The following is a 57671-nucleotide window of genomic DNA, read 5'->3' on the forward strand; positions in this document are numbered from 1 at the left end:
AACAGGTTGCGTTACGGGTTAACAGCCCCTACGAACTCTTTTTGAAACCGTTTCTAAGAGCCGAACCTCGCCAGCGACTCGCGCAATTGAGGCGCCACGAAGTCGATAAAACGCCGCAGCTTCAATGGCATCAAATTACGTGAAACGTGCACAAGATGTACCGGTACCGGCTCGACTTCGTACTCTTCCAGGAGCAGGCTCAATTTGCCTGACTCGACGGCTTCGGCTACGTGACAGTGAAGCAATTGAGTCACGCCGATCCCACGGATGGCCGCTTCCGCGGCCGTATCGGGTGTCGACACCTGAAGCCGTGGTTTGACGGTCACCGACATCGACTCATGGGAATCCGGCGATCTGAAACGCCATGTTGGAGATAGCATCGGACCAGTGAATACGACCGTCGGCATGGAGGTCAAATCGCCAGGCTGGCGTGGCACGCCTTGCCCGGCCAGTAACGCCGGGCTCCCGCATACCACGACGCGAAAAGCACAGAGTCTGGTGGCGATCAGATTACTGTCCGGCAGCCGCCCGATGCGAACAGCGACGTCTACACGTGAATCGACCAGATCGATGTTGCGATCCGACTGTAGTACCGTCACGTTAATATCCGGAAATAGCGCGAGGAAATCGACGATTTTCGGTAGCACGTGCACACGACCAAACAATACAGGCGTTGCAACCACGAGTTCCCCGCGCGGTACCGTGAATTCGCCCGCTACATCTCTCTCCTGCTCTTCGACAAGTTCCAGTATCTGCCGCGCAGCGACCGCGTAGGCATTACCCGCATCGGTTAGTGTCAGCTTGCGCGTCGTGCGCAGCAGAAGCTTGGTACCCAATTGGGCCTCCAGCTCGCTAACTTTGCGTGTGAGCGTCGGTATGGGAATGTTGAGTCCTCGGGCAGCGGCAGAAAGACTGCCTTTCTCCGCCGCCGCGAGCAGCATGCTCATTGCTTCCAGACGGTCCAAGATGTCTATCCAGTTTTCGAGAAAAAGTAACTCGAATTTAGTGAATTAAAAAATGGGAGCGGAGAAGGCAATATCTATCGCGAGACAACGCGACCGGGAGGGTGCGGATCACCAGGTTCGACTCGACCCCAGAACGCAAAGCAACGTCGCGGCCGCCACTACTGTCCACATCAAGCCCAAAAGCGTGATACGCAACTCATGAACACCATCGATAATCGGACATCATCTCAGTCAAATTTCCTCGCTTACTGGGTTCCAGTTCTGGCTACCAGCGCTGCATTCTTCATGATCGTGCTGGACACCTCGATCGTGAATCTCGCGCTCGCACGAATCGGTACGGACTTTCATTCGAATGTGGCGTCGCTCCAGTGGCTTGTGGACGGCTACGCGATGATTTTCGCCAGCCTCCTCCTCGGCTCCGGTGCGATCGGCGACAGACTTGGCGTGAAAGGTATCTTTATGACGGGGTTGCTCGTCTTCACTATTGCTTCCGGCCTCTGTGGCGTCGCACCTACGATGACCTCCCTGCAGTTTGCACGTATTTTGCAGGGCGTCGGTGCCGCATTGCTGCTGCCGAACTCGCTCGCTGCCATCAATCACACCTTTCTGGACGCGACGCAGCGATCGAAGGCGATCGGCGCGTGGGCGAGCGCAGGCGCGGTGGGCATTGCGGTCGGTCCTGTGCTCGGAGGAGTCCTCGTGCAGACGCTCGGCTGGCGCAGCATCTTTCTCGTCAATCTGCCTGTGGGCCTGCTCGCGCTCTGGATGACGCATGGTCATGTGCCCAAAGCCGCGCACCACGTCACGCGCTCGCTCGACCCGCTCGGTCAATTGCTCGGCGTCGCTACTCTGGCTAGCGCCACCTATGCGCTCATCAGCTCCGGCCGCCCTGCTTCGCACGGCGCGGGTCTGGTCGCTTCAGGTGTAGCGTGCGTGGTATTCGCTGGCACCTTCCTCATCGTAGAGGGCCGGCAAAAGAGCCCGATGCTGCCATTGCAACTCTTGACGATTCGCACGCTCGGTCCAGTTTCTCTCGCGGGATCGCTGCATAACGTAGCCATTTACGGTCTCATCTTCGTTCTTAGCCTCAAATTTCAACGTCTCTTCGATTTGACGCCGATGTCTGCCGGGCTGCTCTTTTTGCCGATGACTCTTGCGCTTGCCGGTGGGACACGCATTGGTACAAGAATCCTGCGCAAGTACAGTCCATTTAAGCCGCTCATTTGGGGACATCTCGCAGCCGGGTTCGGCGTGCTGCTACTCGCTGTGCCCGAACGCCTTCTGGTACCCCAAGCTTCGATCCTGCCGCTTATCATCATCGGGTTAGGCGCCGGCGTAACAACGCCTGCCATGGGCCTTGCAGTCCTGGATTCCGTAGCGCGTAGTCAGGGCGGCCTCGCCTCCGGTATTTTGAACAGTGCGCGCCAGGCTGGTGGCGTTATCGGCGTAGCCGTGCTCGGAGCATTACTCGGTGACCCTGTGACGTTGTCCGGCGTCCGTGCCGCCGAGTACACCGCCGCCATCTTCCTTTGCGCAGCTAGCCTGATCGCTTTCCTCGCCTCTCAGGAACGCGGTGCAAAGAAATGAACGGATGAACGAGATCCGATTTCATCCCAAACTGCGAGTCCAGTACCTTATCCTTGTGCCAGCGCTATCCATCAGACGCCCGGTGCGTAATTGAATTCAATGCGAATGCCGCCCGGCTCGTAGATCATCGTATGCGTCTTCGGTCCTTTTCCCAGCGGCTCCGGCATAAATTCGACTTGCACGCCGGGCCAGTTCGAAACACGGTGGAAGATATCGTCGAGAGCATCCGGGCTCTCGACCTTGATAGCAAGATGATGCAGGCCGATGTTCGACTTGCGATCGAATGCCACTACATGCTCCAGATTCTTTACCTCCCAGAGTGTCAACCGGGCATAACCGTCGGAGACGAAAATCGCCGGATACTCCGGCTTCTCCCCGACCTGTTCCCAGCCGAGACAGTCGATAAAGAAGTCCCGGGTATCGGCCAGATTGCGCACTGTCAGGCCAACATGATCGACACCGCGTGTCCGTGATTCCACTGCCATTTTCTTGCTCCTTCTGACTATCGTCATCAACAACGCACTGGATGTCGTCATCCGGTAGCGAGTGTTCTTACATCCGGACAGCACGTACTGAGAGCTGCTGTTCAGCTATCAGATCGGTATTTTCCCGACAACGCAAAACGGTTGCCCCAGGATGGCGCCACGCGCACCCAAAGGGTTGTACGACATCAATCTACCCGCTGTTCCTGCACCCCTGAATCAATGCAGGATCAAGCTCTCCACTTTGGCGGCACCTGCTTTCGCACAAACTTCGTCCTTGTCACCCCCCGGCGAGCCGCCAACACCAATTCCGCCAACGATTTCGTCATGAAACTTTATGGCCGCCCCGCCGGGGAGAGCAACGACATTCGGCGTCGATGCAAGTCCTTGGCCGGCGAGAGCAGGATATTTGGACAGCAATGCGAGAAACTGGCTCGTTGTGTCGATATGGAAGATCGGCCCCATCGTGACGATCGTATAAGCCTTTCGGAAAGCCGAGTCTTTCGTGTGGATAGTAGCGTGATCGCCGCGCAGTACCACCTGCGGCGTCCCCGCCACGTCGACGACAGTCGCCGTCACATCGTATCCAGACGCTGCGCAGGTTCGCACCGCTTCAAGCGCACCCTGCAGAGCAAGGTTCATCGGGAGCGTATAGCCACTCTCGGAGACCTGTGCATGCACACCGACACTTCCCGTCGCGATGCCGAGCGCCAGAAAGCCTGCCAGTGCAGATCGTTTCCTTTTCAACATTGACCGCCTCATAAGTTTTATTATGCAACTTATTTTCAAATGGAAAGCCCCATAGTCGAAGAAATCACGCATCAGTGATCATTCTGTACTCGCCCGAGAAATGCAAGCGTATCCGATACGGTCTCGTCGACTTTTTCTTCCGCAGCTTTGGATAGCGCCAAAAGAGATCGATGGACCGCGTGGAATGTTGTGAGGAACTCGATAGCTGCATTGTCCCGCATACGAGGTGACTCCACTTCGTCACTTTTTGAAGATATGTCTCTCGGATTTGATGGATTCACCACAAACCCGGTGATCGGCACAATTGCCAATGGACAAACGACTGTTCCGACCTCGTTCTTCCCGGCTTGGTCGCGCGTGCGGTCGTATCGACTAGAGATGTCGTGACGCTATCTGAACGATTGCCATCAAACAGATCGGGAGATTTCATATGCGCGAAACTGCACAACGTAGCCTATCCGATGTCGTGCATTGCTCAGGTTTGAGGGCAGGCTCCCGCAGCAATCCCACGAACGCAGCGTTGCGCGTTTGCCAACGCGTTCCCGTGTCCAAATTCGTCGAGCGCAAAGTCAGTGTGGTTGATGTTTTGACGTCCAGACTGATTGTCGTGTCATGGCAAACATCCACTGCAGGCCGCTACGGCTATCAAACCTGGCAAAAAGGCGTGGCATCACGCAACGGACTCTGTTCATTAACAGGCCAAAGTATCCGACGCGGAGATACGGTATTTCGGCCCAAAGGGGGGACCAGTCAGCGGCCAGTGAACTGGGACGAGATGATTCTTGCCGAGAACGTGAATGACGATGTCGATCCTGACCGGATTTGAATTCGCGCACCGTGTCGGTCGCTCCGTATGGTGCGGTACGGCGTAGCTAATACGGTCTTTCGCATTGACATGCGAACCATCTCATGGAGGACAACCGCTATGCGTCAGTTGATCACATCTGTACGCGGAGATCCGCTCAAATCCTCGCGTGCCCGGGCAAAGCGTACACGGACCGGCAAGGACACGCCAACGAGTTCGCGCGACGCAGTCGCACAGGGTGAGTCTGTCCTCGATAGTTACGCCGCGATGCGCAAGGCACTCTCGAATTCGCTCAACATTGCAACACTCGAGCACATCGATCACGCCACGGCTACATCCGCCGGTGCTGCGGCGCTTGCCTGGGTGGGAACGAGAAACGTCGAACGAGCCGGACTCGACATACGCGCGTCGGCCGCCATCACTTTCGCAGATCAGGTGATTCGATACCGAGGACATATTGCCGACGCCGATATCGACCAGATCCGCGCATCGGGATTCACGGATACGGAGATCGTCGCAATCGTCGCGGCGCTGGCGATCAATGTGATGATGAATGTGCTCACCAGGCTCGAATCGATTGAGAGAGATATCCCGGACAAGCGCGGCGAAGCATCATCGTGATCCGCCGGTTTGGCCAGCCAGTCAAGCCAACAATCCTTCTTTTTATTTTCAGGAGTTCATCATGTCTCGCACCGTCATCATCACCGGAGCCTCGAGCGGCATTGGCTTCGCACTCGCTCAGTCATACCTGACGTCTGGCTTCAATGTCGTCGGCAATGGACGCTCACGCGAGCGACTGGAAGCGGCGGCAGTCAAGCTCGGCAATCCCGCAAATTATATCGGCGTGGAAGGCGACATCGCAGTCGCCGACACGTCGCGACGCCTGTTCGATGCCGCGATCGACCGATTCGGGAAAGTCGATATTCTCGTCAACAACGCCGGCATCTTTATCGCGAAGCCGATCACGCACTACACGGCTGACGACTTCGACACGCTGATCGACACCAACCTGCGCGGTTTTTTCTATCCGACTCAGATCGCGGCCGCGCATATGACCGAAAAGGGCGGCGGACATATCGTCAACATCACGGCTGTGGTGGGCATTCAACCCAATGCAAACGTGCCTGCCACGTTACCGGCACTGGTGAAGGGTGGCCTCAATCAGGCGACCCGTTCGCTTGCGACCGAGCTTGCCAGGCACAACATCAAGGTCAATGCGGTAGCACCCGGCGTAGTCGATACCCCGCTCCACAGCCCGGAAAAGCATGCCTTCCTCTCGACTCTGAATCCGTTTGGGCGACTTGGCCAGGTGAAGGAGATTGTCGATGCAGTTCGATATCTCACGGACGCTGACTTTACTACCGGTGTTATTCTCGCGGTAGATGGTGGCGCCGCCGCAGGGCGTTAAGCGCGCAGGTTGAGCCGCGCGGCGTCGATGGCCAACCGGCCGCCAAGGCTCGACCGCTAATGACGACGCGCGGCGCAAACCGGCCACGTTGTCCACGATGGGAAGCTCACTGAAAGCGGGCTAGCGACTCTCGCAAACGCGGCGCAACGAAATCGATAAAGCGCCGCAGTTTGAGTGGCATCAGGTTACGCGAAACGTGAACGAGATGAATCGGCACTCGCTCGACTTCGAAATCCGGCAAGACAATCTGCAACCTGCCTTCGTCGATCTCATCGGCGACGTGGTAATGCAGTAGCTGTGTGAACCCGACACCGCGCGTTGCAGCATCGACTGCAGAATCCGGCGTTGATACCTGAAGACGCGGCGCGACGGGAACAACCAGGCGTTCGCCAGTTGCCGGCACCTTGAAACTCCATTCAGGCGAAAGCATCGGACCATTGAACATCACACACGGCATGTCGAGCAGCTCGGACGGATGTTGCGGTACGCCGTGTCCCGCAAGAAAGGCGGGGCTTGCGCAAACTACCACGCGAAACGATCCCACTCGCGTCGCAATCATGCCGCTGTCAGGCAGTTTGCCTAGACGCACCGCCAGATCAACGCGGTCGTCGACCAGATCAACGTTCCGGTCGGACTGCACCAGCTTCACATTGATTTCGGGAAACAACGCAATGAAATCGGTAATCAAAGGCAGGACGTGCATGCGCCCGAAAAGATTGGAAGAGGCGACGACCAGGTCACCGCGCGGCGCCGTGAATTCCCCTGCGGCTTCACGCTCCTGCTCCTCGACGAGGTCGAGAATTCGGCGTGCAGCCGTCACGTAGGCAAGACCCGTGTCGGTCAACGTCAATTTGCGCGTCGTCCGTGTGAGCAATTTTGTCCCGAGCTGCTCCTCCAGGTCGCTGACCTTACGCGTGAGCGTAGGTACTGGCACGTTCAGATCGCGCGCGGCAGCCGACAAACTGCCTTTGTCGACAGCCGCGATCAGCATTGCCATAGCTTCAAGTCGGTCCACGTCACTTGTCCGTATTCTGAGAAGACTATGTTCGATTCTAGTGGATGTTTCCCCTCATGAGCGGCCCATTTGAGGCCTTTGGAACTCGCCTCGGGCTGAGTCCAGTTACAGGATTCAATTTCTCATATCTTGAGAATATGCCACTCAAATTTTGAGGCTTCACGGACGATGCAGACGACGTCATGATAGTGGCGCGTCCCATCGGACCACGCTGGTGATAAGAGGTCGCCACGATAATTCATTCGTTTCGGTAACCACTGAGGCGTATCAGCGCGATCTCCCCGACACCGAAGACGTGGTGTGGTATCGATTGACGGGCGACGTTTGCAACCCAGAAGCCCCCGCCTCCAGCAAATTCAACCTGCGTCCTCCACCTCGACCTCGGGGCTCGCTTGCGCCATTTTCCGTTCTCGCCAGGTGACCGGCTCTTGACGCGCGCGGTCGACACTCAGAGCAAAAATGTCGAAGCGATTGTAGTAGCCGACCACGTCGTGAAACTGCTTCGGCTCGATACAGCGATTCAAATCGAATTCGGCATAAGCGATCCCCTCTTTCTCGCACAGCAGATCACCCACGGGTGAACCGGTTGGATCGACGAACATCGTTGCCGCACGGGACGACCCGTCGAGCACGGCAGCCGCTTCGGGGTTCCGTGCGATCAAAAAGTCCCGCATCTGCGCGTCCATGTATCCAGCGCAGATAATGCCAAATGCCTTTGCTTCGAACGAGTGCGCTCCCGCGCGCAACCGATTCGCCGCAACATTATCGAAGTTGCGACCGGTCACCGGACGCCGCGTCGGCCAGAGCGCCGGCCAGCTCGAAATATGGATCTGCTCGCCCTGCGCCATTAGCGAATAACGCGCCAATGGATTCGTGTTCTCTCCGCAGATCAAACCCCCAATGCGGCCAATGGGCGTGTCGGCAACCTGCAGTCCGGCACCATCGCCTGAGGCCCAAAGAAGCTTCTCATAGAAGGTCGGGACGAGCTTGCGATGATGATTGATAACCACGCCCTGAGCATCGATGAGCACAGTCGAATTCCAGAGGCAACCAACACTCGCATGTGATCGCTCGCTGAAGCCGAGCGAGACGTAGATGCCGTTGCGGGCAGCTTCGGCCGCAATTTGCTCGATTTCAGGGCCATCGGCATAGAGGCTCTCTTCGGTGAAGCGTTCGAACAGGTCATGATTGTCGATTGGAGCCCACAGGGCAGCCCACACCGGAAATGCCGGTATGAACGACTCCGGGAAGGCAATGAGCTGCGCGCCGTTCTGACTGGCTTCGCGGATCAGATCGATGGCCTTGGCGACCGTTTCGCGGCGATTGAGAAAAACCGGCGCGGCGTGCGCGGCTGCCACTTTGACGAGAGGAAGCTGAGACATAAGAATTTCCTTTTATGCAAATTCAATCTAGTGATCAGTGGCGGGCACGGCTTGCCACGCCGTCTCTCGACGGACCACGAGCTCTGCCCACCGCGACGCAGCGAGCGGATCGCGGGTGATCAATGAGACCAGGATAACGAGCAAAAAGCCGACAGGGATCGAGATGACGCCTGGATTACGCAATCCGATCAACGGTTTGCGCAGGCCGACAAAACTCGTCGCGTCGGGCGCGATACCGCGCGCTGTCGCCTCCGCGGCCGCCTGCTCCACAAGCAACGTATCGCGCTGCGCGACGTCGTGCACGGAGGAAAGATGCAGCGCGATGGCTTCGGCACGCTGTTGCGCACCTTCGCGCACGAGAGCCGGATAGTTCATATTCGGAGAAATCAGCACGAGCGCCACGGCAACGATCGTGCCGCCGACAATACCGACGATCACGCCTTGTGTCGTGCAACGTTTCCAGTACAAGGTGAGCACGAGCGCCGGCAAATTTGCCGATGCCGCAACCGCATAACCCAATCCAACCAACTGGGCCACGTTCTGCCCGCGCTCGAGAATGCTCACGGCAATGGCCACCACGCCGACGAACAGCGTTGCGATGCGAGCTGCTGTGACCTGCTGCCGCTCGCTTGCCTCGCCGTTGCGCCACGCACCAACATAGACGTCGTGGGCCAGTGACGACGCAGCGGCAAGCGTGAGCCCGGCAACCACGGCAACAATGGTCGCGAAGGCAACTGCCGCAACAAATGCGAGCATCAGGTCGCCGCCCACGCTGGTGGCTCCCCCCGCCAGCGCCTGCGCCAACAACGGCGCAGCGAGGTTGCCGCCTTTATCGAACGCAACGATGCGCGGCGCGCCGACATACCACGCGGCGGCAAGACCGATGACCACGATGAACAGATGGCAGGCGCCGATGCTGAGCATGGCCCACAACACCGAATGACGCGCCGCCTTTGCATCTTTGACGGTGAAAAACCGCATCATGATATGCGGCATCGCAGCCGTGCCCAGCACAAGGGCAAGACCGAGCGAAAAGAGTTCGAGCGGCTTATCCAGATACAGGCCCGGCTCCATGAAGCGCCAGCCGAGAGCTTGCCCGGAGAGCCCGGCAGCAGCGGAAAAGCTGGCGACATGCGCTTGTATGAGCGGACTGTCCACGATCGCCTGCATGAACGCCGGCGCCCTGAAGCCAAACGGCATCCAGGCAAGCACGACCAGGATGAATGAAGCGCCGATCAACAAGATAGCCTTGATCACCTGAACCCAGGTTGTTGCGCGCATGCCGCCGCAGGCCACGTAGATCAGCATGAGGACGCCTACGCCGAGCACGGACACGGTATAGTCGATGCCAACCAGCGCCCGCACAATCACGGCGCCGCCGACCACCTGCGGAATCATGTACGCCAGCGCGACGACGACGCTCGATAGTGCCGACACGGCTTTCGTCGATCGGAAACCGTTACGCATCACGAGCACGTCGCCGATCGTGTAGCGTCCAAGATTGCGGCAGGGTTCCGCGATGAATAGCAGTACGGGAATAAAGGCTGCGAAGAATCCGACCAGATAGATAATGCCGTCGAAACCGTAAAGCGCGATCAGCCCCGAAGCCCCAAGGAAAGCGGCGGCCGAGAGATAGTCGCCAGCGATGGCAAGACCGTTCCGCGCAGGACTGATCGCACCGCCGGCAGTATAGAAGTCACCGGCTGTGCGATTTCGCCGCGAGGCGTAATAGGTGATGAGGAGTGTTGAAGCAATCACTAGCGCAAAAACAAGGAAGGTCAACCCGCGATGCTGGATCACGCTATCTCCCCCACCGGCGAAGCCTGCTGCCTGTCCTGTGTGAATAGTTGCGCTTCGTGATCGAGCGAAGCGGTACGCCTCAGAAACACCCACGCGATCAGGCCACCGAATGGATATTGCGAGATGGCGAACAGTGTGCCGAGATTGAGACCGTCTGTGATACGGATGCGAAACCAGCCAGGTGCTCCGGCGATCAGAACGGGAATCGCGAAGTAGTAAACAGCAGCCAATATTCCCAGCGTGAGAACGATATTTCGACGGCGGCGAGCGAGCTTCTGGAAGCGCTGACTGGCCAGGACAGCCTGCCAGTCAATATCGGAGTTCGGCATGCAATTTCTCCAGGTGAACGGGATTGGCCGCGCTGCAGCATGCTGACGCGAAGGTGAAGGCAGTTTAAAGATCGCCTGGCAAACCCAAAATCAGAAAACAATCACTAGCGTGTGCAAATATGCACAGCGAAGATAGAGGCTGACCAAAGACACGGGAAACACCCATGAACATCAACAAGCTGATCTGGGACGACCTCCGGGTATTTCTCGCGGTTGCGCGCCACGGCAATTTATCGCGTGCCGGGCGCAGTCTCGGAATGGATCACGCCACCGTCGGCCGACGCATCTCGGCACTGGAGTTCGCGCTGGAGACACCTGTGTTCGAGCGGGATCGGCAAGGTTGCCGCCTCAATGCACAAGGACGCGAGATGCTGGTGCATGTCGAAGCGGTCGAGGCCAGTCTGCTCACCCTGGCCGACACGCTGGAGAACGGTGCGCCCGGCCTCGCCGGTCACGTCCGCATCGCCACAATGGAAGGCATCGCCTCGCTTTATCTGAGCGAACAGCTAACCCGTTTCCGGCAGACGCATCCTGGTATCGTCATCGAACTCATCACTTCGTCGCATGACGTGCGAATCTCTCAACGCGAAGCGGACATCTTCCTCGGCTTTTTCGAGCCCCGCGGCGCTAATGTGGAAACGCGCCGCATCGGGCGCTTTCCGCTTCATCTATATGCCAGTGCCGAATATCTGGAGCGTCATGGCACGCCTCGTTCGCCCGATGAACTGCACAAACACATGTTCGTGGGCTATATCGACGACCTCATCCAGCTCGATGCCGTGCGCTGGCTCGATGAGACAATTGATCATCCTGAAATCAACTTCTATTCCAGCAGTATGCTTGCCCAGATGTTCGCTGCCGCAGCGGGCGCTGGCATCGTCATGTTGCCGGCATTTGCGCGGGCGGAGCGCTTCGGACTCGTTGGTGTGCTTCAGCAAGATATTCACGTGCATCGTGACGTGTGGATCAGCACCAATCAGTATTTGCACCGCGTGCCACGTATCAAGGCCGTTCTCGCTTATCTTGGCGAGATCTTCGCCGTTGACTTTCCGGCGCAAGGCACCTGATCCGACGGCGGCACATCACGGCCGCTCCTGCAGATAATCGGTGGGCGCCTGCCCCATGACCTGACGAAACATGGCGCTGAACGCACTCGGGCTGGCATATCCCAGTTCTTCGGCTATCTGGAATACCGGGTCGCCATGCGCAAGCCGGCTGAGTGCCTCGGCGAGGCGTACCTGCTGAACCCACTGCCGGAACGTCAGGCCCGTCTCCCGGATGAAAAGCCGTATCAGTGTGCGCGCGCTTGCGCCCACGCGCTCGGACCAGTAATCGATAGTCATGGGCGTATGCGGCGCATCGAGGATGGACTCACAGATCGATAACAGCCTGCGGTCACGCGGCCACGGAATATGGACGGCCAGAGAAGGAGCGATATCTAGTTCGCTCAGAATCAGGTCGACGATATGAAGGTTTCTATCGGTCAGTGCATATTCGACAGGTTCGGCGAGCAGGGCAAGAATCAGCTCCCGCAACAAAGGACGGATTTCCAGCGTCCGGCATGTGTTGCCGAAGCGCCGGGAGACGGCCGGTTCGATGTACACGGTCCGGATCAACGTGGGACTCAGCATCAACTGGTCGTGGACGACATGCGCCGGAATCCATAAGCCCCTTTGTGGAGGCAACAGCCATATGCCGTTTTCTGTAGCCGCCCGCATCAACCCGGAGGTTGCATAAAGCAACTGTCCGCGCGGATGACTGTGCGCGGGAATGTAGCCGCCCGTCGCTTCATTACGAGCCATTCCGGTTATGACGCGCGGCACGGATTGATAAGCGCCGGGATCAAGGCTTTTCTCTTCCCGCTGGGACTTGTCACTTCCGCGACGAATCTTGTCACGCATCGTCATTTCGCTCCGTGCTCGAAAAAAATAACATCTCGCAACATCATCCCATCTTGACGGACAGGTTTCCCAATGAATACCCGCACGCGAACCGACGAAAGACCAGCCACCTCCCTGCTCGCCCCGATTGTGCTGCTGCTCATCGTATCGCTGGCACTTCGACCGGGGATCGTATCGATCGGTCCCATTCTCCTGTCGATACGGCAACACTTCAGACTGACCTACTCCGAAGCCGCGTTGTTGACGTCCATTCCTGATGTATGCATGGGGCTATTCGTCCTGTGCGTGCCGGCCCTCAGCCGCAGGCTGGGCATTGAGCGCACCATCGCGCTGTCATTGCTACTTCTTGGTCTTGCCATTTTTTTTCGTGCGCTTGCGACTTCCGCACCCGTGCTGCTGTTCTGGACCGCGCTGGTCGGTATCGGCATCGCAGTTGCCGGTGCGCTGATCGGTGGTTGGATCAAGGAACACTTCGCTGATCAGGCGTCGCTGTTCATGGGCATCTATGCCGGTGGACTCAGCATCGGCGCGACAATCGCAGCCGTCGGCACCGGCTATATTGCCGCGCTCTTCAAGAACTGGCGATATGGCGCAGGCATGTGGTGCGTTATTGCCGTAACCGCACTCGCCAGTTGGAGCTATCTCGCGCGCCATATGCGTCGTCAAACTGCCCATCCCGCCGATCAAAAAGCTCGGGCAGAGATCGCACTGCCGTGGCACGAAGGCCGCGCCTGGCTGCTTGCAGTCTTTTTCGGATTGAGTCAGTTTGTTGCGTACGCATGCCTTGCATGGCTTGCGCCCTGGAATAATGAAGAGCATATGAGCGACATCCCCGGTGGGTTGATGCTCAGCGTATTCACGCTTTTTCTCGCAGCCGGCAGCTTTGCAGCAGGAGGATTTGCCGGGAAGTCCGGAGACCGCCGCCTCTGGCTCCTTTTGGGAACAATTATCTCGGCTGTGGGTTTCCTCGGACTGGCATTCCTCCCCTCTACGTGGCCAACTCTGTTCGTTGTCGCAATTGCATTCGGCCAGGGCGTATGCTTCGCGATGGGGATGATGCTGCCGCTCGACAACGCCGCCAAAGCCAGCGACGGCCACGCATGGACGATGTTTGTCCTGTGCATCGGCTACATGATCGCAGCGCTTGGGCCGCTCAGTTTCGGCTTTCTGCGTGACTGGCGCGGGGAGTTCTCCGATTCGTGGCTCCTGCTTCTGGCAATCAGCCTCGCTATGCTTGCGATGATTCCCTCCCTCAAACGCAAAACGATCAAATGACACAAGCGTCGTGAGACATCGTCTCCGGAGCAGACCGGTCGCTACCCTCTTTGACATCTCGGCATATTGCGCTCGCGACCGGTCGCCTGCTCAATTCGCCTGCAACTGCGCGTCAATCGCATCGCAATTGCATCGCCAGTGACGACCGGGTCGCGCATGCGCAAAACCTGGCCTGCTTCAGGCAGCGGAGCCGGATGCGGGCAGAAACGCCGAGTCGATCTCGGGTCGTGCGAGATGGGCGAGCGTATTGGCGAAGGTCTTGCTCGCCACGGCCAGCACAATCGCTACCACGGCCCGGCGATCGAAGCCTTCAGCAGTCAGTGCATTAACATCGCTATCCGAGACCTGAGTCCGTTTCGACGCAACGGCGGTCGCGAACCTGCGCACGGCTTCGAGTTGAGCGTCTGCGAGCGGCCCGCCCACTCGCAGAGCTTCGACGACGTCCGCCGGTGCGCCCAGCTTGCCGGCAAGCGTTGCGTGGACTGCGATACCGTACTCGGCGGCATTGGCATGACTCGCGGCGACCAGCGCGACCTGCTGGGCAACCGGGCTCAAGGATGTCGCCTGGAGCGCCTGGAGCGTCGCAAGATAGGCGCCGAGCGCCGACGGCTCAGCCGCAAGCGCATAGCCGAGGTTCGGCACAAAGCCGAACACGCCGCGCATCGCATCAAGAAGCGGTTGTGCCTGCTCCGGCACTGCGGCCTCGTTCAACTCGCCGAAAAGCGCTCGCCCCTGTGCCTTGTCCAACGTCCTTGCAAGGAACGCGCGGATAATGCCCGCGATCTCGTCAAGGTGCGTCTCGAGCGGGAAGTGGCCAGCGTCGACAAAGTGGATTTCCGCATCCGGAATGTCGCGACGAAATGCTTCGGCGCCGGGGGGGACGAAGAATGGATCGTTCTTCCCCCACACCGCTAGCGTCGGCGGACGATGGGTACGGAAATATTCGTGGAAGCGCGGATAAGCCACCACGTTGCTCTTGTAGTCACCGAACAGATCGAGCTGGATATCGTCGTTGCCAGTCCGTTCGAGAAAATGCTGATCGAGCGTGTAGCTTTCCGGCGCAATCAATGCGACATCCTTCTCGCCATGCGTGTACTGGAACTGCGTTGTTTCCGCCTTCAGAAAGGCCCGCAAATTGTTGCGATTTTCCTCAGTGGGTTCCTGCCAGTATGCCCGGATCGGGTTCCATCCTTCACTCAGACCCTCTTCGTACGCGTTACCGTTCTGGGTAATCAACGCGGTAACCCGTCCCGGTTGTGACACCGCCAGACGAAAGCCCACCGGGGCGCCGTAGTCGAACACGTAGAGCGCATACCGGCTCAAACCGATAGTCTGAGTGAATTGCTCGATTACCTCCGCCAGGTGATCAAACGTGTAACCAAACTGGGCCGCCTCTGGCGCATCGGAAAAACCGAAACCAGGGAGATCCGGTGCGATTACACGGTACTTGTCCGCCAGCCGGCCGATCAAACCGCGATATTGATGACTCGAGGTCGGAAAGCCATGCAGGAGCAGGACCGCGGGCGCATCCTGCGGACCCGCCTCGCGATAAAAAAGATTGAGGGCCGAACCTGAACGCGGGTCAGCAACAGAAACCGTGCGATAGCTGGAAAACGTCGACATGCTGAAATCTCCTGAGTAGAAAGAATGCTCGGCCTGCCCAAATTGAACCGAACGATCGGTACAGTACAAACGAAATCTGTATTAGTCAAGTATTGATTTACCAGATCCAATGCCGTAGTCTATTGACCTGTACCGAATGATCGGTTTTCCTGGAAATTCAGCATGCCGGCTATCCCCACGTCGAAGGACGAAATCGTTGACCGATTGTTCACGGTGTTTCGCGACCAAGGTTTTGACGGCACCTCGATTTCGGATCTGTCGCGAGCAACCGGGTTGGGGAAATCCAGCCTCTACCATCATTTCCCGGATGGCAAAGAGCAGATGGCCGAGGCGGTACTCGATCGAGCGAAAATCCTGATTGATCGCGAGCTGCTCGATGCAGCGTGTAGCCCCAGTCCTCTGAAGCCTCGCGTCCGCAAGATAGTGGCGGCGCTTGACCATATGTATGCCGGGGGCCGGGCTTCCTGCGTTCTCGGACAGATGACCACTTCTGCAATCGGCCCCGAAGCTCGGCGCGGCTTGCAGGATGCGTTCACGCATTGGATCGAGGCAATCGAGAAGTTGGCGGCCGACAGTGGCCTGTCGGCATCGCGTGCGCGACATTTTGCGGAGGACTGGGTGGCGCGCCTCCAGGGCGCCTTGATTATTCAGGCAGCAAGCGGCAATACCGGACCCTATAAGCGAACGCTCCAGGCCTTGCTGGATCTTGCGAAAGACGACACCGTCTAGAGCGACCTGCAGGCGTCGCCCCCCTGGGCCGTTCAACGATGCAATAGCCGTATTCCAACGACTGCGAACTGCCACCCAGACAGTGCCCGGCTGAGTCTCGCCGCTGAGTGACAGTTTCATCATACAACTCCCTAACCGTTGTACCGGAAGCATGGCTCTGGCAATCCCGTGAGCACGGGCATACTCACGGGCACAGGTACTCATACAACGACGCGACGGACATGCACCGCCAACCTGACTCGGTCGATGCACGCCCGCTTTGACTCCCCCGGGGCTCAGCGCCGTGCAGCCTCTTTCGCCGCCTCCTGAGCACTTGCCAGTCCGGCCGCCGCGTCGGCGGTCAGGATGTTCGGCTGGTAGCGAACACTGGCAATGTCGTCGATCCCGATGAACTGAAGCCAGTCATCGAAATAGGCTGAGTGGAAGTCACTGCCAAAGCCCTTCGCGGCCCCGGGTCCATAAACACCGCTCGTGTAAATGGCCGTCGCACGCTTGTTTTTGAGCAACCCGCTGTAGCCCGTAGCCGGATCAAACCCGAACAGCAATCCCGGCTGGGTGATAATGTCGATATAGAGCTTCAGGCGATACGGAATGCCGCTATTCCACATCGGCACCGTGAACAGGAAATCGTCCGCGCTAGCAAAATGATTGGTGATCCTGGCAATCTCGTCCCAGGCACTTTGCTGTGCGCCATTCATCTCGGGGTCGCCGAAGAAGCTCATCTTCGCAGCAGCACGATCGCCGTCGAACTCAGGCAGTGAAGCCTGCCACAGGTCCAACTCCTCGATCTCTGCGTTCGGATGCCTGGCGCGATAAGTCTCGATAAAGGCCGCCGCGACTTGAGCACTGCGCGAGCGATCACCACGGGGCGATCCTTTTACATAAAGCAGTTTCATAATTTCACTTCTCCTGGAAAGATTGCGATTTCGCCTACAGCTACCGCTCCTACTTTTGCCTATACGTCATCCGTTACGACTGATGGCTTGTTTGATGCCTTGCATCCGTAACGAGCGTCGTGAACGCATGGTCAGTGCATTTCATTTCGATTCCACTTCGAGGATCCTGGCGTTGCGGGTTTCGATCACAAGCTGTGTCGCAGCGGTCACGCCAGGGCCCGGCTCAAAACGAATCTCCTTGAACGACAATGGAGTTCCGTTGATTTCACGGACCTGGATTCGCTCAACTGACTGCCCGCTCATGGCGCTGACCAGAACAACGGGCGCCTTGCCTTCCAGCGACGCCCAACGGTCTCCCCATTGCATGAGCGAGACAAGGACGGGATAAAGCTCCTCGCCCTTCGTGGTCAAACGATATCCCTGTGTATTCGCCCGCTCTTCGAGCGGATAGCGTTCGAGTATCCCGCGTTCGGTCAGGCGTTCCAGACGCATGGTCAGGATGTTCCGCGCAATGCCTAGCTGCTTGTGAAACTCATCAAAGCGCTTCGTACCGTGCGTACATTCGCGGACGATCAACAACGTCCACCCATCCCCTACCTGCTCCAGTGCTCGAGCGATTGAGCAATTCGCCAGTGCGCTTTCCTTGCGATACACCCGCCACCTCTTCGATTGAACATCACATCAAGCCAAGGTCGAATCCACCCGTCGTAGCTGAAACCGGACAGATCCCTACTTCACCTTACTTCTTCGACATGGCCAATTTGTACCATAAGTTTTATCATGCAACTTTCTCAGTTTTCGATGAAGTATTCGCCAGTTTCCGTCCATAGCGCATCTCCCGACGTCTTTCTATAGTTGCATCACGAAACTTTTGACAGACCACCTTTTCAGGGAAATCGCCATGGATCGACGTCTTTTAACCCTTGCCCTCGGCATGTTTGCGTTGGGGACGGATAGCTTCGTCTTCGGTGGCATCCTGCCTCAGCTCGCTCGCTCATTTCACGTGGGCATAGGCGCTGTCGGGCAAATGATTACCGTGTACGCGCTTACATTTGCGTTGCTCGCACCGACCATCGCTGCGCTTGCGGCCGGCATCGCCCGCAAACGCCTGCTGCTCGCCGGGATGGGAATCTTCGTGGTGGCCAATCTCGGGACAGTCGTGGCACCCAGCCTCGCGATCGCGCTTGCCACCCGTGCACTGGCCGGCCTCGGCGCTGCCATGTTCTCGCCAACCGCGAGCGGCACGAGCACGTTACTGGTACCGCCGGAGCGCCGAGGTTTCGCGCTTTCCATCGTCGTCGCGGGCCTGTCCACGGCGACCGCTCTAGGGACTCCGATTGGTGCGGTCATCGGCGGCCTGGTCGATTGGCGCTGGACGCTGGCGTTCGTCGCCGGCCTGGGTGCAATTGGCTTCATCGGCATCTGGACCCTCCTGCCCGAAGTTCCGCTCCCGCCGGCCATCTCATTGCGCAAGCGCCTCTCTCCGCTCACGGACGCCCGTGTCGGTCTGACGCTCGCAACGACAGTGCTGGCGCAAATCGGCACCTTCGTCATCTACAACTACTTCTCGGTTGTGTTCGATCGCGCCACCGGCGGCAACGCAACGCTGCTCGGGATGTTGCTCGTGTTCTGGGGGCTCGCAGGAACGCTCACCAATCTGCTCACTGGCCGCATTCTCGACAGGATCGGTTCACGCAAGGTTGTTGTCGCGATGCTCATCATCGTCGGGACAGTGATTGTTACGATGCCGTTGTCCAGCACGCACCTGTGGAGCGCTTCCATCGCCATCGCTGTGTGGGGTGCGTGTGCCTGGGGCTTGCTCGTGCCGCAGCAGTTCCGCCTCGTTTCGCTTAATCCGCCCATGGCCCCGGTTCTGGTCGGCCTGAACACCTCGGCCACCTATGTGGGCGTCTCGATCGCTAGCGTGGTTGGTGCGGGTGCCATTCCGGTGATCGGCAGCCACAATCTCGGCTACCTCGCCAGCTCCGTCGTCGTACTGGCCCTGATCTTCTCGGAGCTTGCCAGCCATCGCATTGCATCTGTCGCGAATGCTGCTGTCGAGAAAAGAGCCGCGACCGCCTGACGACTGGAGAAACGAGCAACCCCGGCTACGTCAAGCTTGTGCGCACGGGTGCCGGCATAGCGGGTTGGCGACTGTTGCGGCGGTCTCAGGTTCGAACCGGGTAGCGAAAAACGAACCAATCCGGTCGATCCAGAGGCGGTCGTCCGCGGACAGGACCCGCCGTGCCGCCCGGGTTGTGGCGGTGCTCGATGCACCGCGCGACCGGATTGAAGTGGCCCCATGAGAGGCCCGATAACGCAAACTTACCGCGCCTCACAGAAACAGCGCGCGAACGCACGTCATTGCGACGCTCATCCGCACTATCCAATCCTTCTTTTAATAACCAGGAACGGGGCGGGAATTGTGCGCTGCACGCCGAAATTCGGCATTCCCGCAGACTTTTTTGTCTCTGAACGACGATTTCTGCCTTCCCGCAGACTTTAGTGTGCCCTCATACCTCAGAAATTCTCTTTGACAAACGCTCTTACGATATATATCTTAAGACATGTTTTAAGACACCTGAGAAGGAGGCACCATGCGTCACCACCACCATTTCGGCCGTCGCGGCCACGATTTTTCGCGTCACATCTCCCCCATTCACGCCTTCTGGCATGCCATGGGCCGCCATCGCCAGCACGGCGAAGGCCCCGGTGGCTGGGGTGACCGCTTCGGCGGTCCCTTCGGCGGCGGTTTCGGCGGCTTCGGAGACGGCGACGGTTTCGGCCGCGGCCGCAAGTTCACGTCCGAAGACCTGCAGCTCATGTTGCTCGTGTTGCTCGCCGAGCGTCCAAGCCACGGCTACGAACTCATCAAGGCGCTCGACGCGCGCTCGAACGGCTTCTATAGCCCCAGCCCCGGCATGGTCTACCCGGCCCTCACGTATCTGGAAGAACTCGGCTATGTGAACGTCACGCTCGAAGGCAATCGCAAGCAGTACTCATTGTCGCCCGAAGGCCGTACTTACCTCGACGCCAACCGTGAGCGTGCCGAGCTCATCCTCGCCAAGCTCACGCACTTCGGCCGCAAGATGGACGTGATGCGCCGCGCGTTCGCAGGCCAGGAGCCGGCCGACGAAACCGAAGGCGGCTGGGTGCGCGAACTGATCGAAGCACGCCATGCCCTCAAGCACGCCCTGGTGCGCCGCGCGGACGCCTCGCCCGAGGAGCAGCGCCGCATTGCTGCGATCCTCGTGCGCGCCACCCGGGAAATCGAAAACGGCGGCGAAAACGGCGACAGCGGCAACCACGAACCGGCCGGCGCCTGATCCGCCGCGTCAATCCCGCCAGCCCGTCTTCATCGGAGAGTCTTTCATGCAGAACCCCTCAACCCTCGAAGTTGTCCGCGTGCGTCATCCGCTGAAGTTCCGGCTGCTGCGCGTCGCGCGCGTCGTACCGCTCTCGCCCGCGCTCGTGCGCGTCACGCTCACGGGCGATCTCGGCGATTTCGTCTCGGCCTCGTTCGACGATCACGTGAAGGTGTTTTTCCCGCCCGCAGGCGCGGAAATACCCGTCCTGCCGACGCTCGGCCCCGACGGCCCGGTGTTTCCCGAAGGCGAAACCCGCGCTGCCATGCGCGATTACACGCCGCGCCGTTTCGACGCCGAGGCGGGCGAGCTCGACCTCGAGTTCGCCCTCCACGAAGCCGGCCCCGCCACGGCGTGGGCGGCCAACGCGCAGCCGGGGCAATACCTCGGCGTCGGCGGACCGCGCGGATCGATGGTGATCCCGACCGGCTTCGACTGGCATCTGCTGATCGGCGACGAAACCGCGTTGCCGGCTATCCAGCGGCGTCTCGCCGAACTGCCCGCGGGCGCGCGCGTCGCGGTGGTCGTGGAGGTCGAGAACCGGGCCGCCCGCATCGGGCTGCCGACCGAGACCGATCTCTATGCCATCTGGTGCTACCGCGACGAGTCGACGTCGGATAATCCGCTGCTCGAGGCCGTGGACCAGGTCTGGCTGCCGCCGGGCACCGGCTACGTCTGGGCAGCCGGCGAGGCGGCTGCGATCCGCGCCGTACGCACGCATCTCGTGAACGATCGCGGCGTGGACAAGAAGCGCATTCGCGCGTCGGCTTACTGGCGGCGCGGCGCGCCAGCGACCCACGAGACGATCGACGACTAATCCATGCTGCGCGGCTCACATGCCGCGCGGTCTTCTTTCAGAGCAAAACGAATCCAATGACAACCACGCTCAATCCCCTGCGCGAACGCACGCTGCTCTGGCTGCTCGCGCTGACCCAGTTCACCGTCATCATGGACTTCATGGTGATGATGCCGCTCGGCCCGCAAATCATGCATGCGTTCGCCATCACGCCGGCGCAGTTCGCGACGGCCGTATCGGCCTATTCGCTGTGCTCGGGGCTTTCGGGTCTCTTCGCGGCGACCTACATCGACCGCTTCGACCGGCGCCGTTTGCTGCAGGTGGCGTACGCGCTCTTCGCCGCGTCGAATCTCGCCTGCGCACTGGCCGGCAACTTCCATCTGCTGCTCGCGGCGCGCGCATTTGCCGGCCTCACGGGCGGCGTGCTGGGCTCGATCGTGATGGCAATCGTGAGCGACGTCATTCCGGTGGCACGCCGCGGCGCCGCCACGGGCGTCATCATGACGGCGTTCTCGATTGCGGCGATTGCCGGCGTACCCGCCGGCGTGCTGCTGGGCGCGCACTTCGGCTGGAGCGCCCCGTTCCTGCTGCTGGTAGTGCTTTCGGCAGGCATCTGGTTCGCCGGCGCGCGCATCGTGCCGCCGCTCACGGCGCACCTTGGCGAGCGCACCCCGCTCTCGCGCATCCTGCCGCAGCTCTGGAGCCTGCTCACGCTGCCGCGCCACCTCAAGGCGTTTGCGCTGACCTTCACGATGATGGTCGGCCACATGTTCGTGATTCCGTTCATCTCGCCCATGCTCGTCGCGAATCACGGCATCGCGCCGCAGCAGCTCTCGTGGCTCTACATGGCGGGCGGCGCGGCGACTTTCTTGACGTCCCGTGTGGTAGGACGGCTCGCGGATCGCTACGGCAAGCGCCAGATTTTCCGCATCATGGCCCTCGTCTCGCTCGCGCCGGTGCTGTTCATTACGCATCTACCCGTGCTGCCGTTCGTCGGCCTTGTCGCGTTCTTCGCGTTTTTCATGGTCGCGATGTCGGGACGTATGATCCCGATGCAAGCTCTGCTCACGACGATCCCCGAGCCGGCGCGGCGCGGCGCCTTCCTCAGCGCCAACAGTGCGGTGCAGGCGCTCGGGATGGGCATCGGCGCATGGGCCGGCGGCCTGCTGCTCGCGAACGGGCCGAACGGCACGATCACGGGCTATGGATACAACGGCTGGGTCGCCACGGTGCTGACGCTCGCCGCCGTTGCCTGGATCGCGCATGTGAAAGGCACCGGCCACGATACGCCAGCGCAAGGCGGCCCGGTGCGGACCGCGGCCGCGCCGGTTGCCGCCCAGTCGCGCTAGCACCGTGTCATCTTGAGGACACGCAAGACCTGGCCCCTGGCTGCGGCATGAATATGGGGAGGCGTTACTGGCGCTCGCGCTGGACCTGGCACGCTGCCACACGCCTCGCGAGCATGGCATGAAATGCGCGTTTGATCCGCTCCACCGCTTCCGTCTTGTACGGAAACTGCTGGTTGTTGCCGTGAACCAGCATGCTCGCATTCACCTCGAACACCACGATCGCACCGTCCCGCCCTAGCGAGCAGTCGATGCCGAAGTAGTCGAGGCCAATGGCATTGCGTATGGCCTGCAAGGCCTCGCGCTGCGCCGTGCCGAAAACACGCCACGGATCGTCGAGGAACGCCTGTTCCTCGGCCTGCATCCACGCGCTGTCCACCATGCCCGTCGTGACGTGGTGCACTTTCCATTTGTCGTCGATGGCGAGGTGGTACGGCAGAATCTCGTCGTCGACGAAAACGAAACGATATTTGCGGAAATAGCCGTCGGCGGACCGGTAGTTCACGAACGGCGTGAGGTAGTAGTTCCCGGCGACATGTTTCGCCAGAAACGCCTGCAACTGCGCGAGATCCTCGACCTTCTCGAATGCCTCGCCGCCGTGCGAGCCCGCCGGCCTCACGAGCAACGGAAACGACAGGGCCTCGCCGCCCCGCGCGGCCAGCGCCTGCAACGCCGCCGCCGGATAGAGGCGCGTCTGCGGAACCCGGCAGCCCGGCACGTGTTCGAGACGCCGCGCCACCGACTCGCGGCTCGTCTCTGCGATCAGTCGAGGCGGATTGACGACCGGACTTCCGATCGCCGCAATGAAAGCCTCCGCCGGTCCGAGCGACGCCAGACCGCGGTCGACATCGGAAACGAGATTGACGACCACGTCCGCGTAGCCGCGCAAACGGTCGTAATCGTAGTCCATGTCCGCCAGCACCGTGATGACGTTGCTTTCGAAGCGCGCGTTCGCCACCAGATATTCGATTGGCGTATTGCCGGCGCCGGGCGCGAAGACGAATAGCGCACGAAAATCCGGCGGAGCGACGGCGGCGGGGATGAGGATCAGCGGCCTGAGTTTCAACGCGCGGCGGTAGCTTGCCTCCGCGGCCTCGTCCATTCCCAGAGCCTGCTGCAGGTTGGCGACGAGGTGGGCCGTCGTGGCGTCGTCCGGCGCGTATTCGAGCGCGCGCTCGAAGTGCCGGAGCGAGCGCAGCCGGCGTCCCGCGCAGGCCTCGGCCAGACCCAACTGACGACAGACCGCGGCCGTGTCGCCTTCGCGGTTCAGGAGCGGCGTGAGACACGCGATGGCTTCGTTGAAACGGTCGAGCCGGATCAGGAGCTGGGCGAGGCCGTAGCAGGCCGCCCAATGATCGGGGTCGCCGGCAAGGACTTCGCGGTAATGGCCCTCGGCGAGATCGAGACGTCCCTCGCGATGATGCGAAGAGGCCAGTTCAAACAAGCGATCGACAGACATGATGGCAACGCGCGGCAACGTGACTTGAACAGGTCAACATAGCAGAGCCACGCGCCGCGAAGACCGTGACCCTGATGTGACAGCTTACGGCAGATTACCAGAGGCGCCGTGTGTAACACCACGTAACGCGAAGCCGCGAGCGCCGCCACCCGCGAACCCGGCTGTGTGACACAAGCGCGACTCGTTTCGGCACTACATTCATGATCGCCGTCCTTCGCGCGTTGCATGCAAGCCATGCACGCCCCTATTCCTCAGACTTGTTCTGGTCTACGAACGAGTGCGAAAGGACCCTTCAGAATTCCGCGCGAACGCCGATATAGCTATCGGCGTTCGCCCTCATTCTCTCCAGTATCTGCCCCCAATGAAGCTCAGTCGCAAGATCCCTCTCGCCTTCGGTGCCGCACTCACGTTGATGTCGGCGGGCGCGCTTTACGGCATCCACATGCTCAACGAAGCCATCGACACCTATCGCACCACCGTGCAGGATAGCGCCGCGAACGAGCGCATGGCGTCGGCCACGCTCGTCGCGTTCAAGCTGCAGGTGCAGGAATGGAAAGACACGCTCCTGCGCGGCAAGGATCCGCAGAAGCTCGACCGCTACTGGAGCGCGTTCCAGACACGCGAGAAAACCGTCGACGATCTGGCCGCGAAGCTCGAACAAACGCTTCCCGCCGGCGAGACCCGCGACCTCGTCGAGCAGTTCGCGCAAGCCCACGCGGCCATGGGCCAGGGCTATCGCAAAGGTTTCGAAGCATTCAAGGCCGCGGGCTTCGATCCGACTGCCGGCGACGCACAGGTGGCGGGCGTGGACCGCGCGCCTGCCGATCTGCTAGACCGCGCGGCGCAAAAAATCGCCGCCGACAACGCACAGGTGGCGGCGCAAGCCGCCGTCGACGCCGAGCGCGCCACGGAGATCAGCGCCGCGCTGATGATCGGCGTGTTCGTGCTTGCTCTCGCGGGCGGCGTCGCCTTCAGCCGGACGGTGACGCGGCCGCTCGGCCGTGCAGTGCGCTTTGCGCATGAAGTCGCGGCCGGCGACCTCTCGACGGATCTGCACGCGAGCGGCGACGACGAAACGGCCGAACTGCTCGCCACCCTCATGCAGATGCAGGCGAGCCTCGCGCACGTGGTGAGCGAAGTGCGCGGCAACGCGATGGGCGTCGCCTCCGCGAGCGCGCAGATCGCGGCCGGCAATCAGAACCTCTCGGCGCGCACCGAAGGTCAGGCGGCGTCGCTCGAAGAAACGGCCGCGAGCATGGAAGAACTCACGTCGATCGTGCGCATGAACGCCGAGAACGCGCAGCATGCCAGCGAGCTGGCCGGCACCGCGGCACAGACCGCCACGCGCGGCGGCGCCGTGATGCATGAAGTGGTCGAAACCATGCGGTCGATCGCCGAAAGTTCGGGCAAGGTAGGCGAAATCATCAGCCTGATCGACGGCATTGCGTTTCAAACCAATATCCTCGCGCTGAACGCCGCCGTGGAAGCCGCGCGCGCGGGGGAACAGGGCCGCGGCTTCGCGGTGGTGGCGGGCGAAGTCCGCACGCTCGCGCAACGCAGCGCCTCCGCGGCGCGCGAAATCAAGGACCTGATCGCCCAGTCGACGCAGCGCGTGGAAGCGGGCTCGTCGCTCGTTGCGGGCGCGGGTCAGATCATCGACGAGATCGTCGGTTCGGTGCACCGCGTGACGGCCATCGTCGGCGAGATTTCGACGGCCTCGCGCGAGCAGACGGCCGGCATCGAACAGGTAGGCATCGCGGTCACGCAGATGGACGAAGTCACGCAGCAGAACGCCGCGCTCGTGGAAGAGGCCACGGCGGCCGCTCACGCGCTTGCCGAGCAGGCTGGAGCGCTACGCGAAGCGGTTGCCACGTTCCGGCTGCGCGAGGGCATGGCGGGCTGACGCGAGCGAGCGGGCAAGCGAGCAGGCGCCCGCCCGATCAGCCGCGCCGCTGCCGCCGCGCGCGCACCGCGCCGGCCAGCGTCTCCAGCACCGGCTCGGTCTGCGCCCAGCTAATGCAGGCGTCGGTGATCGACACGCCGCGCTTGAGCGGCACGCCGGGCTTGAGATCCTGGCGCCCCTCTTCGAGGTGGCTTTCGATCATCACGCCCACGATGCGCGGCTCGCCATCGGCCAGTTGCGAGGCAATGTCCTGCGCAACGTCGATCTGGCGCTGATGCGCCTTGTTCGAATTCGCATGCGAGCAATCGATCATCACCTGCTCGCGCAGCCCCGCCTTCGCGAGGGCCTCGCAACACGCCGCCACCGAAGCGCGGTCATAGTTCGGCCCCGTCTTCCCGCCGCGCAGGATCACATGGCAGTCGTCGTTGCCGCGCGTTTCGAAGATCGCGGCCATGCCCATCTTGGTCATACCCATGAAAGCGTGGCTCGCGCGCGCGGCGACGATGGCGTCGGCGGCCACCTGCACGCCGCCGTCGGTGCCGTTCTTGAAGCCGATCGGACACGAGAGGCCCGAGGCGAGCTGCCGGTGGCTCTGGCTCTCGGTCGTGCGCGCGCCGATCGCGCCCCAGGCCACGAGGTCCGCGATGTATTGCGGGCTCAGCAGGTCGAGGAATTCGGTAGCGGTCGGGAGGCCGAGCGCATTGATGTCGAGCAGCAGTTGCCGCGCGGCGCGCAGGCCCTCGTTGATGCGGAAGCTCCCGTCGAGCCTCGGGTCGTTGATGTAGCCCTTCCAGCCCACCGTTGTGCGCGGCTTTTCGAAGTACACGCGCATCACCACGAGCAGATCGTCCTTCAGCGCATCGGCCTTTGCTTTGAGCCGCTTTGCGTAGTCGAGCGCCTGGTCGTGATCGTGGATCGAGCACGGCCCCACGACGATCACGAGGCGGTCGTCGCGATGCCGGAGCACCTCGGCGATCTGCGCGCGGCTCGTCTCCACGAGCGTCTGGGTCTGCGGCGGCACCGGCAGCTCGTCGAGCAGCAGCGCCGGCGAGATGAGCGGACGCACGGCGCCGATGCGCGTGTCGTCGATGCGGGTGGGGTCTTCGGTGGCGTCGGCGACGCCGACTTCCTGGTCGTGCTGCGGATTGTCGATGCGGCTCAAGATGCTCTCCTTGCGGGGTCTGGCAGGATTATCGCATCAAGGCCGCACCTCGGGCCTCAGGAGGCGGCCCCCATGGGATAGCGCTTGCTGCGCAGGCGTTGCACGATGCGCACGAGTCCCTTCCACTGCTGGGCCCACACACCGCCGCCGTAGTCGAGCCCCTGGCCTTGCGGCACCGGCAACTGGTCGCGGATGCCGGTAGGCTCGAGCTCCTTGTTCCACGAAGCCGTGCGGAACAGCACGTCCCACCACGGGAACACCACGCCGAAGTTGCAGCCGTAGCGCGTGCCTTCGTGACCGTAGCCCACCGCGTGATGGCGGCGATGAAAGGCCGGGCTCACGAGGAGGCGATCAAGTCCCCAGCCGAACGGCAGCCGCGCGTTGACGTGCTGCACGCTCTGCATGAAGTTGCCCACCGCGACGAGCACGACGTACTGCACCGGCTGCACGCCGATGAAGAGCGAGATGGCCGCGAAAAACGCCGCGTTGATGATGTCGTCGAGGAAGTGGTTGCGGTCGTCGCACCACAGCGACATCTGCTGCTGGCTGTGATGGACCGCATGCAGTTCCCACCAGACGCCGAAGCGATGCTGCCAGCGGTGATACCAGTACCCCGCGAAGTCGAGCACGATGAAGTAGATCAGGAACGACACGATCGGCTTGTCGGTGACGCCGGGCCACAGGCTGTCCACGTCGATGTTCGGAACGTCGTAGATCGCCATCAGGCTTTGCCAGTGATTGAACAGCGGCTGCAGCATGAAGAAGAACGCGATATTCAGAATGCCGAGCTTGGCGATCCACGTGTACCAGATGTCCGAACGCAGCGCCTTGCGGTCAGCCCAGGGCTCGATAGGACGCAGCGCCTCCAGCGGGCGCAGCAGCGCATAGGTCACGACGATTTCGAGCACGCCGATGATCACCCAGTAGAGCGCATCGTAGGTGTCCTCGTCGTAGCCCATCAGGCCGACCTTGTAGAAGATCGGCTGGACCACGTCCACATAAACCAGGGTCTGCAGCCACGATATGCCGTTGTCGAGCTGCGAGATCAGGGTGTCTATCATCAGTTCCCTCGAATCGGTGCCTTGAGGTTGCGCGCTCAGTCCGGATTGGGCGAATAAACCGGCGCGCGGTTCGCGAAGTAGATGCCATGCGGCGAACGGCCCACGGCGATCGTGTCGATCAGCTTGCGCGTCGTCAGGTCGATGATCCCCACGTGCTTCGCGAAGCGGAACGTCACCCACAGATACCGTTTGTCGGCAGAAAGTTCCATGTCGTCGGGACCGGGGCGCAGACCCGTGATGTCGGCGACCTTCGTGAGCGTCGTGTAATCGAGAATGCTGATCGTGCTTTCCACGCGATTCGTCACGGCCACGTGCTTGCCGTCGTCGAGATTGCGGAAGTTGTGCGCGCCGCGCCCGGTCTGGATCTTCTTCACGAGCGTACGGTTGTGCCAGTCCACCACGGCCACGTCGTCCTCGCCCGTCATGCCGACGAGCAGGTACTTGTCGCCGGGCGTCATCCACAGGCCCGCGGGCGTGTCGCCGACGTGCAGCTTCCAGAGCACGGTCTGCGTCGGCAAGTCGATGGCCGCGACTTCGCCGGTGTCCTGCAGCGTGACGAACACCGTCTTGTTGTCCGAGGCGAAAGTGATGTGGCTCGGCGTCTTCGCAAGCGGAATGCGCTTCACGAGCGTAACGTCCTGGCCGTTGTAGCTGTAGATGTCCACGCGGTCGAGGCGCAGGCCCGCCGTCACGAACCACTTGTGGTCGGGCGAGAAGCCAAGCTGGTACGGATCCTCGATACCCTCCACGCGGCGCTGGACCTTGCCCGTGTGCGGGTCGAGGAACATCAGGTCGTTCGAGACCGAATCGGCCACGATCAGCGACTTGCCGTCGGGCGTGATCATCAGGTGATGCGGTTCCTTGCCGGTAGGCTCGGTGCCGACCACGGTGCGGCTTGCTTCGTCGATGAGCGAAAGCTGTGCTTCGCCGGAGTCGAGCACGATGACTCTGTCGTTGGCACTGCTGTCGGCGTGGGCGAGCGAGCCCCATGCGAGGCCGCCCATCAGCAGTGCGGCCGCGCCGTGAGCTTTGAGGCGGGCTTTCGTAAAGGAAATGATCGGGAATTCAGGCATTTCGTAAGAGAAAGAGGCTGATGGAGGCGCACCGGACCGCTTTGTGCTGAGATAGCGACATGCGCCGGCGCGTAAGCGCGAAAGATTGTCTCCTTAACGCGCGAGCGCCGCAATCCGATGACGCGCCGACGACGCGCGTTAACGCCGCGCCCGGCGTTCTGCCCCCAACTTCGAGGAGCGCGCATGGACCATCGCACCCGCGAAGACCCCCTGCCCGACGGCCTCACGAAGAGCACGGCCGCCGCCGTGCGCGAGGCGCTCGAAGGGCGCCGCCGCGGCGCGGCACTGCTGCTGCCGCTCGCGGGGCCGGCCGTGGTGGTGTCGGTGGCGTACATGGATCCCGGCAACTTCGCGACCAACATCCAGGCGGGCGCGCGCTACGGTTACGCGCTCTTGTGGGTCGTGCTGCTCGCGAACCTGGTGGCCATGCTGTTCCAGGGGCTCTCCGCCAAGCTCGGCATCGTCACGGGGCGCAATCTCGCCGAACTGTGCCGCGAGCGTCTGCCCGCGCCGCTCGTCTGGGCGATGTGGGGCGTGAGCGAAATCGCGGCAATGGCGACCGATCTTGCCGAATTCCTCGGCGGCGCGATCGGCCTGTCGCTGCTGTTTCATCTGCCGCTTATGGCGGGCATGGTCGTCACGGCAATCGTTACCTACGTGCTGCTGCTGTTCGAGCGCGCGGGTTTCCGGCCGCTGGAGCTCGTGATCGGCGGGCTCGTCGGCATCATCGGGCTGTGCTATCTGCTTGAGCTCTTCATCGCGCCCATCGCCTGGCCCAGCGTCTTTCGCCACCTCGCCACGCCGCGCCTGCCCGACGCGCAGGCCGTGACGATCGCGGTGGGCATTATCGGCGCGACCGTCATGCCGCACGCCCTCTTCCTGCACTCGGGCCTCACCCAGGCGCGCGTGCCGCCGCGCAACGACCTCGAACGCACGCGCCTCGTGCGCTTTTCCAACGTCGAGGTGGTGATCGCGCTCTCCCTCGCCGGCCTCATCAACATGGCCATGGTCATCATGGCCTCGGGCGCCTTCCATGCGGGCCACCCGGACGTCGCCGAAATCGGGAGCGCCTACCACACGCTCGCCCCGCTGCTCGGCATCGGCGCGGCCGGCATTTTCCTGCTTTCGCTGATCGCTTCGGGCATTTCGAGCTCGGTCGTCGGCACGCTCGCGGGGCAGATGATCATGCAAGGCTTCGTCGGCTTCCAGATTCCGCTCTGGCTGCGCCGCGTCGTGACCATGGCGCCGAGCTTCGCCGTGGTCGGCCTCGGCGTGAACGCCACAGAGGCGCTCGTCATGAGCCAGGTCGTGCTGAGCCTCGCGCTGCCCGTGCCCATGATCGCCCTCGTCTGGCTCACGAGCCGCGCCGCCGTGATGGGGCCGCATCGTAACCGCACCTTCACGGTCTGGCTCGCCGTGGCCGGCGCGGCCGCCGTGCTCGCGCTCAACGCGATCCTGCTCGCACAAACCTTCGGCATGACGGTGCCCGGCTTGCCAGGGCCGGGCTGAGGCGATCTTCAGCGTGCAAAGTCACGCGAAACCATGCACCATTAGCTTTTTCGCCGCGCCGGGCCGAACGCCGGGCGTGGTTTTTTCCGCAACCGGCGCGCCCCGCGCGCCCGATAAGCGCCGCGAGGCGCCTTATCCTCTTTGCCCACCAGCGACCTGCCATGACGAATCAGACTGCCCAAGCCGCGCCCGACCAGCCCGTCGACATGATCATCTTCGGCGGCGGCGGCGATCTGGCTGCACGCAAACTGCTGCCCGCCCTCTACATGGCGCACCTGCACCGCAACCTGCCGGCCGAAACCCGCATCATCGCGGTGGGCCGCAAGGACTGGAGCATCGACCAGTACCGCGCCTTCATGAACGAGCAGTCGCGTCCGTTCATCGACGCCAAGGCCTTCGACGCCGCCGCGTGGGACCGCTTCCTCGGCCTGTTCCAGTACGTGATCATCGACGTCAACCTGGCCGAAGACTATGCCCGGCTCAAATCGGCCTCGCGCCCCGAGGCGATACGCGTGTTTTATCTCTCGACCTCGCCGGAGCTTTTCACGACGATCTGCGACAACCTCACGTCGGCGGGTCTCGTGGACGAACGTTCGCGCGTCGTGCTGGAAAAGCCGCTGGGCCACGACCTCGCTTCGGCCCAGGAGATCAACGAATCGGTGGGCCGTCATTTCGCCGAGCCGCAGATCTATCGCATCGACCATTATCTGGGCAAGGAAACGGTGCAGAACCTGATGGTGCTGCGCTTCGGCAATCCGATCTTCGGGCCGCTGTGGCAGGCGCCGTATATCCGCAGCGTGCAGATCACGGTGGCGGAGACGGTGGGCGTGGGCAGCCGCGCGGGCTTCTACGACCACACGGGCGCGCTGCGCGACATGGTGCAGAACCACCTGCTGCAACTGCTGTGCATCGTGGCCATGGAGCCGCCCGTCTCTCTCGACGCGGACGCCGTGCGCGACGAGAAGCTCAAGGTGCTGCGCTCGCTGCGCCCGATGACGCTGGCCGACATCGCGCGCGACACGGTGCGCGGCCAGTACGCGGCGGGCGCCGTGGACGGCAAGCCCGTGAAGGGCTACATGGAAGAGGACAACGTGCCGGCCAATAGCCGCGCGGAAACGTTCGTCGCGCTGCGCGCCCACATCAACAACTGGCGCTGGGCCAACGTGCCGTTCTTCCTGCGCACGGGCAAGCGCATGCAGAAGCGTCAGTCGGAGATCGTCATCGAGTTTGCGGACCTGCCGTTCTCGATCTTCCCGAGCGGCCCGCGCAACTACGGCAACCGCCTCGTGATCCAGCTTCAGCCCGAAGAGTCGATCCAGTTGCAGATGCTCGCGAAGGAGCCGGGCAGCGGCATGAACATGCTGCCGGTGAACCTGAATCTGGATCTGCAGCAGGCCATTCCCGAGCGCCGCGCGGAGGCCTACGAGCGCCTCCTGATCGACGTGATCCGCGGCCGCCTCACGCACTTCATGCGCCGCGACGAACTGGAAGCGGCGTGGACGTGGGTCGAGCCGATCCTTCTGGGCTGGGAAGAGCTGGGCGACCGGCCGCGCACCTATACGGCGGGGACTTTCGGTCCGGCGGCGTCTTCGGCGCTGCTGGCGCGCGAAGGGATGTCGTGGGCCGAAGAGGCCTGAGCCGCTGAGGCGTAACCGCGCCGCTCGCATGCTTCGCGGTGCGGCGCCAGTCGAAACGCCTCAGACCCTCGTAGCCATGCGCGCGCGCATCATCGCTTCGAATGCCTCCGCGATCCGCTGCACGTAGGCGTTCTTGTGCGCGAGTTCGCCGTCGGGGCGCTCGCGATGCACGAGCATGGTCGCGTTCGCCTCGAACACGAAGACACTGCCATCGGGCAGCATTGTGAAATCCACTCCCGCGTAGTCGAGATCGAGACGCCGGCCGATGGCGGCGATCGCCGCCGCGCCGCGCTCGCCGAGCGCCGCAACGGGGTCGGCGAGAAAGCGCGCCTCTTCTTCGAGCTTCACGCGCACCCCCTCCATACCCGCGGAAAAGTAATGCACCATCCAGTGCGGCGAAATCGCGAGATGGTACGGATACGGCACGCGATCCACGAAGGCGACGCGATATTTGCGGCACGAGCCGTCGGCGTCGCGCGTGTCGCGAAACGCGCTGACGTAGAACGAGCCCGCTTGCGCGGCGAGCGCGGCTTCGAGCTGGGCCTCGGTGTCGCAGCGCACGAGCCCTTCGCCGCCATGCGTCGCAACGGGCCTCACGAGCAACGGCAGGCGCATGCCGGCCGCCGCTATGCGCTGCCGTGCTTCGTCGAGCACTTTGTCGTGAATGGGATCGGCAGGATCGATGCGCAGGCACGGCGCAGTCTGCACGTCCTGCAAGCCATCCAGCAACGCCGGCAGCCGGTCGCGACGCGTAACCGCAACGCGTTCCGGCACATTGAGCAATGGCCGCGCACAGGTTTGCGCGAACTGCGCGATACGTGCGCGGAGCGGTTCCGCAATGTCGGGATCGCCCACCGCATTGAACACGAGATCGAACGGCGGCAGGGCCGCGTCCTCCGCGGGCGGCGCATAGTCGATGGCGTATTTGATGCGCCCGTTGTGCGGCGTGGGCACGAGCAGGTCGAACGGCACGTTGCCCGAGGAGCGGCCCGCGCACAGCAACAGCACCCGGCGCGACGGCTGCCCCGACGCTTCCACGTAGACGCGCTGCAAGGCGTACGCGCGCTCGCGACAGCGTTCGGCATGGCCGTCGTTGCCCGCCTTCGCATGGATCGCCGCGAGGTTCTGCCAGGCCACGGCCTGCCGGGCGTCGAGACCGAGCGCGAGTTCGTACCAGCGCCTGGCGCGCGCATGGTCGCCCTTCATGAAATAGCCGGTCGCGACCATGCCGATGCGCTGGGCGCCCTCGCCGGCAACGCCTGCCCGGTGCGATTCGAGCGCCTCGGCCGCGATCAGGTGCGCGAGCGCGGCCAGTTCGTCGCCGCCGGCGCGTGCGCGCTCCGCCGCTTCGCGCAGCAGCGCAGGCGTGTCCGTGAGGTCGGGAAGCAGATCGTCAGTCACGGCCGGAAGAGATCCAGCCCTGCAAATACCACCACGCCGCTCAGCGCGATCATGGGAACCGAGTGACGACCGAGAAACAAAATGGCGGCTGCCAGCCACGTGGAGATGAAAAAAGCGCCGATGCGCCGCATGATGAAACTCCGTTACCCTTGATGCGCTGTTGCGCGCAGGAGCCCCGAAGCCCGCCACGCGCGAAGGACAAAAACGGCACATGCCTGCGCCGCGTCCCTCAAAAAAGAACCCGCCTGTCCGGCCGCGCTCAGCCCAGCGTCGTGCGTGCGCTGCGCAGCCGCGTGACGGTATCCACGAACGCCTCGCCGCCCAGCGTGCGCTTGAGGCGCCCCGTGACGGCCGCGCTCGCGCCATTGAGCGCCTCGCGTATCGCGAGCGCCTGCGCGGTCGGCACGATGGCCACTTCCCGCCCGTCGCCTTCGGTGCGATGACGCTCCACGTAGCCGCGCGCTTCGAGCCCGTCGAGCACGCGCGTGGCCGTGGGCCGTGCAATCGAAAGCAGGTCGGCCAGCTCGCGCTGAAGCAAACCCGGACGCTCCATCACCGCACGCAGCATGAAGCCCTGTGGCGGCGTGAGATCGAACCGCTCGAAGGCATCGGCCCATTCGCGCTCGAGACGCCGCGCGAGCGCCGACGTGTTGAAGTAGAGACACTGGTCGAACATGTTCGAAGCATAACGGCTTATCGTTAGCTATGCAACCATCTGCGCGCTTTCCCTCGACATGGGGTCGGCGTTTACACCGGCTAGCGCGGCGCGCGAAAAAAATGGTACCCAATGAGGACACGCGGCAGCGCCTGGCCGCCGCCCTTCGTTCTCCGAGGAAAACCGCCATCGTGACCCCGCCTCTCGAAGCCGCCGACGCCCCCGCGTGGGTGCCCTCGCCCGATACCGTCGCCCGCGCGCGCGTCACCGAATTCACGCAGTGGCTCGCGCGCGAGCGCGGCCTTGCATTCGACAGCTACGACGCGCTATGGCGCTGGTCCGTCGACGATCTCGACGGCTTCTGGTCGGCGCTCTGGGACTGGGCCGACCTGCGCTCGGCAACGCCGCGCGGCAAGCCGCTCGAAAATGCTTCGATGCCCGGCGCGCGCTGGTTTCCGGGCGCCACCCTCAATTACGTCGAGCAGGCCTTTCGCCACGCCACGCCCACGCGCCACGCCATCGTCTGGCGCAACGAGGCCGGCGAGCACGGCGAACTCGGCTGGACCGAGTTCGAGCGTCAGGTGGCCGCGCTCGCGGCCACACTGCGCCAGATGGGCGTGAAGCGCGGCGATCGCGTCGCCGCGTTCATGCCGAACATCCCGCATACCATCGTGGCATTTCTCGCCGCCGCGAGCCTCGGCGCGATCTGGTCGGTCTGCTCGCCCGACATGGGGCGGCTCGCCGTGCTCGACCGCTTCCGCCAGATCGAACCCACTGTGCTGATCGCCGTCGACGGCTACCGTTACGGCGGCAAGCCGCACGATCGCCGTGCGCTGTTAGGCGAGTTGTTGGCCGAACTGCCGTGCGTGCGCCATGTCGTGCTCGTGCCCTATCTTGCCCCCGGAGCCAACGCGGCCGAGATCGTGCGCGGCAACGACGCGCAAGGCCACATCTGGGCGGACGCCGTTGCCGGCGACGCAGCGCTCGCGCCCGAATCCGTTCCCTTCGACCATCCGCTCTGGATCGTCTACTCGTCGGGCACGACGGGGCTGCCCAAGCCCATCGTCCATTCGCACGGCGGCATCGTGCTCGAACAGGTCAAGATCGCCGCGCTGCACCTCGACCTGCGGCCCGGCGACCGCTTCAACTGGTTCTCCAGCACGGGCTGGATCATGTGGAACTGCCAGGTGGCCGGCCTGCTCGTGGGCGCCACGCTGTGTCTCTACGACGGCAACCCCGGCTACCCCGACATGGGCGCGCTGTGGCGCTTCGTCGGCGACACGCGGATCAACTTCTTCGGCGCCGGCGCCGCCTTCTTCCAGGCCTGCCTGAAAGCGGGCGTCGAACCTCATCAGGTCTCCGAATTATCTGCGCTGCGCGCGGTCGGCTCGACCGGTTCGCCGCTCCCGGCAGAAGGCTATCGCTGGATCCTCGACCATGTCGGCGACGTATGGATCGCCGCGATTTCCGGCGGCACCGACTTTGCCGGCTGCTTCGTGGCCGGCGTGCCCACGCTGCCCGTATGGCTCGGCGAAATGCAGTGCCGGTGCCTGGGCGCCCGCGTCGAGGCATTCGACGACGCGGGCCGGCCCCTCGTCGACGAAGTGGGCGAGCTCGTCTGCACGGCGCCCATGCCTTCGATGCCGCTCTACTTCTGGAACGACGCGGGGGACACGCGCTATCGCGACAGCTACTTCGACGTCTGGCCCGGCATCTGGCGCCACGGCGACTGGGTGCGGATCACGGAACGCGGCGGCGCGATCATCTACGGCCGTTCCGACGCGACGATCAACCGCCACGGCATCCGCATGGGCACGAGCGAGCTGTATCGCGCGGTGGAAGACTTGCCCGAGGTGCTCGACAGCCTCGTCGCGGATCTGGAGTACCTGGGCCGCGAGTCGTACATGCCGCTCTTCGTCGTGCTGCGCGAGGGCGCCGTGCTCACGTCCGAACTGCAGGGCACGATACGCGAGCGCATCAAGGTCGCGCTTTCGGCGCGGCACGTGCCCGACGACGTGTTCCAGATCGATGCGGTGCCGCGCACCCTCTCCGGCAAGAAGATGGAGCTGCCCATCAAGAAGCTGCTGCTGGGCCAGCCGCTAGAGAAGGTCGCGAATCCCGGGACGATGGCCAATCCCGAATCGCTCGCCTGGTTCAGCGAGTTCGCGCGCGAACTGGCGATGCGCGGCAGGCCCGGCAAACCCGCCGCTTGACGTTTCGATTGCTTCGATTGGAGCCCTGCCTCGGGCTTCGCCCGGTGCTCCGATCATGACCGTTATTCCGTCATCGGGCCACACACCTTCGGCGGAAGACGGCTCAGCGTGTAAACTGTCAGGTTTTTGTCTCCAGCAGGTATGGTTCAAGCCCCCCTGCAAGCGGCGCTGAGCGGTCCGACCCTCGTTCGCCTGCTTGCTCGTCTGGCCGAAGCCGACGTATCCGAACCGCAGGCGTCCCTCGCCGATCGTCTGAGCCAGTGGCTAGGCTGGACCGACGCGATCGCGCTCTCGACCGCGCTGGGCGCCCCGCCGGACCCGGCTCGCGCGGGCGCCGCGCAGGCGCTCGACCGCGAGGACGCGGCCCTCGTCGTGACGGCGCGCAGCGCGCTCACGAAGATGATCACGCGCGCGTGCGCCCCGGCCAACGCGCGGCGCGGCGCACGCGAGAACGCCGAAGCGGCGCCGCCCGCCGACTTTGCCGAGTTCCGCCAGGACTATCTGTCGATCCAGCAGGCCATGGAGACGGAAATCGGCCAGTTGCGCAAGCGTCTGCGGGCGCGGCTCGCGGCGCACACGCCGGCGCTCGCGCGCCTCGCGGCCGTGGACGCGATCATGGAACGCTCGCTCGGCGCGCGCGAACAGCGCCTGCTGGCCTCGGTCCCCGCGCTGCTGGCGACGTACTTCGAGCGCCTGCGCCGCGCGGCGCAACCCACGCCCGACGGGGCCGGCGCCTGCGCCGATGAAGCGCCGGCCGCGCCCGGCGCATGGCTTGCCGCGTTCCGCAAGGAAATGCAGAGCGCGCTGCTCGCCGAACTCGACATCCGGTTCCAACCGGTGCAAGGGCTGCTCGCGGCCCTTCGCGCCCGCTAATTCAGCTCCTCATGTCCCGACTTCGTATCGATCTCGTTGTATTCCTCGCAGGTCTCGCCGCCGTCTGCTGGATCGGCTGCGGCTATGTCGCTGGCGCCAATCTGCTCGCGCTCGCCGTCACCGTGCTGATCGGCGCCTGCTATCTCACGGGCGCGCTCGAACTATGGCGCTACCGCCAGGCCACGACCGCTCTCGACGCCGCCCTGGCCGATCTGGCCGCGCCGCCGGCGAAGCTAGGCGCATGGCTCGACCGGCTGCCCGCCGGCCTGCGCGGCGCCGTGCGCCTGCGCGTGGAGAACGAGCGCGCGGCGCTGCCCGGCCCCGCGCTCACACCTTATCTGGTTGGTCTGCTCGTGCTGCTGGGCATGTTCGGCACGCTGCTCGGCATGGTCGCCACGCTCAAGGGCACCGGGATCGCGCTGGAAGGCTCGACCGACCTCGTCGCGATCCGCGCCTCGCTCGCCGCACCGGTCAAGGGGCTCGCGTTCGCGTTCGGCACCTCGATCGCGGGCATCGCCACCTCGGCCATGCTCGGGCTGCTTTCGGCGCTCTGCCGGCGCGAACGCAACGAAGCCGCCCTGCGGCTCGATGCGAAGATCGCGACCACCTTGCACGTCTTTTCGCACGCGCACCGGCGCGAGGCAGGCTACGCGCTGATGCAGCGCCAGGCCGAGGCAATGCCGGTCCTGGTCGATCGTCTGCACACCGTGATGCAAGCCATCGAACAGCAAAGCCTCGCCATGAACGAGCGGCAGATCGCGAGCCAGGCGGCGTTCCTCGGCAAGGCCGACGCCACATGGACGGCACTCGCCGCCTCCGTCGCGCGCTCGCTTCAGGAAAGCGCGGCCGGCAGCGCGCGCGCCGCGAGCGCGGCGGTCTTGCCCTCCGTGGAAGCCACGCTCGCGACGCTCGAGGACAAAGCCGCGGCACTGCACGGCGCGATCACGCAAGCCGTCGAACGCCAGTTGAACGACATCGCGACGGGACTTGAAGCGACGACCGCCAGCATCCGGCACGAGACGGCGGCACTGCATGGCGCCGTCTCGCAGGCGGTGGAGCGCCAGTTGAGCGCGATTGCATCGACGCTAGAAACTTCGACTGTCACGCTCAAGGCTGAAACCGCGGCGCTGCACGAAGCCGTCACGCAAGCGGTCGAGCGCCAGTTGAATACCGTTGCATCAAGCCTCGAAACGTCGACGGCAACCCTCAAGGACCAGACGGCCTCGCTGCACGACACCGTCACGCACTCGGTCGAGCGTCAGTTGACCGGCATCACGTCAGGCCTCGAAGCCACGTCGACCACGCTTTCGACGCAATGGCACGAAGCGCTCGCGCAGCATCGCCAGTTGAATGAAACATTGGCGGAAGATCTGCGGACTTCGCTCGCCCGCTATGCCGATGCCTTCGAGCAACGCTCGACCCAGTTGCTCGATAACGTGGCCACGCGCCTCGGCACGAGCACGGACACCGTCGCGCAAACCTGGAACGCCGCGCTCGACCACCATTCGCGCGTAAGCGGACAGCTCGCCGACGATCACCAGCAGGCCCTCGCCGCAGCGGCGGCGCAGTACGAACAGCACACGGCCGCCCTGCTCCGGGCAGCGGACGAGTCGCACGCCGGCCTGGAGGCCAGGCTCGCCGCACGCGAAGCCCAGCGCCTCGACGCCTGGCGCGAGACCGTCACCGGCATGACGGCGACGCTGCGCACCCAATGGGACGAGGCGCTCGCGCAAACCGCGAACCACCAGCAGGCGATCTGTGCGACGCTCGAACGGACGGCCGGCGAAGTCGCGGCCAGCACCGCGACCCACTCGCGCGAGACGATCGCCGAAATCGCCCGCCTCGTCGAGGCCGCGTCCGAAGCACCGCGCGCCGCGGCCGATGTCATTGCCGAGCTGCGCCAGAAGCTCTCGGACAGCATGGTCCACGACACCGCGATGCTGGAGGAACGCAACCGTCTGCTCGCCACGCTCGAAACGCTGCTCGCCGCCGTGAACCACGCCTCGACCGAACAGCGCGGCGCTATCGATTCGCTCGTGACGACCTCGTCCGATCTGCTCGAACGCGTGGGCTCGCGCTTTACCGAGCGCGTCGAAACCGGCACGAGCCGGCTCGACGGCGTCGCCGCGCAGGTCGCGAGCGGCGCGACCGAAGTGGCGAGCCTTGGCGATGCATTCGGCGCGGCTGTGCAGTCCTTCGGCACGTCGAACGAAACGCTCGTGGCGCAGTTGCAGCGCATCGAAGCCGCGCTCGACAAGTCGCTCGCGCGCAGCGACGAACAGCTCGCCTACTACGTCGCGCAGGCGCGCGAAGTGATCGATTTGAGCCTGCTCTCGCAGAAGCAGATCATGGAAGAGCTGCAGCAGTTGGCTGGCCAGCGCACCGAAGCGGGAGCCGACGCCGCATGAGCGAAGACTTCATCGACGGCGGCGCGGAGCCGGCCACGCCGGTCTGGGCCGCCTTCAGCGACCTGATGACGGTGCTGCTGGGCGCGTTCGTGCTGATTCTGGTCGCCGTGATCGGCGTGCAGCTCGAGCTTTCGACGAAGCTCGACCAGGCCGTCAAGGAACGCCAGCTCGAAGCGCAGCGCCGCAAGACACTCGAACAGGCGCTGGCCGGCCCGCTCGCGGCGGGGCGCATCACGCTCGTCAACGGGCGTATCGGCATCAGCGGCAACGTCCTGTTCGCGCTGAACTCCGACCAGTTGCAACCCGAGGGCCGCCAGTTGCTGCAAAGCCTGGCCAGTCCGCTCGCGACCTACCTCAAAGCGCACGACGAAATCCTGATGGTGAGCGGCTTTGCCGACGACCAGCAGGTGCACGCCGGCAACCGGCGCTTCGCCGACAACTGGGAGCTCTCGGCCCAGCGCGCGCTGACCGTGACGCGTGCGTTCATCGAAGAAGGCGTGCCCGCCTCGTCGGTGTTCGCGGCGGCATTCGGATCGGAGCAGCCCGTGAGCTCGAACGCCGATGCGGCGGGGCGCGCCAAAAACCGGCGCGTCGAAATCGCGCCCGTGCCGCGTTCGACGGCCGCTGGCGGTGAACGCGGTGAGTGAGCGCTCGACACCGCCTCTGCCGACGCAGCTCGACGCATGGCGCGAACGCGGCGCCGACCGGCTCGATCCCGCGCGCTTTCGCGCGATGGAGGCGCTGGCGCTTCGCGCGGCGCGCCACGGCGGCGAGGTGCGCCGCCTGCTCGATGCCAGGCTCTCCGAACTAATGACGGACTATGCGGCGCTCGCCGCCGGCGCGGCGCAGGTCCGGCACGGCCCGGACGAAGCGCCGGCCTCGCTGCAAAGCGCGCGCGGTGCGCTGGGCGAGCTGGTCGACTACCTCGCAAACCAGCCGCGCGACGCCGGCGGTGCGGGGGCCCGCGACGCGAACGGGCCGAGCGTTTCGCCCGAACTGCTCGACTACTTCCGGGCCACCTGGGCCCGCGTGCGCACGGGCCAGCAATTGCGTGTCGCCGAAGTCCTCGTGCCGCAGAACGCCGGCCCGCTCAATTCGAGCAGCCTCGTGCACCGCGCACTCTCGCTCATGCGCGAGCTTTCGCCGGGCTACCTGCAGCAGTTCCTTACCTACGCGGATGCGCTCTCGTGGCTAGAGCAGCTCAATGCCGGCAGCACGGCCCCCGGCAAGGAACCGCCGCGCGCCGCGAGCGCGAAGAAAGGCACGCGCGGCAAGGCGCGTTAGCCCCCGCTCCGCACGCTGGACGGCCTCTCGCGCGCGCCAATCCGCAAAGGCCAGGGCACGTGAATACGGGAAAAACGGCAGGAAAAACAAAAGACGAACGAGCGTACGAAAACGTACCGTATCCGCTATGATGCGAAAAAAGCCGCTATCGCCCAGCGGTCGCCCTAACCGACTACGGAGACATCCATGCAGATGCGTTGTTTTTGCGTGACCCGCCACGGCCAGCCGCTCGAACTGATGCACGAGGAGATTCCCCAGCCCAAGGGCACCGAAGTGCTCGTGCGCGTGAAGGCCGCCGGCCTGTGCCATTCCGACCTGCATATCTGGGAGGGCTACTACGATCTGGGCGGCGGCAAGAAACTCTCGCTCGCCGACCGCGGCATCAAGCTGCCGCTCACGCCCAGCCACGAGATCTGCGGCGAAGTGGTGACCGCGGGACCGGACGCCGGCCCCGTGCAGACCGGCATGATGGCGGTCGTGCATCCGTGGATCGGCTGCGGCCAGTGCGCCGCCTGCCTGCGCGGCGAGGAAAACATCTGCGTGAAGCCGCAATCGCTCGGCGTCATGCGCGCCGGCGGCTTTGCCGACTACGTGATCGTGCCGCACCCGCGCTATCTCGTCGATCTCGGCGGCCTCGATCCCGTCAAGGCCGCACCGCTCGCCTGCGCGGGCGTAACGACGTATTCGGCCATCCGCAAATTCGGCGAGCGCATCCACGAAACGCCCGTGGTGGTGATCGGCGCGGGCGGTCTCGGCCTCATGGCGATCGAAGTCCTCAAGGCGCTGGGCGGCAAAGGCGCGATCGTCGTGGATGTCGACCCGGCCAAATGCGAGGCCGCGCTGAAGGAAGGTGCGCTCGCGGCCATCGACGCACGCGCACCCGACGCCGCCACCCAGATCGCCCAGGCCGCGGGCGGCGGCGCGCGCGCGGTGCTCGACCTCGTCGGCGCGACGTCCACCGTGACGCTCGCGCTCGATTCCAGCGCGCGCGGCGGCCACGTGGTGATCGTGGGCCTCATGGGCGGCGACATCACGCTCGCGCTGCCGATCATCCCAATGCGGCCGCTGCGCATCGAAGGCAGCTACGTCGGCACGCTGCCCGAACTGCACGAGCTCGTCGCGCTGATGCGCGACGGCAAGGTGCGTCCCGCACCGGTGACGAGCCGGCCGCTCACCGAGGTCAACGCGGCGCTGCAGGCCCTCCAGGAAGGCAAGGTGGTCGGGCGGCAAGTGCTGATTCCGTGAACATGCCGGCAGCCTTCGCCGATCACGCCACGCGGCGGCTGCTCAAATACCCGCTCCGACGCGGCAAGCACCGGAGAGGACGCGTGGCTTGACGCGCTAGTCCCACATATTGCGGAACGCCACGGCCGCGATCACGGGCACGCAGAGAATCAGCGGAATGGCGAAGTAAGGCATCTCCCGGTCGACAACCCAGCTATAGATCAGCCAGCCAATGCCGGCGCCGAGCGTGGCGATGCCCACCAGCGCCGTGAGGGTATTGAGGACCCAGGTTGGCGGCCGCTTGCGTTGGGTTTCGTTTTTCGGTGCGGGTTTCATCTGACGAGCGGTGACAGGGTGGACTGGATCCGGACGGCCGGTGACGCGCATTTTACTCCGCACGCCTTGTGCCCCGCACGTCCGCTGCGGGATGGCCGGCTTTCCTCATCCCTTACCTCCGAGGTAATCGATCCGGTGCGCGTCGCGCCCTATTCTCGTTCCTGCCTGCACGCCGTTGCGTGCGCTTCAAGGCACTGAACCAGGACCCACGCACGAGGACCGCAACCATGACTGCCTATGCCATCGCCCATCTGCACGAAGTCGAAATGTGCCCCGACATCGTCGAATACCTGGAGAAGATCGACGCAACGCTCGCCCCTTATGGCGGGCGCTTCGTGATTCACGGCGGCCACGTCGAGCGGCTCGAAGGAGCCTTCAAGGGCGACCTGATCGTGATCGAGTTCGAGGACCGCGAGCAGGCGCGCGCCTGGTATCGCTCGGCGGCTTATCAGACGATCTTGCCGCTGCGCACCGGGCACGCCAAGGGCGAAGCGTTCCTCATCGACCAGGTGCCGCAACCGCATCGCGCAACGGACGTCCTCGCGAACGTACCCGGCCCGCGCTAGATCGCGAGGCTCACGCCCGCGGCTCGTCCGCCGCCAGCAGCACGCCTTTCTTGAAGACGAAGCAGCCGTAGCCGCGCGGCTCGCCCGTGGCGATCACGCAGTACGCACGGCGGGCGCGCTCGTAGAACGCAAAGCGTTCGAGCGATGCGAGCGGCACTTCGCGCCCCTCGCCCGCGTTGACTTCGTGCTGCGCCTCGCGCTGCACGGCGGGCAGCGCCTCCGGGTCGCCCACCACCTCCATGCGCAGCGCAGGGTCGTCGACGAAACTGTCGAGCGGCATGACCGAAAGCACCGCGCGCACTGCCCGCGGCGCGTCCACGCCGTCGAGGCGCAGCACGCGGCCCAGCACCGTCTCGCGCGCTACGGAGTCGGCAGGAAAATTGGCGTCGCAGATCACGACTTCATCGCCGTGGCCCATCGAAGCCAGTGCATGCAGCACGTCGGCATTGAGCAGCGGATCGAGATTCTTCAGCACAGTGTCTCCTGAACAAGGTTCGCAAAGCGCCGCCATCGTAACGCGTGTCGTGCTCGTGTCACAAGAGCACGCGGGCATGATGCACCGACCATTCCGCTATCGGCAGAAACGTTTGCAAAGGCATATTCATCGCACGCAAACGTTTGCCTGAGTTTCATAATTCTTTCTTCTTAGGTAAGGAAACTGTGCGCACTCCATCAATCAGAATGGACACGCACATGAGAATACGCCGTTGCGGCGCCGTTCCGGCGACCGCGCTTGCTGTCCCGCTTGCTGTCCCATTGGTTACCGCATTGTCCGTTGTTCTCGCAACCATCTCGCTGAGTGCGTGCGGTCCCGATGCGGGACCGTCCGCGGCCAGCGCCGGGACCCCCGTTCCCGCCGCAGCCGCGCCCGCGCAGACAACCCAGGCAGCCCCGACAGCGCCCCCAGGCGGCAACACCCCCGCGAGCGGCGCCTATGCGGCCGACTCCGCGCGAGACGCCATGCCCGGCCAGGCCTCCGCTCCGGTGCAAAGCGTCGAGGCCAGCCTCGCCGCGGACAGCCAGCAGATCGCTCCGGTCCTGAGCTACGCGCCCGGCGACACGGATGCCCCCGCCGACGATTCCCGCCGTACCCCAACGACCAGCCAGTAGATCCACAAAAAGCACGCAAGCCGTTTCGTGGTGTGCGCACGCACACTTCCCGTTCACAAGCAGAAAGGTGATCAACAATGACGTCAACCAGCCGTCGCCGTTTCTTGCAGACTGTCGCGCAGTCGGGCGCCGCCGCCGCGATGACCGTGTTTCCCGAATCGATCCGCAACGCGCTCGCGATACCGGCCTTCTCGCGCACCGGCACGATCCGCGACGTGGAGCACATCGTCGTGTTCATGCAGGAGAACCGCTCGTTCGACCATTATTTCGGCCATCTGCGCGGCGTGCGCGGCTACAACGACCGCCTGCCGATTCCGCTGCCCGGCGGCCTGCCGGTCTGGTACCAGCCTTCGCAGGAGAACGTGGCGCAGCCCGTGCTGCCGTTCCACCTGAATACGCTGACGACGAGCGCGCAGTGCGTGGGCGACCTCGACCACTCGTGGTATCCCACCCACTACGCGATCAACAACGGCATCTACAACCAGTGGCCGCAGTACAAGACCGACATGACGATGGGCTACTACCTGCGCTCGGACCTTCCGTTCCACTACGCGCTGGCCGATGCCTTCACCGTCTGCGACAACTACTTCTGCTCGCTGGCCGGACCGACGCACCCGAACCGCGCCTACCTGATGACGGGCATGGTCGACCCGACCGGCACGATGGGCGGCCCGCTCCTCGACAACAACGATTACGTGGACGGCGACGGCCCGCCCACTTACCAGTTGCTCTCGTGGCAAACCTACCCCGAGCGCCTGCAGGCCGCCGGCATCTCGTGGCAGATCTACCAGCAAGGCACGAACGGCAACGACCCGCTGAACGGGAACTACGGCACGAACATCCTGCAGAACTTCGTGAACTTCATCAACGCGCAGCCGGGTTCGGCGCTGTACGAGCGCGCGCAGACCGTGCGCACGATTGCGGACCTGAAGAACGACGTGCTCGCGAACAACCTGCCGCAGGTGTCGTGGCTGCTGCCGCCCGCCGCATACTCGGAGCACCCGAAGTACACGCCCGCCTACGGCGCCGAATACACCTCGCAGATCCTCGACGCGCTGACGTCGAACCCCGAGGTCTGGAGCAAGACCGTCCTCTTCATCATGTACGACGAGAACGACGGCTTCTTCGACCATATCGTGCCGCCGCAGCCGGCCACGACCGCGGCGCAGGGCAAGTCGACGGTGAGCGTGGAAGGCGAGATCCACAACGTCGTGAACCCCTACCGCGGCGGCAGCTACACGGCCGACGGCCTGCCCTACGGCCTCGGGCCCCGCGTGCCGATGACCGTGGTCTCGCCGTGGACCAAGGGCGGCTTCGTCTGCTCGCAGGTGTTCGATCACACTTCGGTCATCCGCTTCATCGAGGCGCGCTTCGGCGTGAACGAGCCGAACATCACGGCCTGGCGCCGTGCCGTGTGCGGCGACCTGCTTTCGGCGTTCGACTTCCGCACGCCCGACGCCACGATGCCGGCGCTGCCCGACACGAGCAACTACATCTCGATGGCCAACAACCAGTGCACGGCGAACCCGGCGCCGACCGTGCCGGCCATGCCGGGCCCGATCGACCCGCAGGAGGCGGGCGTGCGCTTTGCCCGCCCGCTGCCCTATGAACTGCACGTGAACGGCGAGGCGAACGCGGCGAAGAACACGCTGGAAATCACCTTCGCCAGCACCGGGCGCGAGGGCGCCCATTTCTACACGTACGGCACGAACCGCAGCGACGGCCCATGGCGCTATACGGTGGAAGCCGGCAAGTCGCTGTCCGACACCTGGGACCTCACCGTGACGAACGGCGTCTATGCGTTCGAAGTCCACGGCCCGAACGGGTTCGTACGCCGCTTCGCGGGCACGGTGGCCGCACCGGCCTCGCAGCAGGGCAACCCGGGGAACCACCAAAAGGGCGGCACGCCGGCGCCCGAGGTCACGGCGCACTACGACGTCGCCAACGGCAACCTGTTCCTGCGCTTTGCGAACACGGGGGGCGGCGTGGCGCGCCTGAACGTGACCGACAACGCCTACGGCGCGCGCGAGCGCAACGTGCGGGTCCCGGCGGGCGAGCGAGTCGAAGAGGCGTGGATTCTCGCCTCGAGCCATCACTGGTACGACCTGACGGTGACGAGCAACGACGACGCGACCTTCCAGCGCCGCTTCGCCGGCCACATCGAGACCGGCCGGCCGAGCATCAGCGATCCGGCCGCCGTGGCGCCGGTGACGCGGCTGAGCTAAGGCTAAGGCGGGCGGGAGTGCGCCCCCCTCTCGCCGGGCGCACTCCCCGCGAGCCCTCGTGGGCAGCGGCCAACGGGCCTTCGACCGCGTCGAGGGCCCGTTCCGCTTGCCGGCCGCCAGCAGCACGCAAAGAGCGGTGGCACAATGGACGGTCCGCATTGCGCGGCGCCGCGCGCGAGTCCCCTCCGCCTGCGGCCGCCTCCCCCCACCGTTGAACAGGATTGCCCCATCATGACGTCCAGCGTGAAGCCCTATCCGGATACCCAGATCTATGTCGACGGCGCCTGGCGCGCCGGCGCCCGAACGATTCCCGTGATCGACCCCGCCACCGAAGCGGAAATCGGCCGCCTGAGCCTCGCAAGCGAGCAGGACCTCTCCGACGCGGCCGAGGCCTCGGCGCGCGCGTTCCGCGAATGGCGCAAGGTCTCGGCCTACGAGCGCAGCAAGCTCATGCGCCGTGCGGCGCAACTGCTGCGCGAGCGCGCCGACGAAGTCGCCGCGATCATGACGCGCGAACAGGGCAAGCCGCTCGCCGAGGCGAAGGTGGAAACGCTCGCGGGCGCCGACATCATCGACTGGTTCGCCGAAGAAGGCCGCCGCACCTATGGCCGCGTGATCCCGTCGCGCGCGGAAGCGGTCCGCCAGATCGTCACGCGCGAGCCGGTGGGCCCGGTCGCAGCCTTCACGCCGTGGAATTTCCCGGTCAATCAGGCCGTGCGCAAGGTGTCGGCCGCGCTCGCCTCGGGCTGTACCGTCGTGCTCAAGGGGCCGGAAGAAACGCCCGCGAGCTGCGCCGCGCTGGTGCAGGTATTCATCGATGCAGGCCTGCCCGCGGGCGCGCTGAATCTGGTATTCGGCGTGCCGGCCGACGTCTCGTCGTACCTGATCGCGCATCCCGCCATCCGCAAGATCTCGTTCACGGGCTCGACGCCGGTGGGCAAGCTGCTGGCCGCGAAAGCCGGCGAGCACATGAAGCGCGTCACGATGGAACTGGGCGGCCACGCGCCCGCCATCGTGTTCGCCGACGCCGACGTCCCGCGCGCCGCGAAGCTGCTCGCCCTCGCGAAAATCCGCAACGCGGGCCAGGTCTGCATTTCGCCCACGCGCTTCATGGTGGAGGACGCGGCCTACGACGAGTTCGTCGAGCACTTCGTCGCGACGCTGCGCGGCGTGCAGGTGGGCAACGGCCTCACGGAAGGCGTGCAGATGGGGCCGCTCGCGAACGACCGGCGCCTCGCGGCCATGGAGCGGCTCGTGGCCGACGCGCGCGAACAGGGCGCGAAAGTGCTAACGGGCGGCGAGCGCATTGGCCGCGAAGGCTATTTCTTCGCGCCCACCGCGCTGACCGACGTGCCGCTTTCCGCGCGCATCCTGAACGAAGAGCCGTTCGGCCCGCTCGCGCCGATCTCGCGCTTCTCGCGCTACGAAGACGCCATCGCGGAAGCCAATCGTCTGCCGTGGGGCCTCGCCTCGTACGCGTATACGCGCTCGAGCGCCACGTCCGCGGCCCTTTCCGAAGACATCGAAGCGGGCATGCTGTCGATCAACCACCACGGCCTCGCGGTGCCCGAAGCGCCGTTCGGCGGGGTGAAGGACTCGGGCTACGGCTCCGAAGGCGGCACCGAGGCAATGGAAGCGTATCTCGTCACGAAGTTCGTCACCGAGCATCGTTGATGCGCGAGCGCGTGCCACGTGTCCAGAGGGGCGCGCGGCACGCGCCGTACCCCGCCGCACCCATCGGGCGTCAGGGCTCGGGCAGCGCGCGCGGATGCTCCGGCAGCCCGTCCGCCAGCCGCACCCACGCGAGCTTCTGCAACGTCCAGGTGTGATGGGCGGGCGCCACCTCGTCGGGATGATCGAGGCTTCCGGTCGTCACGTCCACCTCGTCGGTGAACGTGGCGTGCCGGTAGGTCAGCGGCGTTCCGCACTGCCCGCAGAACGAGCGCTCCACACCGGGACTCGATGCGATCACGCGCGGAATGCCCACGACAAAACGAAAATCGCCGAGGCGCACGCTCATCCAGGCGGTAAACGGCGCCCCCGACGTACGCCGGCAATCGGCGCAATGGCATACCGTGCAGTCAACAGGCTCACCCTCGATCTCATAGCGGATCTGTCCGCAAAAACAGCCACCGGTCAGCATGGTTTCCTCCCTGGCCAGACGAGGCGCACGCCTCACGTGTACAGTTCATCGAAAGCGTTCGATGAACTTTTAAACGACCGTCCGGCACACGCAAACGCCATGCCGACCCTGCGGATGGAATAGACCCGCGGGTTCCCTGTTCACCCGGTATCGGCCACACGGCCTTCCACGGGACCGACCATGTCATTCCTTTCCCTTCACTGCCCGGTGAGTGCCGCGCGCTTTCCGCGCACGCGCCCTCCCGCGCTGTTGCGTGGAGCACGGCCATGAACCGCGCACCGATCTGCGTTCCGTGCCGTCTCGCGGCCATCGCCGCCGTGGTCGCGGGCGCGGCCGGCGCCTTCGCGTGGACCGCGGGATGGCTCGCGCCCCATCGCGTGAGCGCCCCCCGGTTCGTCAACACCTTCGAAACGAACTATGGCATCCACCCGGGTTTCAGGCGCAATCATGCCAAGGGCCTGTGCGTGGCCGGCTGGTTCGAGAGCAACGGCAACGGCGCGAGCGTCTCGCGCGCCGAGGTCTTCGCGCCGGGCCGCACGGCCGTCATCGGGCGCTTCGCGATTCCGGGCAGCAATCCATCCGCGCCCGACGCCAGCACGCCGGTGCGCAGCATGGCGCTGCTGTTCCAGCAGCAGGACGGCGAGCAGTGGCGTACGGGCATGAACTCGACCCCCGTGTTCGCCGTGCATACGCCGCGGCAATTCCTGCAGCAACTCGTGGCCGCGCGGCCCGACCCGGCCACCGGCAAGCCGGACCCGGCGAAGCTGGATGCGTTCTTCCGCGCGAACCCGGATACACTACCGTTCCGCCAGTGGGTGAAGGCCCACCCACCCGCGTCGAGCTTCGCGAACACCGCGTTTTACAGCATCAACGCGTTCGTCGCGACCGACGCGAACGGCCAGCAGCACGCGATCCGCTGGGAAACGGTCCCCGAGGCGCCGTACGCGCCGCAAACGGCCGGGCAAAAAGCCCAGCCCGATTTTCTCGCCGACGACCTCGCCGCACGCCTCGCCCAGGGACCGCTGCGCTGGCACCTCGTGATCACGGTGGCTCAACCCGGCGACCCCACCGACAATGCGACCGAGGCATGGCCGGCCGACCGCCCGCGCATCGACGCGGGCACGCTGGTGCTGCAAAGCGCGTCGCCACAGAGCGATGGCGCGTGCCGCGACGTCAACTACGATCCGACGATCCTCCCCGCCGGCCTCGCGCCCTCCCGCGATCCGCTGCTCGCGGCACGCTCCGCCGCCTATGCCGTTTCGTACAACCGCCGCACGCGCGAGATCGCGCAAGGCGCCCAATCGAAAGAAAATTCGCAGGGACAATCCCAGGGAGACCCGCAGCCATGAAGCCGCCCCGCCGCCATTTCAGCGCGCCTTCGCGCCTCCTGCACTGGACCATGGCAGTCCTGATCATGACGATGCTGTTCGTGGGTGTGGGCATGGTTTCGACGGTCTCGCGGCTGCACCTCACGCTCGTCGCGCTGCATCGCCCTCTTGGCATGGCGCTGCTCGCGCTCGTGATCGTGCGCGCGGGGGTACGGCTTGCTTGCGGCGCTCCCCCGCTACCCGCCGACCTGCCGGGCTGGCAACGCCTGGGCGCCTACGCCTCGCATCTCGCGCTTTACGGGTTGATGGTGGCCATGCCGCTCGTGGGCTGGTCCATGTTGTCCGCCGGGGGCTTTCCTGTCGTGATGGCGGGCAGCTTCCATCTGCCGCCCATCATGCCGCGCAACGTCACGCTCTATGCGGTTCTGCGCACGGCGCACACGTGGCTCGCCTTCGCACTCTTTGCGACTGTGCTGCTGCATCTGGGCGCCGCGCTCTTTCATGCGTGGATCCGGCGCGACGGCGTGATGGCGAGCATGGCGCGCGGCGAGCCGCACGCATGAGGGCGAAGCTCGCGTTCGCGCCGCGAGCCCTGCAACCCGGTTTGCGGCCTGCTCCGCCTCAGCCCGGCGAGGCGGGCTTCCAGCCCAACCCAAGGCTCTTCTGCAGCGAAACGAAGTCCTTGAGCAGTTCTGCCTGCCCCGCCACCACGTCCTGCTGCGAGAGGAATTCGGCGCGTTGCGTATCGAGCAGATCGACGAGGCTGGAGGTGCCCGCCCGGTAGCGTTCGCGCATGAGCGTCGCGGAACGCTGCGCCGACGCCTGGACCTGCTGCAGCGTCGCGAGGTGCTCGCGCTGGTAGCCGTAGCGCGAGAGCGACGCGTTGGCATCCTGCAGCGCCGCGAGCACGGCCTTTTCGTAGCGCGCCTCGGCTTCGTCGCGCGAGGCCTCGGCGCCATGCACGGCGCCCAGCGTGCGGCCGAAGTCGAACACGTTCCACTGCAGATAAGGCGCGCCCACCCAACTGAAATTGCTCTTGCGCATCAGATGGCCCGGATCGGCGGCCGTGAAGCCGAGATCGCCGAAGAGCGTGAGCTTGGGCAAAAAGTCGGCGATATGTTCGCCGATCTGCGCATTGCTCGACGCAAGCCGGCGTTCCGCGGCGCGAATGTCCGGGCGTTGCGCCAGCATGGCCGAAGGATCGCTTACCGGCACCGAGGCGGGCATGGTAGGCAGCGGCTGCGGCGCTGCGAGCTCCGCGTCGAGCGCGCCCGGCGCCTTCCCTGTGAGTACCGCCAACTGGTCGAGCGAAATTTCGATCTGGGCCGCCAGCGGCGTGATGGTCGAACGCGTGTTCTCCACCTGCGTCGTCAATCGCTCGACGTCGACTTCGGCCGCCGTGCCGCCCGCGCGGCGCTGCTCGGTGAGCGTGAGCATCTGCTGCTGCAGCCCGGCCGTGCGCTGCGCGATGGCAAGACGCTGCTGCTGGTCGCGCAGGTCGATATAAGCCTGCGCGACTTCCGCCGCGAGCGAGACCTGGGCGTCGGCGAGATCGGCGTCGACCGCGTCGGCCTCGTCGCTCGCGGCCTCGATCGCGCGGCGCGTGCCGCCGAACAGGTCGATTTCCCATGTGGCGTCGAAGCCCGCTGTATAGAACTGCAGCGGACCGCCTCCGCTCGAGCCGCCCTGCGAGGAGAACGCGCCGAGATTCGGCTCGCGCATGCGCACCGCCGCGGCGTCGGCCGACACCTTCGGCAATTCGTTCGCGCGCTGCTGCTGAAGCTGCGCCCGCGATTCGCGCAGCCGCGCCTGCGCCGCACGCAGGTCCGGGTTATGCGCGAAGGCCGCGTCGATCAGCGCATTCAGTTGCGGATCGTTCAGCGCGAGCCACCACGCATCGGGCGCGGGCGACGGCACGAAGCCCTTCGCGGGCGTGCGCACGAAGGTGGCCGCGCTGGCGGCCTCCGGCGCGACCGCGGGCGCGCCGCGGTAGTCGGGGCCGACGGTGCAGGCCGCAAGCGCGCACGCGGCGGCGATGACCGTGAGCGGCGCAAGAGAGAAGCGAGAAAAGCGAAATGCCGTCATGAGAGCGGAAAGGAAACGTCAGTGGCCGGCGGACGGCGCCTTCGCGCCGGGCTGGGGCTTCTTGAGCAGGAGCGCGAGCGGAATGCAGGCCGCCAGCGCGATGCCGAGCACGTAGAATGTTTCGGAGTACGTGATGACCATCGCTTGCTGCTGGATCTGCGCCGCGATCTGGCCGAGCGAGCGCATCTGCGAATACGCCATGTCGCCGGTCTGCGCGAACCAGTTGGCGGCATTCGCGGCCACGCGGTCCTGCGCGATCAGCGAGTTCGCGCTGACGGAATCGCGCAGCATGGCCGTATGGAAAGTCTCGCGCCGGTCGATCAGGGTGCCGATGATCGCGAGCCCGACCGACCCGCCCAGATTGCGCGCCATGTTGTAAAGACCGGCCGCGTCGCCCGAGTCTTCGCGCGCGACGGCTGCCATCGAAGCCTGATTGAGCGGCATCATCGCGAGCACCTGGGCGCCGCCGCGTATCAGTTGCGACCAGACGAAATCGTGGCCCACGCTCTGCGCCGTGAGCGAGATGTCGAGCATGCAGGAGAACGAGAACATCAGGAGCCCGCCCACCACGAGCACGCGAAAATCCATCTTGCCCAGCAGGCGCGGCAAGATGGGCATCATGAGGAAGGCCGGCAGGCCCGAGAGCAGCATGATGCCGCCCGACTGCTCCGCGTTGTAGCCCGCAACGAGGCTCAGGAACTGCGGCAGCAGATACGAAATGCCGTAGAGACCCGCGCCCACCGCGAAGACGATGATGATCACGCTCGCATAGCGTGGATTGCGCATGAGCGAGAGCCGCAGGATGGGCTTTTTCGCCGTGAACTGCGACAGCGCGATCAGCGCCATGCCGGCGAGCGAGATCCAGGTCAGCGTGACGATCGTGCTGGACTCGAACCACTGCTCGCGCTGCCCCTCCTCGAGCACGACGGTAAGCGAGCTCAAACCGATCGCGAGACCCACGATGCCGAGCCAGTCGGCCTTGAAGAAGGCCTCCCAGTGCGGGCGGTCGGGTTCGAGCCCCACCACCAGCAGCGTGATCAGCGCGAGGCACACCGGCAGGTTGATGAAGAAGCACCAGCTCCAACTGATGTTCTCGGCGAGCCAGCCCCCTACCACCGGCCCGAGCAAGGGCCCCAGCAGTACGATCAGCCCGAACACCGTCATGCCCACGGGCAGTTGCGAAAGCGGCAGCCGCGTGCGGATGATGGTCTGCCCGGTGGGAATCATCGCGCCGCCCGTGAAGCCCTGGCCAATGCGGCCGGCGATCATCGCAGGCAGCGTGTGCGACCAGCCGCACATCATCGAGAACGCAATGAAGAGCGCCGAGTTCGCGAGCAGGAAATTTCGCAGTCCGAATACGCGCGTGAGCCACGCGGCCAGCGGAATCATCACGATCTCGGACATCAGATAGCCCGTGGAGATCCACGTGCCCTCGGTGCCGGTCGCGCCGATCTCGCCCTGAATCTGCGGCAGCGCCGAATTCGTGATCGAGATGTCGAGCGTGGCCATCAGCGCGCCGAGCGCGCCCGCGGCGACGGCGATCCAGTCGGCCGCGCTCGCGCGCTCGCCGTGCGGATGCGGCGCGGACGGCGCGGAATGGGCGGAAGCCTCAGCCACGATGATTCTCGTTGTCGAGGCGGCGGTCGTCGTCGCGAGCCGAACGCGTGTCCACGTCCACGGTCACCGACATGCCCGGCAGCAGCAGCTTGCGTGTCTGCGGCCCGGTATCGATGCGGATGCGCACCGGCACGCGCTGCACGATCTTCGTGAAGTTGCCGGTGGCGTTCTCGGGCGGCAGCAACGCGAACTGCGAACCGGTGCCCGGCGAGAAGCTGTCCACCACGCCGTGCAGCGTGTGGCCCGGCAGCGCATCCACGTGCAGTTCGACGGGCTGGCCCACGCGCATGCGGCCGATCTGCGTTTCCTTGAAGTTGGCTTCGAGATAGGTGCTCTGCACGGGCACGACGCTGAGCATGCGCGTGCCGGGCTGGACGTACTGGCCCACGCGCACCGTGCGGTCGCCCACGCGCCCGTCGAGCGCGCTCTTCACGACCGTATTGTCGAGATCGAGCTTCGACTGCGCCGCATTCGCACGCGCCGCCTCGAGTTGCGCGCGCGCCTGCGCGAGCTCCGCCGTGAGCGCGCCGATCTGCGAACGCGCGGCGTCCACGGCGGCGCCGTCGGCCGCCAGCGTGGCCTGCGCCTGATCGCGCGTGCTGGTGAGTTCGGCCAGCCGCTCCGTGGTTTCCGCGCCGGTCGCGGCGAGCGGCGTGTAGCGCGCCACCTCGTCGCGTGCGTGGCGCAGGCTCACGCGCGCCACCTGTTCCTGCGCCTCGGCCTGCGCGATGTTCGCGTGCTGCTGGTCGATCTGCGCCTGCGCGTGCTGGATGTCGGCCTCGCGCGCGTCCACGGTGGCCGCGGCCTGATCGAGCGAGACCTGGTACTGCCGCGCGTCGAGCTTCACGAGCGGATCGCCGGCCTTCACCGCCTGGTTGTCGGCCACGTACACGTCGGTCACGTAGCCGCTCACCTTCGGCGCGATCGTCACGCTGTCGGCCTGCAGATAGGCGTCGTCGGTCGTTTCGATAAAGCGGCCGACCAGCCACCAGTGCCCGAGCCAGACCGCGCCGGCCACGAGGGCGACCAGCGCCATGCCGATCAGAAACATTCGCTTCGCACCGCCTCGCGCGGGCGTGATCACTTCGTCCGCCACCTCGCGCCCCGGTGCGCCTGCCGTCGTTGACATGTTTTCGGTCCAAATTATTCCAATCGGAATAATTATTCCATTCGGAAAAATTGTGTCAAGTGATATATTTCGAAATGAGCTTGCAAGGGGAGTTATGAACGAGAGCAAGAGACTGCGCCGGCCGCCGGCGGGCGGCTATGCACGCGGCGACGAAACGCGCCGCAAGATCATCGAGGCCGCGATCGGCCTGTTTGGCCAGCAGGGTTTCGACGGCGCCTCCACGCGCGAGATCGCCGCGCGGGCGGGCGTCAACGCGCCGGCGCTGCAGTACTACTTCGAGAACAAGGAAGGGCTTTACCGCGCCTGCGCGGAATGGATCGCCGACGAGTCGTGGCAGGCCTTCGAGCCCGCCGTGCTGCGCGCGCGCGAAGTCCTCTCGGCCGAGGCCGGCGACGAAGCGCTCGTCGAAGCCTTCATCGGCATCCAGATGGCCGTGGCCGACCGCACCTTCATCAAGCACCACGAGCCGGACGCACGGCTCTTCTTCGCGCGCGAGCAAGGCGGCGGCGAGCCCGAGATCGGCTCCCAGGTCCTGCGCGAACGCGTGCGCGAGCCGCTCAATGCCGTGAACATGGCGCTGCTCGCGCGCATGACGGGCACCCCCGCCGACGACCCGCGCACCGCCGTGCGCATGCTGAGCCTGTACGGGCAGTTCCTGCTCTTTCACATTGCCCGGCGCTCGACGCTCTCGATGCTGCAGTGGGACGACATCGACGCGGAAAAGGCCGAGTTCGTGAAGGCCACGGTCCGCGAGCAGACGCGCCTGCTGCTCACGCACTGGATCCGCGAGCGCAAAGCCTGATCGGGCGCGGCCGGCCGCGGCCCCCTGTGCTAACGTAGGCGCTCCCCTCGCCGGAAGTCACGCCATGTCCCCTTATGCCGCCGTCGCCAGCATTCTCGCCGCCGTCCTGCTCGGCGCCATGAGCCCCGGACCCAGCTTCGTGCTGGTCGCCCGCAACGCCATCGGCCTCTCGCGCCGCGACGGCGTCGCCACCGCATTCGGCATGGGCGCGGGCGCGATCTGCTTCGCCGGCATTGCGCTAGCCGGACTGTATACCGTGCTCACGGCCGTTACCTGGCTCTATGCTGGCCTCAAGATCGCGGGCGGCCTCTACCTGCTTTACATCGCCCGGCGCATCTGGCGCGGCGCCGGCCAGCCCGTCACGATGGACCGTACGTCAGGCACGCCCGGCGCCCCCGGTGCGTCCTGCCGCCCGGGCAGGTCGTTCTGGATGGGCCTCAGCACCCAGCTCAGCAATCCGAAGACCGCCATCGCCTACGGCAGCATCTTCGTGGCGCTGCTGCCCCAGCATCCGCCGCTCTGGTGCTACTTCGCGCTGCCGCCCTTCGTCTTCGCGATCGAGACCGGCTGGTACACCGTCGTCGCCCTGTCTTTCTCGAGCCAGCGGCCGCGCGAACTCTACCTGCGGGCCAAGCGCTGGATCGACCGGCTCGCCGCGAGCGCGATCGCCGCGCTCGGCCTGCGTCTCATCCTGACCGCGGGACACCGCGGCCTCTGACCCCCTAAAGCCTCACGCGCCAACTGCCGTTATTGGAGCGGAACGGCGCAGCACGATCGTGCTGCGCCGCGCCATGACGTCCATCCAGACCGCATCGATCCCGCGGTGCGATGGGCCGAGCCGTCCGTCCAACAAGCGGAAATAACGGAAGTACGCGCGCATGAGTCTTCAGGAATCCCGGTCATTCCCGTCAGCTCCCCCGTCGGCGCAGCGGCTCGGCACGTCTGCCGAGCGCTTCGAAATCGCGCTCGGCACCTCTCCCTCGCGGCGCGCCGGCGAGACACGCTCGCGGACGGCGCGTTCGTTCAAGGCGCACGGCGCGATCCTGTTCGACGGCGCCGGCGTTCACCTCGTCGCACTCGAGACGGGGCTGCTGGGCGGCGTCAGCGAGACCGACTTGCGCTTTTCGCGGGCGGACGTGCGCGACGTTGTCGTCGACGGCCGTGTGGTGAGCTTCGACGTGGCGCCGCCCGCGCGCGAACCCCGCACGCTCGTCCTGCGCGCGCGATCACGCACCGAAGCGCGCGCGCTGGCCGCGCGGCTGCCCGCCATCACGACGCCCGCGTTCGCCGCCGAAGCCGCCGCGCTCGACCGCTATCTCGACGGCATCGAAGCGCGCGCCGGACACGCCCGCGTGACGTGGGCACTCGTCGCGCTGAACCTGCTCGTCTATCTGGCCATGCTCGCGACGGGCGGCGGCTTCCCCAACACCGGCGCGGCGACGGCCCTCGCATTCGGCTCGAATTTCGGCCCCGATACGCTCGGCGGCCAGTGGTGGCGCCTCGTCACCGCGCTCTTCGTCCACTGGAGCGTCCTCCACCTCGTCTTCAACATGGCGGCGCTCGCGCTGGCCGGCCGCGTGGTCGAACGGCTCTACGGACATGCGCGCTTCGCGGCGCTGTATCTGTGCGCGGGCGTCGTCGCGAGCCTCGCCAGCCTCTGCTGGCACGCCACACTCGACAGCGCCGGCGCTTCCGGCGCGATCTTCGGCGTGCTCGGCGCCCTCGTCGCCCACGCGCTGCGCTACCCGTCCAGCCTGCCGCGCGCGCACCTGCGCCAGCGCCTCGCGATGGCGCTGACCGTCGTCGGCTATGGCCTCTTCAACGGCCTGCGCGCGCAGCGCATCGACCATGCCGCGCACATCGGCGGGCTCCTCGCGGGCTTCGCGCTTGGCTGGGTGCTCGCGCGGCCCTTCGACGAGCGCGAGCAGCACGGCCGCGATCCGCACGACGCGCTGTACCTCGCAACCGGGCTCGCGGCGTTTGCGTGCGCGGCCCTCTGGCTGCAGGCCGTACG

Annotated in this window: 52 protein-coding genes (1 of these 52 running past the window's edge); 28 read left to right on the forward strand and 24 right to left on the reverse strand. The window is 64.6% G+C overall.

Annotated features, from left to right (window positions below; translation table 11 throughout):
• Window positions 1–53: 53 nt before the first annotated feature.
• A complete protein-coding gene (locus V8683_RS17945) occupies window positions 54–965 on the reverse strand; it encodes a LysR substrate-binding domain-containing protein (protein ID WP_411190771.1) in 912 nt (303 codons plus the stop codon).
• 198 nt (window positions 966–1163) lie between these two features.
• Between V8683_RS17945 and V8683_RS17950 the strand changes: the two genes are divergently transcribed.
• Window positions 1164–2552, forward strand: coding sequence for an MFS transporter (locus V8683_RS17950; RefSeq protein WP_411190770.1), 1389 nt, complete (start codon window positions 1164–1166; stop codon window positions 2550–2552).
• A 71-nt stretch (window positions 2553–2623) separates the two neighbouring features.
• On the opposite strand, the gene V8683_RS17955 is transcribed toward V8683_RS17950, so the two are convergent.
• Both V8683_RS17955 and V8683_RS17960 read right to left on the reverse strand, forming a co-directional pair.
• The gene (locus V8683_RS17955; protein WP_411190769.1) at window positions 2624–3037 is read right to left on the reverse strand and encodes a VOC family protein; all 414 of its coding nucleotides are present in this window, start codon (window positions 3035–3037) and stop codon (window positions 2624–2626) included.
• 216 nt (window positions 3038–3253) lie between these two features.
• Window positions 3254–3784: a GlcG/HbpS family heme-binding protein gene (locus V8683_RS17960; protein ID WP_411190768.1), complete on the reverse strand. Its 531-nt coding sequence runs from the start codon at window positions 3782–3784 to the stop codon at window positions 3254–3256.
• 544 nt (window positions 3785–4328) lie between these two features.
• On the opposite strand from V8683_RS17960, the gene V8683_RS17965 reads away from it, so the two are divergent.
• The 3 genes from V8683_RS17965 (at window position 4329) to V8683_RS17975 (ending at window position 5997) form a co-directional block, all read left to right on the forward strand.
• Window positions 4329–4610 (forward strand): DUF3331 domain-containing protein, encoded by a 282-nt coding sequence (locus tag V8683_RS17965; protein ID WP_411190767.1) that lies wholly within the window; start codon window positions 4329–4331, stop codon window positions 4608–4610.
• A 99-nt stretch (window positions 4611–4709) separates the two neighbouring features.
• Window positions 4710–5210 (forward strand): carboxymuconolactone decarboxylase family protein, encoded by a 501-nt coding sequence (locus tag V8683_RS17970; protein WP_411190766.1) that lies wholly within the window; start codon window positions 4710–4712, stop codon window positions 5208–5210.
• Between the two features lie 61 nt (window positions 5211–5271).
• Window positions 5272–5997: an SDR family NAD(P)-dependent oxidoreductase gene (locus tag V8683_RS17975; protein ID WP_411190764.1), complete on the forward strand. Its 726-nt coding sequence runs from the start codon at window positions 5272–5274 to the stop codon at window positions 5995–5997.
• A 106-nt stretch (window positions 5998–6103) separates the two neighbouring features.
• Here V8683_RS17975 and V8683_RS17980 read toward each other — a convergent pair whose 3' ends face one another.
• The 4 genes from V8683_RS17980 to V8683_RS17995 all read right to left on the reverse strand — a co-directional run bounded on the left by V8683_RS17980 (window position 6104) and on the right by V8683_RS17995 (window position 10523).
• On the reverse strand, window positions 6104–7012 hold the full coding sequence (locus V8683_RS17980; RefSeq protein ID WP_411190763.1) for a LysR substrate-binding domain-containing protein: 909 nt from the start codon (window positions 7010–7012) through the stop codon (window positions 6104–6106).
• Between the two features lie 356 nt (window positions 7013–7368).
• Window positions 7369–8394 (reverse strand): carbon-nitrogen hydrolase family protein, encoded by a 1026-nt coding sequence (locus V8683_RS17985; RefSeq protein ID WP_411190762.1) that lies wholly within the window; start codon window positions 8392–8394, stop codon window positions 7369–7371.
• A 27-nt stretch (window positions 8395–8421) separates the two neighbouring features.
• Window positions 8422–10194 (reverse strand): solute symporter family protein, encoded by a 1773-nt coding sequence (locus V8683_RS17990; RefSeq protein WP_411190761.1) that lies wholly within the window; start codon window positions 10192–10194, stop codon window positions 8422–8424.
• The gene (locus V8683_RS17995; protein ID WP_411190760.1) at window positions 10191–10523 is read right to left on the reverse strand and encodes a DUF485 domain-containing protein; all 333 of its coding nucleotides are present in this window, start codon (window positions 10521–10523) and stop codon (window positions 10191–10193) included. Before V8683_RS17995 ends, V8683_RS17990 begins: the two co-directional genes overlap by 4 nt.
• 164 nt (window positions 10524–10687) lie before the next feature.
• Here V8683_RS17995 and V8683_RS18000 point away from each other — a divergent pair, with 164 nt between their 5' ends.
• Window positions 10688–11590 (forward strand): LysR family transcriptional regulator, encoded by a 903-nt coding sequence (locus V8683_RS18000; protein ID WP_411190759.1) that lies wholly within the window; start codon window positions 10688–10690, stop codon window positions 11588–11590.
• 15 nt (window positions 11591–11605) lie between these two features.
• Here the strand turns inward: V8683_RS18000 and V8683_RS18005 are convergent, their stop codons facing one another.
• Window positions 11606–12424 (reverse strand): AraC family transcriptional regulator, encoded by an 819-nt coding sequence (locus V8683_RS18005; protein WP_411190758.1) that lies wholly within the window; start codon window positions 12422–12424, stop codon window positions 11606–11608.
• A 72-nt stretch (window positions 12425–12496) separates the two neighbouring features.
• Here V8683_RS18005 and V8683_RS18010 point away from each other — a divergent pair, with 72 nt between their 5' ends.
• On the forward strand, window positions 12497–13699 hold the full coding sequence (locus tag V8683_RS18010; RefSeq protein ID WP_411190757.1) for an MFS transporter: 1203 nt from the start codon (window positions 12497–12499) through the stop codon (window positions 13697–13699).
• 177 nt (window positions 13700–13876) lie between these two features.
• Here the strand turns inward: V8683_RS18010 and V8683_RS18015 are convergent, their stop codons facing one another.
• Window positions 13877–15322, reverse strand: coding sequence for an alpha/beta fold hydrolase (locus tag V8683_RS18015; protein WP_411190756.1), 1446 nt, complete (start codon window positions 15320–15322; stop codon window positions 13877–13879).
• A gap of 162 nt (window positions 15323–15484) precedes the next feature.
• Here V8683_RS18015 and V8683_RS18020 point away from each other — a divergent pair, with 162 nt between their 5' ends.
• On the forward strand, window positions 15485–16051 hold the full coding sequence (locus V8683_RS18020; protein WP_411190755.1) for a TetR/AcrR family transcriptional regulator: 567 nt from the start codon (window positions 15485–15487) through the stop codon (window positions 16049–16051).
• Between the two features lie 275 nt (window positions 16052–16326).
• On the opposite strand, the gene V8683_RS18025 is transcribed toward V8683_RS18020, so the two are convergent.
• The gene (locus V8683_RS18025) at window positions 16327–16947 is read right to left on the reverse strand and encodes an FMN-dependent NADH-azoreductase (RefSeq protein ID WP_411190754.1); all 621 of its coding nucleotides are present in this window, start codon (window positions 16945–16947) and stop codon (window positions 16327–16329) included.
• 141 nt (window positions 16948–17088) lie between these two features.
• Window positions 17089–17601, reverse strand: coding sequence for a winged helix-turn-helix transcriptional regulator (locus tag V8683_RS18030; protein WP_411190753.1), 513 nt, complete (start codon window positions 17599–17601; stop codon window positions 17089–17091).
• 247 nt (window positions 17602–17848) lie between these two features.
• Here V8683_RS18030 and V8683_RS18035 point away from each other — a divergent pair, with 247 nt between their 5' ends.
• The 4 genes from V8683_RS18035 (at window position 17849) to V8683_RS18050 (ending at window position 22457) form a co-directional block, all read left to right on the forward strand.
• A complete protein-coding gene (locus V8683_RS18035; RefSeq protein WP_411190752.1) occupies window positions 17849–19030 on the forward strand; it encodes an MFS transporter in 1182 nt (393 codons plus the stop codon).
• Between the two features lie 514 nt (window positions 19031–19544).
• A complete protein-coding gene (locus tag V8683_RS18040; RefSeq protein ID WP_411190751.1) occupies window positions 19545–20273 on the forward strand; it encodes a PadR family transcriptional regulator in 729 nt (242 codons plus the stop codon).
• Window positions 20274–20319: 46 nt separating this feature from the next.
• Window positions 20320–21129 (forward strand): siderophore-interacting protein, encoded by an 810-nt coding sequence (locus V8683_RS18045; RefSeq protein ID WP_411190750.1) that lies wholly within the window; start codon window positions 20320–20322, stop codon window positions 21127–21129.
• Between the two features lie 56 nt (window positions 21130–21185).
• Window positions 21186–22457, forward strand: a complete 1272-nt coding sequence (locus V8683_RS18050) for an MFS transporter (protein ID WP_411190749.1) — start codon at window positions 21186–21188, stop codon at window positions 22455–22457.
• A gap of 64 nt (window positions 22458–22521) precedes the next feature.
• Here the strand turns inward: V8683_RS18050 and V8683_RS18055 are convergent, their stop codons facing one another.
• Window positions 22522–23913: a tetratricopeptide repeat protein gene (locus V8683_RS18055; protein ID WP_411190748.1), complete on the reverse strand. Its 1392-nt coding sequence runs from the start codon at window positions 23911–23913 to the stop codon at window positions 22522–22524.
• Between the two features lie 361 nt (window positions 23914–24274).
• Between V8683_RS18055 and V8683_RS18060 the strand changes: the two genes are divergently transcribed.
• Window positions 24275–25816: a methyl-accepting chemotaxis protein gene (locus tag V8683_RS18060; RefSeq protein ID WP_411190747.1), complete on the forward strand. Its 1542-nt coding sequence runs from the start codon at window positions 24275–24277 to the stop codon at window positions 25814–25816.
• Between the two features lie 37 nt (window positions 25817–25853).
• On the opposite strand, the gene V8683_RS18065 is transcribed toward V8683_RS18060, so the two are convergent.
• From V8683_RS18065 to V8683_RS18075, 3 genes are read right to left on the reverse strand one after another with little or no spacing between them, the layout of a single operon-like run.
• Window positions 25854–26978: a 3-deoxy-7-phosphoheptulonate synthase gene (locus V8683_RS18065; RefSeq protein ID WP_411190746.1), complete on the reverse strand. Its 1125-nt coding sequence runs from the start codon at window positions 26976–26978 to the stop codon at window positions 25854–25856.
• Window positions 26979–27034: 56 nt separating this feature from the next.
• Window positions 27035–28039: a sterol desaturase family protein gene (locus tag V8683_RS18070; protein WP_411190745.1), complete on the reverse strand. Its 1005-nt coding sequence runs from the start codon at window positions 28037–28039 to the stop codon at window positions 27035–27037.
• A gap of 35 nt (window positions 28040–28074) precedes the next feature.
• Window positions 28075–29043, reverse strand: a complete 969-nt coding sequence (locus V8683_RS18075; protein WP_411192480.1) for a YncE family protein — start codon at window positions 29041–29043, stop codon at window positions 28075–28077.
• A gap of 252 nt (window positions 29044–29295) precedes the next feature.
• Here V8683_RS18075 and V8683_RS18080 point away from each other — a divergent pair, with 252 nt between their 5' ends.
• Window positions 29296–30621, forward strand: a complete 1326-nt coding sequence (locus V8683_RS18080; protein WP_411190743.1) for an Nramp family divalent metal transporter — start codon at window positions 29296–29298, stop codon at window positions 30619–30621.
• A 161-nt stretch (window positions 30622–30782) separates the two neighbouring features.
• Entirely contained in the window at window positions 30783–32258 is a 1476-nt protein-coding gene (gene zwf / locus V8683_RS18085) for a glucose-6-phosphate dehydrogenase (protein ID WP_411190742.1), read from the forward strand.
• Between the two features lie 60 nt (window positions 32259–32318).
• On the opposite strand, the gene V8683_RS18090 is transcribed toward zwf, so the two are convergent.
• The 3 genes from V8683_RS18090 to V8683_RS18100 form a co-directional block, all read right to left on the reverse strand.
• Window positions 32319–33659: a hypothetical protein gene (locus V8683_RS18090; protein WP_411190740.1), complete on the reverse strand. Its 1341-nt coding sequence runs from the start codon at window positions 33657–33659 to the stop codon at window positions 32319–32321.
• Window positions 33656–33790, reverse strand: coding sequence for a hypothetical protein (locus V8683_RS18095; RefSeq protein ID WP_411190739.1), 135 nt, complete (start codon window positions 33788–33790; stop codon window positions 33656–33658). Before V8683_RS18095 ends, V8683_RS18090 begins: the two co-directional genes overlap by 4 nt.
• Before the next feature lie 128 nt (window positions 33791–33918).
• A complete protein-coding gene (locus V8683_RS18100) occupies window positions 33919–34335 on the reverse strand; it encodes a MarR family winged helix-turn-helix transcriptional regulator (protein ID WP_411190738.1) in 417 nt (138 codons plus the stop codon).
• Window positions 34336–34505: 170 nt separating this feature from the next.
• Between V8683_RS18100 and V8683_RS18105 the strand changes: the two genes are divergently transcribed.
• From V8683_RS18105 to V8683_RS18130, 6 genes are all read left to right on the forward strand, one after another.
• Entirely contained in the window at window positions 34506–36527 is a 2022-nt protein-coding gene (locus V8683_RS18105; protein ID WP_411190737.1) for an acetoacetate--CoA ligase, read from the forward strand.
• Window positions 36528–36668: 141 nt separating this feature from the next.
• The gene (locus V8683_RS18110; protein WP_411190736.1) at window positions 36669–37400 is read left to right on the forward strand and encodes a DUF3348 domain-containing protein; all 732 of its coding nucleotides are present in this window, start codon (window positions 36669–36671) and stop codon (window positions 37398–37400) included.
• A gap of 11 nt (window positions 37401–37411) precedes the next feature.
• Window positions 37412–39808: a DUF802 domain-containing protein gene (locus V8683_RS18115; RefSeq protein WP_411190735.1), complete on the forward strand. Its 2397-nt coding sequence runs from the start codon at window positions 37412–37414 to the stop codon at window positions 39806–39808.
• A complete protein-coding gene (locus V8683_RS18120; RefSeq protein ID WP_411190734.1) occupies window positions 39805–40455 on the forward strand; it encodes an OmpA family protein in 651 nt (216 codons plus the stop codon). The genes V8683_RS18115 and V8683_RS18120 overlap by 4 nt, the downstream gene beginning before the upstream one ends.
• Entirely contained in the window at window positions 40448–41092 is a 645-nt protein-coding gene (locus V8683_RS18125; RefSeq protein ID WP_411190733.1) for a DUF2894 domain-containing protein, read from the forward strand. Before V8683_RS18120 ends, V8683_RS18125 begins: the two co-directional genes overlap by 8 nt.
• 192 nt (window positions 41093–41284) lie before the next feature.
• Window positions 41285–42337, forward strand: coding sequence for an alcohol dehydrogenase (locus V8683_RS18130; protein ID WP_411192479.1), 1053 nt, complete (start codon window positions 41285–41287; stop codon window positions 42335–42337).
• A 96-nt stretch (window positions 42338–42433) separates the two neighbouring features.
• Here V8683_RS18130 and V8683_RS18135 read toward each other — a convergent pair whose 3' ends face one another.
• Entirely contained in the window at window positions 42434–42652 is a 219-nt protein-coding gene (locus tag V8683_RS18135; protein ID WP_462848651.1) for a hypothetical protein, read from the reverse strand.
• 227 nt (window positions 42653–42879) lie between these two features.
• On the opposite strand from V8683_RS18135, the gene V8683_RS18140 reads away from it, so the two are divergent.
• On the forward strand, window positions 42880–43218 hold the full coding sequence (locus tag V8683_RS18140) for a DUF1330 domain-containing protein (RefSeq protein ID WP_411190731.1): 339 nt from the start codon (window positions 42880–42882) through the stop codon (window positions 43216–43218).
• Between the two features lie 10 nt (window positions 43219–43228).
• Here V8683_RS18140 and V8683_RS18145 read toward each other — a convergent pair whose 3' ends face one another.
• Complete coding sequence (locus tag V8683_RS18145; protein WP_411190730.1) at window positions 43229–43693, reverse strand: RbsD/FucU family protein; 465 nt, start codon at window positions 43691–43693, stop codon at window positions 43229–43231.
• Between the two features lie 712 nt (window positions 43694–44405).
• On the opposite strand from V8683_RS18145, the gene V8683_RS18150 reads away from it, so the two are divergent.
• Together V8683_RS18150 and V8683_RS18155 are read left to right on the forward strand one after the other, a co-directional pair.
• On the forward strand, window positions 44406–46553 hold the full coding sequence (locus V8683_RS18150) for a phosphocholine-specific phospholipase C (RefSeq protein ID WP_411190729.1): 2148 nt from the start codon (window positions 44406–44408) through the stop codon (window positions 46551–46553).
• A gap of 231 nt (window positions 46554–46784) precedes the next feature.
• Window positions 46785–48227, forward strand: a complete 1443-nt coding sequence (locus tag V8683_RS18155) for an NAD-dependent succinate-semialdehyde dehydrogenase (protein WP_411190728.1) — start codon at window positions 46785–46787, stop codon at window positions 48225–48227.
• A 70-nt stretch (window positions 48228–48297) separates the two neighbouring features.
• On the opposite strand, the gene V8683_RS18160 is transcribed toward V8683_RS18155, so the two are convergent.
• Window positions 48298–48696: a GFA family protein gene (locus V8683_RS18160; RefSeq protein WP_411190727.1), complete on the reverse strand. Its 399-nt coding sequence runs from the start codon at window positions 48694–48696 to the stop codon at window positions 48298–48300.
• Window positions 48697–48962: 266 nt separating this feature from the next.
• On the opposite strand from V8683_RS18160, the gene V8683_RS18165 reads away from it, so the two are divergent.
• Both V8683_RS18165 and V8683_RS18170 read left to right on the forward strand, forming a co-directional pair.
• On the forward strand, window positions 48963–50045 hold the full coding sequence (locus V8683_RS18165; RefSeq protein ID WP_411190726.1) for a catalase family peroxidase: 1083 nt from the start codon (window positions 48963–48965) through the stop codon (window positions 50043–50045).
• Complete coding sequence (locus V8683_RS18170) at window positions 50042–50587, forward strand: cytochrome b (protein ID WP_411190725.1); 546 nt, start codon at window positions 50042–50044, stop codon at window positions 50585–50587. Before V8683_RS18165 ends, V8683_RS18170 begins: the two co-directional genes overlap by 4 nt.
• 58 nt (window positions 50588–50645) lie before the next feature.
• Here the strand turns inward: V8683_RS18170 and V8683_RS18175 are convergent, their stop codons facing one another.
• From V8683_RS18175 to V8683_RS18185, 3 genes are read right to left on the reverse strand one after another with little or no spacing between them, the layout of a single operon-like run.
• Window positions 50646–52109 (reverse strand): efflux transporter outer membrane subunit, encoded by a 1464-nt coding sequence (locus V8683_RS18175; protein ID WP_411190724.1) that lies wholly within the window; start codon window positions 52107–52109, stop codon window positions 50646–50648.
• An 18-nt stretch (window positions 52110–52127) separates the two neighbouring features.
• Window positions 52128–53726 carry an MDR family MFS transporter gene (locus V8683_RS18180; RefSeq protein WP_411190723.1) on the reverse strand — a complete coding sequence of 533 codons (1599 nt, stop codon included), beginning with the start codon at window positions 53724–53726 and terminating at the stop codon, window positions 52128–52130.
• Window positions 53719–54855, reverse strand: coding sequence for an HlyD family secretion protein (locus V8683_RS18185; protein ID WP_411190722.1), 1137 nt, complete (start codon window positions 54853–54855; stop codon window positions 53719–53721). The genes V8683_RS18180 and V8683_RS18185 overlap by 8 nt, the downstream gene beginning before the upstream one ends.
• A 94-nt stretch (window positions 54856–54949) precedes the next feature.
• Between V8683_RS18185 and V8683_RS18190 the strand changes: the two genes are divergently transcribed.
• From V8683_RS18190 to V8683_RS18200, 3 genes are all read left to right on the forward strand, one after another.
• Window positions 54950–55657, forward strand: coding sequence for a CerR family C-terminal domain-containing protein (locus tag V8683_RS18190; RefSeq protein ID WP_411190721.1), 708 nt, complete (start codon window positions 54950–54952; stop codon window positions 55655–55657).
• Between the two features lie 64 nt (window positions 55658–55721).
• Window positions 55722–56375 carry a LysE family translocator gene (locus V8683_RS18195; protein WP_411190720.1) on the forward strand — a complete coding sequence of 218 codons (654 nt, stop codon included), beginning with the start codon at window positions 55722–55724 and terminating at the stop codon, window positions 56373–56375.
• Between the two features lie 160 nt (window positions 56376–56535).
• On the forward strand, window positions 56536–57671 hold the 5' portion of the coding sequence (locus tag V8683_RS18200; RefSeq protein ID WP_411190719.1) for a rhomboid family intramembrane serine protease. It continues 415 nt past the right edge of the window; the window shows 1136 of its 1551 coding nt (coding positions 1–1136); it begins with the start codon at window positions 56536–56538; its stop codon lies beyond the right edge, outside the window.

Source organism: Paraburkholderia sp. AV2, from assembly GCF_054968425.1.

Excerpts from the sequence above, each read along its gene's own strand:
- V8683_RS17950 (WP_411190770.1), top strand. The coding sequence starts at position 1,164 with ATGAACACCATCGATAATCGGACATCATCTCAGTCAAATTTCCTCGCT.
- V8683_RS17955 (WP_411190769.1), bottom strand. The coding sequence starts at position 3,037 with ATGGCAGTGGAATCACGGACACGCGGTGTCGATCATGTTGGCCTGACA.
- V8683_RS17960 (WP_411190768.1), bottom strand. The coding sequence starts at position 3,784 with ATGTTGAAAAGGAAACGATCTGCACTGGCAGGCTTTCTGGCGCTCGGC.
- V8683_RS17970 (WP_411190766.1), top strand. The coding sequence starts at position 4,710 with ATGCGTCAGTTGATCACATCTGTACGCGGAGATCCGCTCAAATCCTCG.
- V8683_RS17975 (WP_411190764.1), top strand. The coding sequence starts at position 5,272 with ATGTCTCGCACCGTCATCATCACCGGAGCCTCGAGCGGCATTGGCTTC.
- V8683_RS17985 (WP_411190762.1), bottom strand. The coding sequence starts at position 8,394 with ATGTCTCAGCTTCCTCTCGTCAAAGTGGCAGCCGCGCACGCCGCGCCG.
- V8683_RS17995 (WP_411190760.1), bottom strand. The coding sequence starts at position 10,523 with ATGCCGAACTCCGATATTGACTGGCAGGCTGTCCTGGCCAGTCAGCGC.
- V8683_RS18000 (WP_411190759.1), top strand. The coding sequence starts at position 10,688 with ATGAACATCAACAAGCTGATCTGGGACGACCTCCGGGTATTTCTCGCG.
- V8683_RS18005 (WP_411190758.1), bottom strand. The coding sequence starts at position 12,424 with ATGCGTGACAAGATTCGTCGCGGAAGTGACAAGTCCCAGCGGGAAGAG.
- V8683_RS18010 (WP_411190757.1), top strand. The coding sequence starts at position 12,497 with ATGAATACCCGCACGCGAACCGACGAAAGACCAGCCACCTCCCTGCTC.
- V8683_RS18015 (WP_411190756.1), bottom strand. The coding sequence starts at position 15,322 with ATGTCGACGTTTTCCAGCTATCGCACGGTTTCTGTTGCTGACCCGCGT.
- V8683_RS18020 (WP_411190755.1), top strand. The coding sequence starts at position 15,485 with ATGCCGGCTATCCCCACGTCGAAGGACGAAATCGTTGACCGATTGTTC.
- V8683_RS18025 (WP_411190754.1), bottom strand. The coding sequence starts at position 16,947 with ATGAAACTGCTTTATGTAAAAGGATCGCCCCGTGGTGATCGCTCGCGC.
- V8683_RS18035 (WP_411190752.1), top strand. The coding sequence starts at position 17,849 with ATGGATCGACGTCTTTTAACCCTTGCCCTCGGCATGTTTGCGTTGGGG.
- V8683_RS18040 (WP_411190751.1), top strand. The coding sequence starts at position 19,545 with ATGCGTCACCACCACCATTTCGGCCGTCGCGGCCACGATTTTTCGCGT.
- V8683_RS18045 (WP_411190750.1), top strand. The coding sequence starts at position 20,320 with ATGCAGAACCCCTCAACCCTCGAAGTTGTCCGCGTGCGTCATCCGCTG.
- V8683_RS18050 (WP_411190749.1), top strand. The coding sequence starts at position 21,186 with ATGACAACCACGCTCAATCCCCTGCGCGAACGCACGCTGCTCTGGCTG.
- V8683_RS18055 (WP_411190748.1), bottom strand. The coding sequence starts at position 23,913 with ATGTCTGTCGATCGCTTGTTTGAACTGGCCTCTTCGCATCATCGCGAG.
- V8683_RS18060 (WP_411190747.1), top strand. The coding sequence starts at position 24,275 with ATGAAGCTCAGTCGCAAGATCCCTCTCGCCTTCGGTGCCGCACTCACG.
- V8683_RS18070 (WP_411190745.1), bottom strand. The coding sequence starts at position 28,039 with ATGATAGACACCCTGATCTCGCAGCTCGACAACGGCATATCGTGGCTG.
- V8683_RS18075 (WP_411192480.1), bottom strand. The coding sequence starts at position 29,043 with ATGGGCGGCCTCGCATGGGGCTCGCTCGCCCACGCCGACAGCAGTGCC.
- V8683_RS18080 (WP_411190743.1), top strand. The coding sequence starts at position 29,296 with ATGGACCATCGCACCCGCGAAGACCCCCTGCCCGACGGCCTCACGAAG.
- zwf (WP_411190742.1), top strand. The coding sequence starts at position 30,783 with ATGACGAATCAGACTGCCCAAGCCGCGCCCGACCAGCCCGTCGACATG.
- V8683_RS18095 (WP_411190739.1), bottom strand. The coding sequence starts at position 33,790 with ATGCGGCGCATCGGCGCTTTTTTCATCTCCACGTGGCTGGCAGCCGCC.
- V8683_RS18100 (WP_411190738.1), bottom strand. The coding sequence starts at position 34,335 with ATGTTCGACCAGTGTCTCTACTTCAACACGTCGGCGCTCGCGCGGCGT.
- V8683_RS18110 (WP_411190736.1), top strand. The coding sequence starts at position 36,669 with ATGGTTCAAGCCCCCCTGCAAGCGGCGCTGAGCGGTCCGACCCTCGTT.
- V8683_RS18115 (WP_411190735.1), top strand. The coding sequence starts at position 37,412 with ATGTCCCGACTTCGTATCGATCTCGTTGTATTCCTCGCAGGTCTCGCC.
- V8683_RS18120 (WP_411190734.1), top strand. The coding sequence starts at position 39,805 with ATGAGCGAAGACTTCATCGACGGCGGCGCGGAGCCGGCCACGCCGGTC.
- V8683_RS18130 (WP_411192479.1), top strand. The coding sequence starts at position 41,285 with ATGCGTTGTTTTTGCGTGACCCGCCACGGCCAGCCGCTCGAACTGATG.
- V8683_RS18135 (WP_462848651.1), bottom strand. The coding sequence starts at position 42,652 with ATGAAACCCGCACCGAAAAACGAAACCCAACGCAAGCGGCCGCCAACC.
- V8683_RS18140 (WP_411190731.1), top strand. The coding sequence starts at position 42,880 with ATGACTGCCTATGCCATCGCCCATCTGCACGAAGTCGAAATGTGCCCC.
- V8683_RS18150 (WP_411190729.1), top strand. The coding sequence starts at position 44,406 with ATGACGTCAACCAGCCGTCGCCGTTTCTTGCAGACTGTCGCGCAGTCG.
- V8683_RS18155 (WP_411190728.1), top strand. The coding sequence starts at position 46,785 with ATGACGTCCAGCGTGAAGCCCTATCCGGATACCCAGATCTATGTCGAC.
- V8683_RS18160 (WP_411190727.1), bottom strand. The coding sequence starts at position 48,696 with ATGCTGACCGGTGGCTGTTTTTGCGGACAGATCCGCTATGAGATCGAG.
- V8683_RS18165 (WP_411190726.1), top strand. The coding sequence starts at position 48,963 with ATGAACCGCGCACCGATCTGCGTTCCGTGCCGTCTCGCGGCCATCGCC.
- V8683_RS18170 (WP_411190725.1), top strand. The coding sequence starts at position 50,042 with ATGAAGCCGCCCCGCCGCCATTTCAGCGCGCCTTCGCGCCTCCTGCAC.
- V8683_RS18175 (WP_411190724.1), bottom strand. The coding sequence starts at position 52,109 with ATGACGGCATTTCGCTTTTCTCGCTTCTCTCTTGCGCCGCTCACGGTC.
- V8683_RS18185 (WP_411190722.1), bottom strand. The coding sequence starts at position 54,855 with ATGTCAACGACGGCAGGCGCACCGGGGCGCGAGGTGGCGGACGAAGTG.
- V8683_RS18190 (WP_411190721.1), top strand. The coding sequence starts at position 54,950 with ATGAACGAGAGCAAGAGACTGCGCCGGCCGCCGGCGGGCGGCTATGCA.
- V8683_RS18195 (WP_411190720.1), top strand. The coding sequence starts at position 55,722 with ATGTCCCCTTATGCCGCCGTCGCCAGCATTCTCGCCGCCGTCCTGCTC.